The organism is Bacillus sp. mrc49, assembly GCF_002803435.1.
Map to the genome: position 1 here is coordinate 57,672 of NZ_PHNG01000762.1, position 47,925 is coordinate 105,596.

Annotated in this window: 47 protein-coding genes and 1 pseudogene (1 of these 48 cut by a window edge); 12 read left to right on the forward strand and 36 right to left on the reverse strand. The window is 44.6% G+C overall.

Annotation, left to right across the window (positions count from 1 at the left end):
• Window positions 1-1,073 carry the 3' portion of a pilus assembly protein PilM gene (pilM, locus tag CVN76_RS22845; protein ID WP_100533166.1) on the forward strand. 1,069 nt of this gene lie to the left of the window's left edge, so only the last 1,073 of its 2,142 coding nucleotides appear in the window; the start codon falls outside the window, past its left edge; its stop codon occupies window positions 1,071-1,073.
• 321 nt (window positions 1,074-1,394) lie between these two features.
• On the opposite strand, the gene ytxJ is transcribed toward pilM, so the two are convergent.
• From ytxJ to CVN76_RS22860, 3 genes are all read right to left on the reverse strand, one after another.
• Window positions 1,395-1,721, reverse strand: a complete 327-nt coding sequence (gene ytxJ / locus CVN76_RS22850) for a bacillithiol system redox-active protein YtxJ (protein WP_100533167.1) — start codon at window positions 1,719-1,721, stop codon at window positions 1,395-1,397.
• Window positions 1,722-1,848: 127 nt separating this feature from the next.
• Entirely contained in the window at window positions 1,849-2,421 is a 573-nt protein-coding gene (locus CVN76_RS22855; RefSeq protein ID WP_100533168.1) for a YtxH domain-containing protein, read from the reverse strand.
• A 47-nt stretch (window positions 2,422-2,468) separates the two neighbouring features.
• Window positions 2,469-2,978: a DUF948 domain-containing protein gene (locus CVN76_RS22860; RefSeq protein WP_061142280.1), complete on the reverse strand. Its 510-nt coding sequence runs from the start codon at window positions 2,976-2,978 to the stop codon at window positions 2,469-2,471.
• A gap of 224 nt (window positions 2,979-3,202) precedes the next feature.
• On the opposite strand from CVN76_RS22860, the gene CVN76_RS22865 reads away from it, so the two are divergent.
• Window positions 3,203-4,315, forward strand: a complete 1,113-nt coding sequence (locus tag CVN76_RS22865) for an aminopeptidase (protein ID WP_100533169.1) — start codon at window positions 3,203-3,205, stop codon at window positions 4,313-4,315.
• Between the two features lie 57 nt (window positions 4,316-4,372).
• Here the strand turns inward: CVN76_RS22865 and murC are convergent, their stop codons facing one another.
• From murC to CVN76_RS22895, 6 genes are all read right to left on the reverse strand, one after another.
• The gene (gene murC, locus CVN76_RS22870; protein WP_100533170.1) at window positions 4,373-5,677 is read right to left on the reverse strand and encodes a UDP-N-acetylmuramate--L-alanine ligase; all 1,305 of its coding nucleotides are present in this window, start codon (window positions 5,675-5,677) and stop codon (window positions 4,373-4,375) included.
• Between the two features lie 262 nt (window positions 5,678-5,939).
• Window positions 5,940-8,738 (reverse strand): DNA translocase FtsK, encoded by a 2,799-nt coding sequence (locus tag CVN76_RS32185; protein WP_442857598.1) that lies wholly within the window; start codon window positions 8,736-8,738, stop codon window positions 5,940-5,942.
• Between the two features lie 376 nt (window positions 8,739-9,114).
• Window positions 9,115-10,302: an amidohydrolase gene (locus CVN76_RS22880; protein WP_100533171.1), complete on the reverse strand. Its 1,188-nt coding sequence runs from the start codon at window positions 10,300-10,302 to the stop codon at window positions 9,115-9,117.
• A 351-nt stretch (window positions 10,303-10,653) separates the two neighbouring features.
• Window positions 10,654-11,460: a DUF1444 domain-containing protein gene (locus tag CVN76_RS22885; protein ID WP_100533172.1), complete on the reverse strand. Its 807-nt coding sequence runs from the start codon at window positions 11,458-11,460 to the stop codon at window positions 10,654-10,656.
• Between the two features lie 51 nt (window positions 11,461-11,511).
• Window positions 11,512-11,823, reverse strand: a complete 312-nt coding sequence (locus CVN76_RS22890) for a thioredoxin family protein (RefSeq protein ID WP_100533173.1) — start codon at window positions 11,821-11,823, stop codon at window positions 11,512-11,514.
• Between the two features lie 101 nt (window positions 11,824-11,924).
• The gene (locus tag CVN76_RS22895; RefSeq protein ID WP_100533174.1) at window positions 11,925-12,431 is read right to left on the reverse strand and encodes a hypothetical protein; all 507 of its coding nucleotides are present in this window, start codon (window positions 12,429-12,431) and stop codon (window positions 11,925-11,927) included.
• Between the two features lie 122 nt (window positions 12,432-12,553).
• On the opposite strand from CVN76_RS22895, the gene CVN76_RS22900 reads away from it, so the two are divergent.
• Window positions 12,554-13,003 carry a YtoQ family protein gene (locus CVN76_RS22900; RefSeq protein ID WP_100533175.1) on the forward strand — a complete coding sequence of 150 codons (450 nt, stop codon included), beginning with the start codon at window positions 12,554-12,556 and terminating at the stop codon, window positions 13,001-13,003.
• A gap of 103 nt (window positions 13,004-13,106) precedes the next feature.
• Here the strand turns inward: CVN76_RS22900 and CVN76_RS22905 are convergent, their stop codons facing one another.
• The 3 genes from CVN76_RS22905 to CVN76_RS22915 all read right to left on the reverse strand — a co-directional run bounded on the left by CVN76_RS22905 (window position 13,107) and on the right by CVN76_RS22915 (window position 15,768).
• Window positions 13,107-13,976 carry an AraC family transcriptional regulator gene (locus tag CVN76_RS22905; RefSeq protein WP_100533176.1) on the reverse strand — a complete coding sequence of 290 codons (870 nt, stop codon included), beginning with the start codon at window positions 13,974-13,976 and terminating at the stop codon, window positions 13,107-13,109.
• Between the two features lie 128 nt (window positions 13,977-14,104).
• Window positions 14,105-14,611 carry a DUF84 family protein gene (locus tag CVN76_RS22910; RefSeq protein WP_100533202.1) on the reverse strand — a complete coding sequence of 169 codons (507 nt, stop codon included), beginning with the start codon at window positions 14,609-14,611 and terminating at the stop codon, window positions 14,105-14,107.
• Window positions 14,612-14,694: 83 nt separating this feature from the next.
• Entirely contained in the window at window positions 14,695-15,768 is a 1,074-nt protein-coding gene (locus CVN76_RS22915) for a M42 family metallopeptidase (protein WP_061142288.1), read from the reverse strand.
• A 175-nt stretch (window positions 15,769-15,943) separates the two neighbouring features.
• Here CVN76_RS22915 and CVN76_RS22920 point away from each other — a divergent pair, with 175 nt between their 5' ends.
• Entirely contained in the window at window positions 15,944-16,261 is a 318-nt protein-coding gene (locus CVN76_RS22920; RefSeq protein ID WP_100530062.1) for a hypothetical protein, read from the forward strand.
• A 49-nt stretch (window positions 16,262-16,310) separates the two neighbouring features.
• On the opposite strand, the gene CVN76_RS22925 is transcribed toward CVN76_RS22920, so the two are convergent.
• Window positions 16,311-17,156, reverse strand: coding sequence for a YtnP family quorum-quenching lactonase (locus tag CVN76_RS22925; protein WP_100533177.1), 846 nt, complete (start codon window positions 17,154-17,156; stop codon window positions 16,311-16,313).
• Window positions 17,157-17,357: 201 nt separating this feature from the next.
• Window positions 17,358-17,996, reverse strand: a complete 639-nt coding sequence (trmB, locus tag CVN76_RS22930; protein WP_100533203.1) for a tRNA (guanosine(46)-N7)-methyltransferase TrmB — start codon at window positions 17,994-17,996, stop codon at window positions 17,358-17,360.
• 253 nt (window positions 17,997-18,249) lie between these two features.
• On the opposite strand from trmB, the gene CVN76_RS22935 reads away from it, so the two are divergent.
• Window positions 18,250-18,525: a YtzH-like family protein gene (locus CVN76_RS22935; protein ID WP_061142291.1), complete on the forward strand. Its 276-nt coding sequence runs from the start codon at window positions 18,250-18,252 to the stop codon at window positions 18,523-18,525.
• Here the strand turns inward: CVN76_RS22935 and CVN76_RS22940 are convergent, their stop codons facing one another.
• From CVN76_RS22940 to pepV, 7 genes are all read right to left on the reverse strand, one after another.
• On the reverse strand, window positions 18,526-19,308 hold the full coding sequence (locus CVN76_RS22940; protein ID WP_061142330.1) for a phosphotransferase family protein: 783 nt from the start codon (window positions 19,306-19,308) through the stop codon (window positions 18,526-18,528).
• A gap of 314 nt (window positions 19,309-19,622) precedes the next feature.
• Window positions 19,623-20,555: a diacylglycerol/lipid kinase family protein gene (locus tag CVN76_RS22945; RefSeq protein WP_157805766.1), complete on the reverse strand. Its 933-nt coding sequence runs from the start codon at window positions 20,553-20,555 to the stop codon at window positions 19,623-19,625.
• A complete protein-coding gene (locus tag CVN76_RS22950) occupies window positions 20,542-21,549 on the reverse strand; it encodes an NERD domain-containing protein (protein ID WP_100533179.1) in 1,008 nt (335 codons plus the stop codon). Before CVN76_RS22950 ends, CVN76_RS22945 begins: the two co-directional genes overlap by 14 nt.
• 19 nt (window positions 21,550-21,568) lie before the next feature.
• Window positions 21,569-22,174, reverse strand: coding sequence for an RNA 2',3'-cyclic phosphodiesterase (gene thpR / locus CVN76_RS22955; protein ID WP_157805767.1), 606 nt, complete (start codon window positions 22,172-22,174; stop codon window positions 21,569-21,571).
• Between the two features lie 228 nt (window positions 22,175-22,402).
• Window positions 22,403-23,641 (reverse strand): Nramp family divalent metal transporter, encoded by a 1,239-nt coding sequence (locus CVN76_RS22960; RefSeq protein ID WP_100533181.1) that lies wholly within the window; start codon window positions 23,639-23,641, stop codon window positions 22,403-22,405.
• 211 nt (window positions 23,642-23,852) lie between these two features.
• Entirely contained in the window at window positions 23,853-24,707 is an 855-nt protein-coding gene (gene dat, locus CVN76_RS22965) for a D-amino-acid transaminase (protein WP_100533182.1), read from the reverse strand.
• A 21-nt stretch (window positions 24,708-24,728) separates the two neighbouring features.
• Complete coding sequence (gene pepV / locus CVN76_RS22970) at window positions 24,729-26,141, reverse strand: dipeptidase PepV (RefSeq protein ID WP_198512628.1); 1,413 nt, start codon at window positions 26,139-26,141, stop codon at window positions 24,729-24,731.
• Window positions 26,142-26,708: 567 nt separating this feature from the next.
• On the opposite strand from pepV, the gene CVN76_RS22975 reads away from it, so the two are divergent.
• Entirely contained in the window at window positions 26,709-27,443 is a 735-nt protein-coding gene (locus CVN76_RS22975; RefSeq protein ID WP_100533183.1) for an SDR family NAD(P)-dependent oxidoreductase, read from the forward strand.
• Between the two features lie 78 nt (window positions 27,444-27,521).
• Here the strand turns inward: CVN76_RS22975 and CVN76_RS22980 are convergent, their stop codons facing one another.
• The 9 genes from CVN76_RS22980 to CVN76_RS23020 all read right to left on the reverse strand — a co-directional run bounded on the left by CVN76_RS22980 (window position 27,522) and on the right by CVN76_RS23020 (window position 35,378).
• A complete protein-coding gene (locus tag CVN76_RS22980) occupies window positions 27,522-28,007 on the reverse strand; it encodes a DedA family protein (protein ID WP_061142298.1) in 486 nt (161 codons plus the stop codon).
• A gap of 214 nt (window positions 28,008-28,221) precedes the next feature.
• Window positions 28,222-28,773: a signal peptidase I gene (lepB, locus tag CVN76_RS22985; protein WP_232732430.1), complete on the reverse strand. Its 552-nt coding sequence runs from the start codon at window positions 28,771-28,773 to the stop codon at window positions 28,222-28,224.
• A gap of 95 nt (window positions 28,774-28,868) precedes the next feature.
• A complete protein-coding gene (locus CVN76_RS22990) occupies window positions 28,869-29,252 on the reverse strand; it encodes a DUF1992 domain-containing protein (RefSeq protein ID WP_232732432.1) in 384 nt (127 codons plus the stop codon).
• A gap of 131 nt (window positions 29,253-29,383) precedes the next feature.
• Window positions 29,384-31,267 carry an immunoglobulin-like domain-containing protein gene (locus CVN76_RS22995; RefSeq protein ID WP_100533184.1) on the reverse strand — a complete coding sequence of 628 codons (1,884 nt, stop codon included), beginning with the start codon at window positions 31,265-31,267 and terminating at the stop codon, window positions 29,384-29,386.
• Window positions 31,268-31,455: 188 nt separating this feature from the next.
• The gene (locus tag CVN76_RS23000; protein WP_157805768.1) at window positions 31,456-31,866 is read right to left on the reverse strand and encodes a DUF4064 domain-containing protein; all 411 of its coding nucleotides are present in this window, start codon (window positions 31,864-31,866) and stop codon (window positions 31,456-31,458) included.
• A gap of 202 nt (window positions 31,867-32,068) precedes the next feature.
• Window positions 32,069-33,523: a uroporphyrinogen-III C-methyltransferase gene (cobA, locus tag CVN76_RS23005; protein WP_100533186.1), complete on the reverse strand. Its 1,455-nt coding sequence runs from the start codon at window positions 33,521-33,523 to the stop codon at window positions 32,069-32,071.
• Between the two features lie 13 nt (window positions 33,524-33,536).
• Window positions 33,537-34,352 carry a uroporphyrinogen-III synthase gene (locus CVN76_RS23010; protein ID WP_100533187.1) on the reverse strand — a complete coding sequence of 272 codons (816 nt, stop codon included), beginning with the start codon at window positions 34,350-34,352 and terminating at the stop codon, window positions 33,537-33,539.
• Window positions 34,353-34,513: 161 nt separating this feature from the next.
• Window positions 34,514-35,035: a hypothetical protein gene (locus CVN76_RS23015; protein ID WP_100533188.1), complete on the reverse strand. Its 522-nt coding sequence runs from the start codon at window positions 35,033-35,035 to the stop codon at window positions 34,514-34,516.
• Between the two features lie 58 nt (window positions 35,036-35,093).
• A complete protein-coding gene (locus CVN76_RS23020; protein WP_061142305.1) occupies window positions 35,094-35,378 on the reverse strand; it encodes a hypothetical protein in 285 nt (94 codons plus the stop codon).
• A 456-nt stretch (window positions 35,379-35,834) separates the two neighbouring features.
• On the opposite strand from CVN76_RS23020, the gene CVN76_RS23025 reads away from it, so the two are divergent.
• A complete protein-coding gene (locus CVN76_RS23025; protein WP_100533189.1) occupies window positions 35,835-36,767 on the forward strand; it encodes an L-lactate dehydrogenase in 933 nt (310 codons plus the stop codon).
• Between the two features lie 43 nt (window positions 36,768-36,810).
• Entirely contained in the window at window positions 36,811-38,382 is a 1,572-nt protein-coding gene (locus CVN76_RS23030; RefSeq protein WP_100533190.1) for an L-lactate permease, read from the forward strand.
• 103 nt (window positions 38,383-38,485) lie between these two features.
• Here CVN76_RS23030 and CVN76_RS23035 read toward each other — a convergent pair whose 3' ends face one another.
• Together CVN76_RS23035 and CVN76_RS23040 are read right to left on the reverse strand one after the other, a co-directional pair.
• Window positions 38,486-39,196, reverse strand: a complete 711-nt coding sequence (locus CVN76_RS23035) for a DsbA family oxidoreductase (RefSeq protein ID WP_100533191.1) — start codon at window positions 39,194-39,196, stop codon at window positions 38,486-38,488.
• A gap of 73 nt (window positions 39,197-39,269) precedes the next feature.
• On the reverse strand, window positions 39,270-39,725 hold the full coding sequence (locus CVN76_RS23040) for an RrF2 family transcriptional regulator (RefSeq protein WP_100533192.1): 456 nt from the start codon (window positions 39,723-39,725) through the stop codon (window positions 39,270-39,272).
• Between the two features lie 127 nt (window positions 39,726-39,852).
• Between CVN76_RS23040 and CVN76_RS23045 the strand changes: the two genes are divergently transcribed.
• Complete coding sequence (locus CVN76_RS23045; protein ID WP_100533193.1) at window positions 39,853-40,761, forward strand: EamA family transporter; 909 nt, start codon at window positions 39,853-39,855, stop codon at window positions 40,759-40,761.
• Here CVN76_RS23045 and CVN76_RS23050 read toward each other — a convergent pair.
• Window positions 40,748-41,929 (reverse strand): TetR/AcrR family transcriptional regulator, encoded by a 1,182-nt coding sequence (locus tag CVN76_RS23050; protein WP_269800073.1) that lies wholly within the window; start codon window positions 41,927-41,929, stop codon window positions 40,748-40,750. The genes CVN76_RS23045 and CVN76_RS23050 overlap by 14 nt on opposite strands.
• A gap of 162 nt (window positions 41,930-42,091) precedes the next feature.
• Here CVN76_RS23050 and CVN76_RS23055 point away from each other — a divergent pair, with 162 nt between their 5' ends.
• Complete coding sequence (locus CVN76_RS23055; RefSeq protein WP_100533195.1) at window positions 42,092-43,426, forward strand: aldehyde dehydrogenase family protein; 1,335 nt, start codon at window positions 42,092-42,094, stop codon at window positions 43,424-43,426.
• Between the two features lie 53 nt (window positions 43,427-43,479).
• On the opposite strand, the gene CVN76_RS23060 is transcribed toward CVN76_RS23055, so the two are convergent.
• Window positions 43,480-44,244, reverse strand: a complete 765-nt coding sequence (locus CVN76_RS23060) for a TIGR03943 family putative permease subunit (protein WP_100533196.1) — start codon at window positions 44,242-44,244, stop codon at window positions 43,480-43,482.
• The gene (locus CVN76_RS23065) at window positions 44,244-45,254 is read right to left on the reverse strand and encodes a permease (RefSeq protein WP_100533197.1); all 1,011 of its coding nucleotides are present in this window, start codon (window positions 45,252-45,254) and stop codon (window positions 44,244-44,246) included. The genes CVN76_RS23060 and CVN76_RS23065 overlap by 1 nt, the downstream gene beginning before the upstream one ends.
• A gap of 616 nt (window positions 45,255-45,870) precedes the next feature.
• Between CVN76_RS23065 and CVN76_RS23070 the strand changes: the two genes are divergently transcribed.
• Together CVN76_RS23070 and guaC are read left to right on the forward strand one after the other, a co-directional pair.
• Window positions 45,871-46,374 (forward strand): DinB family protein, encoded by a 504-nt coding sequence (locus tag CVN76_RS23070; RefSeq protein WP_100533198.1) that lies wholly within the window; start codon window positions 45,871-45,873, stop codon window positions 46,372-46,374.
• A gap of 216 nt (window positions 46,375-46,590) precedes the next feature.
• Window positions 46,591-47,574, forward strand: coding sequence for a GMP reductase (gene guaC, locus CVN76_RS23075; protein ID WP_061142316.1), 984 nt, complete (start codon window positions 46,591-46,593; stop codon window positions 47,572-47,574).
• 55 nt (window positions 47,575-47,629) lie between these two features.
• On the opposite strand, the pseudogene CVN76_RS23080 reads toward guaC, so the two are convergent.
• A pseudogene (locus CVN76_RS23080) lies at window positions 47,630-47,925 on the reverse strand (zinc ribbon domain-containing protein YjdM); the annotation flags it as partial.

Consider the following 47,925-nt stretch of genomic DNA (forward strand, 5'->3'; position numbering starts at 1 on the left):
TAGACATTTCGGATTTGGTCCAGATGGGACCGGAATTGGTGACTCCCATCGGCATTGCCATAGCGGCAGATCAAAACCCGATTCAATATATAAGCGTTACCGTTGATGGCCGCCCCATCCGTCTATTCGATATGGAACGGACTAACGTAGGGGATTGCCTTCTTACAGCCGGAATCCGGGTGAGTTCCCTATATGGAAAGCCGGGAATGGCCAAAATTGTCCATATCAACGGACACCAGATTACGCTTCCTGGACAGCAAGGGGAGAAATCACGTATTACACTAAATGGCAAGGAAGCCTCCTTGGACACGGAAGTGAGGAATGAGGATATCATCACGACGACCAAAGGAACTGACGGCGCCCCTCCCCATACGGTAATACGTGATTTGCTTGACGGCCAAATGAGCAAAACGGTTACGGTGAATGGAGTCAGGCATACCATTTCAGCTGTCATCCTCAGGAATGGCGCAGCTGTATCTGGAGAAGAACTTGTCGAGGACCATGACCAAATCGTCTGCCGCATGGAGGAAACGATTCAAGGATTGCTTAAAGCGATCCAACTTCCGGAACTGCTTACCTATCTTGAACCATTTTCGATTCAGCTGAATGGACAAGACACTCAAATTCGCACATCGACAGGCAGGATCACAAAAAATGGTCTCGAAACGAAGCCAGCCTACTCTTTCGATGAAGGCGATGAAATCGTCATCGAACCGATCGCCCCCCCTGCATTAGGGGAAATATGTAACGAATTGAAGATCCAGCAGTCCTGCTCCATACCGGTTTTCTTCGAGGATGAAAAAATCGTCCTATCCCGGAAACTGGCCGAGTTCAGGCGAGAAGGCGTGGTAATGGATGACAATGATAAGGTTTTCGCTGGAGACTCACTGACCTTGATTCAACAAAAGCAGGAGCCATTCATTTTTCAGGATATATTCCGCCATATCGATATCGATATCCCGGCCCAGGGCAATAATCGCTTCACTCTTATCAAAAATGAACAAGAAACGACCTTTCATGAAACGATTTACCCTGGAGACCGTTTGAAAATCCATTGGCCGGCCACCGTATGATCGGCTGCATTACAAAATCGAATGTCCCCTTTAGAATAGACCCTTTGAAAAAAGTCTATCCTGTAGGGGACTTTGTTTATAACAAAAGAACACGGCGGAGTGACCTAATCATGATCATTCCTTTCCACTACAGGCACTCGCTTATCCAGCGGGCGGTCCGGGAAGTCCAAAAAGGATGCTAATGGAACCTTTTCCAGGATAGCGGAGCCAAAAAAAAAGATGCCGCCTGTACAAAATACAGACAACATCTCCTTTTAGATGCCTAGCCTTTTTCAATGCCCTTCCAAAGGATCACGAAAAAAAGGCTCCAGTCATTATCCATCATTCGGCTACGGCCTTGCCCAATGAATCATATGTAATCCGCCAATGAGATTCATTCCAGACCGGCTTTCCATTTTTAAAAAGGATGGCCTGCGGGGATTGATGTTTGATATCGAAAGTTTCCGCCACATAATTGGAGAGCGGGCGAGCTTCCTGAACGGCTAAATAGGCCGTTTTAAGCTGTTCATTCCCGGCAATGAACTTCTCGTATTGTTCATGCGCCTCGGCACTCACGGGACATGTTAGGCTATGCTTGAACAACAGGAACGTATCCTCCTTTAATAGATCATTGAATTGTTCTTCCGATTCGATTTTAGATGCTGTCATCATATAGTCTCCTTTCATTTACGATTTAAATGGTACCATCAAAAAGGCGATGAAGCCATTTCAGCGCTTCATCGCCTTATTCTTCGTACCGCATTGCTTCTTCATCCAAGCTTAAGCGACTTGGCGATTATTTCTTTAATTTATTTTCCGTTTCATCAAACGCTTTTTTCGCTTCATCAAGTTTTAATTTGGCCGTATTTTTGTTTCCGCTTGTAGGATCGGCAGGTTGCTTTTCAGCATCCTTTCCGTCCGCAAAATTGGTTTCGACGGATACGATCTTGGAATCTGAAGCTCCCGTTACATCAATATCTTTATTGCTTGAATTTGTCGTAGCATCAGCCGCGTCACCGTTTTCTTTGATAGGTTTCAAGCTTTTCACCTTATTAACGATGTCGGATGATTTATTTGAAACGATTTCCGTTACGGAACTTGTTTTTTCTTTTGCAGTATCTGCAAGAACCGTACCTTTTTCCATTGCCGTTTGTCTTAATTTTTCGGTTTTCTCAGAAATGTTTTTAGCTTGTTCGTTGAAATCATTCCTTAATTCCTTACCTGTTTTCGGAGCCATGAACAATGCTGTAGCCGCACCGATCATCCCGCCGATCAAGGCGCCAATCATAAAGTCCTTTGAATTGATCGAGTCGCGTTCGTCCTCATATGTTTTTTGATAGTCCTTTGTCGGATATTCTTTTTGAGTCATAATACATTCCCCTCTCAATTTTCAGTTTATTTTTCATTAACTAGATTTTATGATCTAGAACGTAAAAACCTTTTTTTAGGCAGGTCATCTGTTTCCAGTGCTATCCGTTCCAACTCCGCTCTCTCGGCTGGAGTCGGGGCGGCCTGCTTGCTTCTAGCCTTCCATTTGTCCCGAATCTCTAAAGCTACGTTACTCCACTGGACAATTTGTGAAATTCTTTCCTGATTATTATCAATCTCAGCCTGAACTTTATTGGAAACCTTTTGGACTGAAGAATTGAAGCTGGAGATGGATGTACCTACATCCTTCACGGCATCAACCACTGAGTTCAGATTTTCTGACTTATGTTGCAGATCTTCAGCCAACGTATTCGTTTTATGTAATAGCTGAGTAGTTTCGAGCGTTATGCCCTGCATTTGGCTCTCGAGCCCTGTCAGCGTCCGGGCCACACTGTCCAGGGTGGTTTGAAGTGATGTCAGTACCTTCGTTAGGAAAATAACTAGGACCAAGAAAGCGATCGCTGCAACAGCAGCACTTACGTATAAAATAATCTCCATTGGAACACCTCCGAAAAAATCGACTTATTTAACTGTTAGTTATTAATTACCCCTTCCCGCTCATTATAAACGTATTTATTTTTTCAATATACCCTATCGTACCCTAATCTGGAAATATTGTTGTCCAGATCCAGTTCCTTCTTCGAAATCAATGTGTCGCACTTCTGGCAGGAAATCGGGTATGATAGTAAGATAAGTCGAATTTAAACAATGGAGGTATTTTTATGAAAGATCCCAGAATTGAAACATTGGCCAAAAACTTGATCAATTATTCCGTGAAGCTTCAAAAAGGTGAAAAGATCTTGATCGAAAACTTTGGATTGCAGCGTGAACTTGTTAATGCCCTTGTGAATGAAGCCTATGAAGCAGGTGGTTACCCATTCGTCCTGTTGAAGGATCATCAAGTGGATCGTGCCTTGCTGATGGGTGCCAAAGAAGAACAGTACAAGATGATGGGTGAGTTTGAAGCGAACGTAATGAGCCAGATGGATGCTTATATCGGGCTTCGCGCCGGGGATAATATCAATGAACAATCCGACGTCCCTCCAGAGAAGATGGCGATCCATGGACAAACCGTCGGCAAAGTACATAGGAATATCCGCGTGCCAAAAACAAAATGGGTCGTGCTTCGCTACCCGACAAACTCCATGGCCCAGTTGGCCAAGATGAGTACAGAAGCTTTCGAAGACTTTTATTTCGAAGTCTGTAACCTCGACTATGGCAAGATGAGCGCAGCCATGGACAGCCTTGTCGCATTGATGGATAAGACGGATAAGGTCCGCATAACCGGGCCCGGAACGGACCTAACCTTCTCCATCAAAGACATCAAGGCCATCAAATGTGCAGGTGAGCTGAACATTCCTGACGGTGAAGTATATACCGCTCCCGTGAAGGATTCCATCAATGGAGTGATTTCGTATAATACTCCATCACCGTATCAGGGTTTTACCTTTGAAAACGTGAAATTGACCTTCAAAGATGGAAAAATCGTTGAAGCGATGGCGAATGATACAAACCGCATCAACAAAATTTTTGACACTGATGAGGGTGCTAGATATGTCGGTGAGTTTGCAATTGGTGTAAATCCTTATATTCTACACCCGATGCAAGATATCCTCTTTGATGAAAAAATTGATGGAAGTTTTCATTTCACTCCTGGACAATGCTATGATGATGCCTTTAATGGCAACCACTCGGACATCCACTGGGACTTGGTCAATATTCAACGCCCGGAATACGGCGGGGGGGAAATCCACTTCGATGATGTCTTGATACGTAAGGACGGCCGCTTCGTCTTGCCTGAACTGGAAGATTTGAATCCAGAAAATTTAAAATAAACGGCATTATTGAAATCAAAAAAACGATCGACCCCAGCTCTGGGATCGATCGTTTTTTTATTTTACCTGCAGTGAGTGCTCGTAGGCTGCCTGGAACTTTTGGATGTCCCCAGCGCCCATGAATAACACGACACTGTTATCATGATTTTGCAAAATGGAAGTGGTATTCTCCGTGATCAGCTCGGCACCGGGAATTTTACCTTGAAGGTCTTCAATCGATAATTTCCCTTGATTTTCGCGAGCAGATCCAAAAATTTCACATAAGTATACTTTGTCGGCCAAATTCAAGCTGTCGGCAAATTCATCCAGGAATGCCTGCGTTCTTGAGAAAGTATGCGGCTGAAAAACCGCTACAACTTCACGCTCTGGATATTTTTGACGTGCTGAGTCAACAGTTGCCGAGATTTCAGTCGGATGATGCGCATAATCATCAATGATGATCTGACTTCCGATTTCCTTTTCGGAGAACCGGCGTTTAACTCCGCCAAAAGTCCGCAATTGGGCTTTCACGGCTTCCGTATCCAAGTTTTCATATTTACAAAGTGCAATGACACCAAGTGCATTCAATACATTATGCTTTCCAAAGGTAGGAATCGTGAATGTATCATAGTAATTGTTTCTTACATGCACATCGAAGGTCGTGCCATCCGGAGTGACGGAAACATTTTTCGCTTGAAAATCGTTTCCTTCTGCAAATCCGTAAAAAATAACCGGTACTTTCGCCTGAATATGTGGTAAATGCTCATCATCGCCGCACGCAATAATGCCTTTGTTGACTTGAAGGGCCATCGTTTGGAAAGCCTCAAACACGTCTTCGACATTGGCGTAATAATCAGGATGATCAAAATCAATATTGGTCATGATTGCATAATCAGGATAATAGGAAAGGAAATGACGGCGATATTCACATGCTTCGAATACGAAGTAGTCAGAATTCACGATCCCTTTCCCCGTCCCATCCCCAATCAGGAAGGAGGTCGGTTTAACCCCGCCCATGACATGGGCCAGCAAGCCGGTCGTCGATGTTTTACCATGCGCTCCCGTAACAGCCACGCTAATATAATTTTTCATGAAATCACCAAGGAAGCGGTGATAACGGATGATCGGCAAATCAAGTTCCTTTGCCTTCACGATTTCCGGATGAGTATCCGGGAATGCATTGCCTGCAATGATGGTCATTCCAGGTTGTATATTTTCCTCATTGAAAGGAAGGATTTTAATCCCAGCTTTTTCTAATGCCAATTGTGTAAAAAATTCTTTTTCATAGTCGGAACCTTGCACTTCAATATTCATATCATGCAGTATTTGTGCAAGAGCACTCATACCCGACCCTTTAATTCCCACAAAATGGTAAGCAGTCATAAAGCGAACCTCCACCAATCGTCTACCTGTACGACAGTATATGACGTCATCTTTTATTTGTTTTTTTCATTACGAGACTTGTTAGAAACGCAATTTCCACATAGGTTTTCATCAATCATTACTCAACAAAAAACTATTATATCACTTATTTGCCCATTCATCCATGTCAGGCAGATGCCAATTTATCAAATCATTGGTTTTTTCGTCATTCAAGGGTTTTCATCCCTTCACATTATATACAATTTCCTTTTAATCGGTTCTCTTAATTAACATGTAAAAATTCCAGTTCTTCCTCCGTGATCAATACATCCCTCGGTCTGGAGCCCCTGGATTCAGAAACGACCCCTTGCTGCTCCATCATTTCTATTAAACGCGCAGCGCGGTTGTACCCTACACGGAAGCGCCTCTGCACACTCGATGCCGATGCAGCCTGTTGATTCACGACAAATTCACATGCCTCGAAAAACAGTTCATCCGCTTCCTCCGTGACCTCTGCCACTTTCAGCAAATCTTCCTGCTCAAACAGGTATTTCGGTTGTTGCTCGAGTTTAACGTGATTCACTACCTCATCGATTTCCTCATCACTGACAAAGGTCCCCTGCAGTCTAACCGTTTTTGAAGAGCCATTTTCAGCAAATAGCATATCTCCTCTTCCAAGCAATTTTTCCGCTCCGCCGCTATCGATGATCGTGCGGGAATCGACTTGTGAAGAAACCGAAAAAGCGATCCTTGTCGGGATATTTGCCTTGATCAATCCGGTAATGACATCGACTGAAGGCCGCTGCGTAGCTACAATCAAGTGTATCCCACAGGCGCGGGCCTTTTGGGCGATCCGGCAAATCGCTTCCTCAACATCGGCCGGGGACATCATCATCAAATCAGCAAGCTCATCGATGATCACCAGGATATAAGGCAGCTTATTTGCATATTGTCCGGCTTTCTCCGCTTGGTCATTGAAGCGGCTGATGTCACGGACGCCTGCATGCACAAACAATTCATAACGTCGTTCCATCTCCTCAACCGCCCATTTAAGTGCGGCCGTGGCTGCCTTCACATCGGTTATGACCGGACTGACCAAATGAGGGATACGATTATAAGGTGCCAGCTCGACCATTTTCGGGTCGATCAACAGCAATTTCAGCTCCTGTGGCGTCGCTTTATACAGCAGGCTGACCAGCATCGTATTGATACAGACACTTTTCCCCGATCCCGTTTGGCCGGCAATCAATCCGTGCGGCATCTTCCTAAGATCTGTGATGATCGGCTGACCCGATATATCGAGGCCCAAGGCCACAGCAAGCGGTGATTCATGCTCCTGGAATTCAGCGCTCTCCAAAACCTCACGTAAAAATACAGGCTTGCTTTTCCTGTTCGGAATCTCGATCCCAATTGTATGTTTGCCTGGAATCGGCGCTTCCATCCTCATATCCTGGGCGGCAAGGCTTAACTTGATGTCATCCATCAGGTTCGTCACCTTATTCACCTTGACCCCCGGTTCAGGATGCACCTCGAAACGCGTTACTGCCGGCCCTTGGGTGACATTGACTACCCTAGCACGGACATTGAAATTTTTCAGCGTCTCATCCAGTAATGAAGTCTGTTCATCGAGCCACTCATCATCATGCTCGGCATAAGTCGGGGGTGTCAGCAGCCCTATGCTTGGAAACACATAGTATGGGTTGTCATCCACTTCCACTGCACCAAAAAAATCCCCGGTATCGCTTTGCCCGGCTTCTGCTCCGGCCTTTGATAACACTGCTTCTTCCTTGTCATTTTCTGAAACGGGAGCCTGTCCGACAGCCCCATTATGGACTGGACTCGAATCGATATCGTCCTCAACGGATTCTTCCGGGGCGGCAAACGTTCCGGAAGAATCGATTTTTGAAGATTCAGTGATGAACGGCTCGGACGCACTAAATACGGCTTGGCCATCCTCCGGCTTCATTTCAGGTATATCTGGTGCTTCTTGATCTTCCTCCTCACCACGAAGAGGTTCCTGCTTGTACGGGAGGACTCCCCTTTCGGAATCAAGGCTTTTTTTTTCCGGTTTCAATTTATGGATGAATTCGTTTTTTTTTCGATCTTGCTTTAGCATCATAACATTAAACGGAATATGCTTTTTCGGTCGTTTAGGCTGCCCTTCCGAAATCATTTCTGCTGGATCGCTTTCACGAGGAATTGCCAAGGCTTCGGGCTTTGCATCCTCAGACTGCTCCATGATGGATGCGGCAACTTCCCGTCCAAAATCCACCTCATCCTCTACAGCCGCGATTTTTTCCAGCACAGGCTCACTTTCCGTTTCTACAGGCTGTGTCTCGACAGCATGCTTCCGAAAGAAAGCCGGTACCTCCGATGCTTCCACTTTTTCATGGGTCTGTTCCGGGATAAGTACAGCAGGTTCTTCCGTCCTTTCCTCAACGGCAACTTCCTTGGAGGTATCAGGCGTGAACACTGGAATTTCTTTAACAAGTTCTTTTTTTTCAAGAACAGGCAGCTTGGTTTCCAATTCATATTCAACGATTTCCTCTGAAGCCACCATCTTTTTTTCCGGGCGACGGAAACCATAAATGGGTGAAGGTATTTCCGTTGGGCGGAATGGTGTATTCGACGGGACGATTTTTGTATGTTGCTCCCGATCGAGGTTTCTCATTTTTGGCTTCGGCTCGCGATCGAAGCTTCTTCTCTTTGGTTCGGGATCCCTGGCTTGCTTTCTCGGTTCCTTCGTCCTTTCTGCCTGCTTCGGTTCGCGTTTATCCTTTATTCTTTCCCGGGAATTCCTTTTGTTTTGCTCCTGGTCGGGAATGAGCGGAAATTTGAATTGCCCTTTTGGATATTGAAACAGGATTTTCGTATCCGGATCTACCGTCTGGGATATTTTTTCCGACATCTTTTCCACTGTTTGGTTGTACACTTTTATTTCTTCCTTCTTTGCCTTAGGAAGCTTCGAAAAATCCATATTCCTTAATGTTTCTTCATCAAGCGGTTCATCTATAATAATTTCTTCGATTTCGATAATTTCCTCTGCTTGGAACCATTTTTTCATCTTATTTAGCCATTTCAAACCTATCACTCTTTCTACGTCTGTAGTTATGTAACTAATTCTACCAGTTATTTTAAAAATATCGAGAAAATTTAAGCTAAATCGGTTTTTGTTTCTGCTTTTTCTATCCGATTCGTAACGGCCGCTGCATATTTCACCTAGCTCCTATCCTATTAAACCCATTACAAGCGGAGTTTAAACCTAACTTCCTTAAGATAACTTAAGCCCCTAGTCTACTATTTAAATAAAACACCGCTGTTAAATCGCGTTTACAAAGAGATTAAGTTTTGATGCAGCCTGGCAAACCGGCCATGCCATCCAAATATGCACTAAAAACCCACACAACACCGTTCGTTTAAACCGAACGGTGTTGTGTGGGTTAGAGCATTTATTTTGGCTATTCCCATTCATAATAACGGCATATAACCTGTGCCATTGATTTGGCAGCAATCAAAAGTGCATCCTCATCGATATCGAATTTAGGATGATGATTGAAGTATGCCTTCTCCACTCCTTTCGGTTTACATCCAATGTAAAAGAAGCATCCCGGGATCTTTTCTGCATAATAGGAAAAATCTTCGGAACCTGAAAACATCGGAAATTCCAGGACGCTCTTGATGTCTGTATCGTCCATGCCTTCGAGGCTATTTTTCACGAACAAAGTCAGTTCAGGATCATTATATAACGGAGGATAATCAGGAATATATGAAAGCTCGCACTGTACATCGAACTCCATTTCTATTCCATTAACGATCCTGTGGACTTCTTTATCGATCAGCTGCCGGACCTCTTCCGTCATATATCGGACATCGCCTTCGATCTCTATCCGATCCTTGATGACATTGAAACTTCCTTTTCCATCGAAAGATCCGATTGTGACCACGCCCATTTCAAAAGGATCTAAGCGACGGCTGATCACGGTTTGAACAGCCGTGACGAAATGGGCACCTGCAACGATGGCATCATTGGCCAGATGCGGGGATGAGCCATGGCCGCCCATACCCTTTACCGCCAGTTTGAAATATGTCCTGCCTGCCATCGCATAGCCCCCGTGATAACCAACGACCCCTGCGGGATGCGAGGGGAATAAATGGATCCCAAACACAGCGTCCAGATTATCGAGGATTCCAGATTCCATGATGCTCTTTGCTCCACCAGGTGGAGTCTCTTCTGCATGCTGATGGATGATTTTGATGGTACCGCTCAACGAATCCTTCAGCTGGATAAGACAGTCTGCCAGAACCAATAAATAGGCCGTATGTCCATCGTGCCCGCAGGCATGCATGACCCCTTCATTTTTTGAACGGAACGGAACTTCCGTTTCTTCTGTAATAGGCAATGCATCGAAATCGGCACGGAGTCCTATCGTTTTTCCCGGTTTAGCTCCTTCGATGGTTACGATGACCCCGAATCCATTTCCTGCATTCGTTTGAACCTCCACATCCTTCCCATTATAATAATCGATGATATATTGCGCCGTTTTCTCTTCTTTAAAGGATAGCTCCGGATTCTCGTGTAAATGGCGGCGAATCTGAACCATTTCCTCTTTGCGTGCTTCCAGCATGTCCATTAATTGGTTTTTCACGATTGTTTCCCCCTTCATTTCATGAAATTTTGGCGAAAAAGGAAAGCATTAAAGACTCTCACTCCTTCGCCCGTTGCCCTTGTGCTAAGTCAAATTTGCGCGCGGTTACTCGTTAATTCATGCAGCAGCTCATCCGAAAGTGCGAGCCCTGCTTTTCGCTGCCTTTAGCGGTCTGATTCCATGCAATTGAATGCACACGGAATATTTTTCTGAATAATCCAATTATATCACTATGCATGAAAAAAATAACGAGTAACGCTACCCGTTTGTCGCTTCCGACTCTATTAAACTAAGCTCCCAAATAAAAAACAGGACCGCTGCCAGCTGGCACGATCCTATTTTTGCAGCGCTTTACTGTTCACGCTTTTTGTTTTTACCCAAGATGAAAATGGGCTCCAATTCATTTTCCTCATAAAGAAATGATAAAGCCGTTATCGGTACATGACCGCTGGCAAAGAAGCTCATCGCCATTTGTGCAAGAATATCATATCCCGTATCATTCTTCACATCAGCGATGATGATGACATCCTGGTGCGGAATGGCCACAGCCATCGTTCCCTCGATCTTTTCCTTCATTTCCCTAAGCCAAGATTCATTCAGGATCCTGCTTGCATCATATCCATCATTCGTGTTCAAAAAGTAAAAGGTATTGCCCGCGACGATATCAGACTTCAAATCAACGGAAAGCGAACGAACATTGAAAGAAGCGATTTCCCGTATTCTATCACCCTGCCAATTTTCCCGTTGAATCATCTTTTCATCGATGAGACGGTACGTTTTCCCTAAATCGAGTGCATAAAAAACCCGGGTTTCGGCTGTATGCTCATCAAATAGAAAAGGATTTCCTTCTTCCGATTCCATTGGAAAGGAGGTCGAACGGATGACCGGAAAAATGGACTTCTCCTTGCCTTGCATGCTATGTACTTCTCCCATTACATTCAAGGCCTCTTCGACGTAATAAGTGACTTCATCTATGGCCTTTTCCTGCACGTTTTCATAATTGGCAACAACCGGGGCCAATTGTATGGCGATACCCTTCCCTGTCTTCACATTTTCAACCCTTAACGTATCTTGCTTGCTATCGAATTTGAATGTTCGGTTATCACCTTTCAAACGTTCCTGCAAAATATTTTTCAGCTTCGTGCTGTCCATTTTCATGTTTGACCCTCCTCTTCATTGAAAAAATCCCCTGCGAGAAGGGAAATTTGCTTATAATGTTTGAATGAACTCCTCGATTTGTTCTTGTGTTTTGCGATCCTTGCTCACGTACCTGCCAAGCTCTTCACCATTATCATAAGCGATGAAACTCGGTATCCCGAATACGTCATTCGCTGCACAGACGTCGATGAATTCATCCCGGTCCACATGAATGAAAGTGAAATCAGGAAATTTCTTTTCAATCTCCGGCATGATCGGTTCGATTACACGGCAATCTACGCACCATGCTGCTGAAAACAGAAATATATGTTTGCCTTCATTCTTCAATGCATCATATTGCTCTATAGTTTGTAAATTTTCCATTTGAATGAGCCTCCTTCATAATGACACTTCACTAAATTCATCATACCAGAATCTACAGTAATCAACCATTAATACGGATCGGTTCAACGACTGCACGTTTTCTATCGCTGCGGCACGGATGATACGATCTCCATCATTTGCTTGGCATCGGTTTTTAGCCGGTCCTTATCCGTTTCGGTCGTCAGCTTGACTCCGCCGATTCCAACCGCAAGCTCATACTTTTCTTTCGCTGACTCTTTAATTGAGACAAAGCCGAATTTATCTTCATTTTGAAAGGAGTGGAGGACCAAATATTGACCCGCTTGTTTTTTTATCGCCAAAAATAATACGGAGCTGTCCTCTTTTTCATTAGGATTGACAAATAATAGATAAGCCTTGCCGGCCTGCTTCACAATCAAATTGTTATCATGCGCCTCTTCCACCTTGAAGCCCTTTGGCAGATGGACCTGGATAAGACCCGCTTCCGCATTGGGCTGTTTGTCATCGTCACGAAAAGCGATTTCCGCTGCTCTCACAGCCTTTTCCGTTTGCCTCTCGATACCGGAGCACGCAACAATGAAGCCGCTCATCAACAGGAACATCACTACATATTTTTTCGATAAAGACATCGCCATTCCCTCCAGCCGTCTCTTTGCTCTTATAGATACTATTATCCTTATTTCCGAAATTCATCCATTTGCAAAAAATCATGATACAATGAAGGCATTCTATGCACCAAGGAGGAAAAAATATGAAATTAACCGTATATCTTGCAGGGGAAATCCATTCAAATTGGAGAAATGAAGTGAAGGATAAAGCTGAGGCCTTGAAGCTTCCGATAGAGTTTGTCGGCCCGATGGAAAATCATGATCGTTCCGATAATATTGGTGAAGATATTCTGGGAGAACAACCAAACCCGATCCTCAAGGATGCAGCCGCTTCGCAGATCAATAATTTACGGACAGGCCTTTTACTGAAGAAAGCCGATCTTGTCGTCGCCTTGTTTGGCGAGAAATATAAACAGTGGAATACTGCCATGGATGCAAGCACTGCCGTTTCCCTCGGTAAGCCGCTTATTTTGATCCGCCCCGAATCCCATCATCATGCCTTAAAGGAATTATCAGAAAAGGCTAGTGTCACAGTCGAATCCGTGAACCAAGCCTTAAAGGTGCTTTCTTATATTTTTGAAGAAGGGAAGTGAATCGAGATACGGACGGTAGCCCTGGTTACCGCCAAAAAAATGCTTGCAGGGGGAAATGGGAAGGCCCCCTGCAAGCGAAAAATGAAAAATACTGTTGTTAAGCTTACCTTTTTATAATCGGTATCCAAATCTCGGAGTAATAATCCGGGCTTGAAGCGTCATCGTTCGAGTATACTTCCAATTCCGGCAATCCCGCATGTTCATAACCACTGGTAGGGAACCATTCGGAAAATATTTGCTTCCACGCCGTTTGGATCGCATCAGGCATCGGTCCGTGAACTTCAAAAGCAACCCACTTGGAAGCAGGTATAGTAAGGGGCAAAAACGGTTCAGGCACTTTGCCGGCATATTCGGCAGCTATCCAATAATCCATCGTTTCGTTTTTTTCCTCTGCCCTTTTATCGACACATACCCCTAGCAATCCAACGATTTCCCCATTGTTCAACTTCGCTAACCTGTCACTTGTTCCGTCAGCATTCACTTGCTCCCACAGCTTCGGAATCCCGATTAAATTTTCTTCATTTACCAAGGAAAATTCTTGCTTGATTCCAATCAATTCAAAGGAATCTCTTTCAAGGATTTTGTACTTCATCGGTTTTGCTCCTTTCAAAGTAACCTGTATCACCAGGCGTTCGAAGAATTTCAGCTTTCCCATAAACTTTCGCGCTTCACTCGGTGATACACCGTGCTGCCTGCGAAAAGCTTTCGAGAATGCCTCGGGAGTGTCATACCCATACTTGTAGGCTAAATCTATGACCTTTTCATTTGTACAGGAAATCTCCTGGGCCGCCAAGGTCAGCCTGCGACGCCTGACATAATCACCGACAGTGCTATCCGTTAAAATGGTGAACGTCCGTTGAAAATGAAAAGCGGAGGCATTCGCTTGCCTGGCTATGCCCTCGATCGTCAGGTCATCCAATAAGTGCTCCTCGATATAATCGATTGCCGTCTGGATCGATTCAACCCACCCCATTACACTCACTCCTTATCATCCATACTATCAGCCCCGCTCAACATAATCCTGTCAAATCCTGCTCTGTTGCGGCAGTATCCTTTTTTTTCCGCTCCATTCCGTCGGGACAAGAAAACATAAGCTTCGCTTTAGTTTTTCAGCTTATATTCATGTTGACCGGCTAACATCCTCATGATATGGAGGAACATATCGCTTCTTGTGATTCGCTCATTGGTAAATACGCCGATTGCGCCTTCCTTCTTGCTAATATTCGTTTGCTTTGTGAAAGTGTCCATGACCGGTCCCAATTCTTCGCCGCGCATGAGCTTCTCGGCGACGATATCCGGCAGCGGAACCCTTGCCCCGCCTGCAACAAAAACGGAGCCGTCTCTTGTGGCCATCGCACCCCAATTGCAAAGAAACAGTCCTTGCTTCATTTTCACGACACCGCCTTCAAGGCCGATTCCGATATCGGCATCACTGTGAATCAAGCAATTCCGGGCCCGCGTCATGGCTCCTTCCATCGTTTCTTCATCTGAAAACGGCTGTTCCGAAACCCCGCTTCCCACTTGAAGCGAGATGATTTCAGCCGATTCATACACGTCAAGCACCGCTTGTATTTTCGCTGGATTTTTACTGCCCACTGCTATTTTCATGATCGCTAATTCCCTTCCATGTAAAAAAAAGCTGCCGGAAAAGGGTCGATGACAGCCATCCTTTTCCATATCAGCTTTCTCTATCAGCCGTTATTTTTCAATGTCTCGAAAGTCGTTTTATCACAAGAACGAACCAGCTTCCCGATCAATTCACGTGCAGCCGCATAATCATCAATATGGATGATCGATGCATGTGTGTGAATATAGCGGGAACAAATGCCAATCACGCCGCTTGGAATCCCCTCATTGGCAATATGGACCTTGCCGGCGTCCGTGCCGCCTGGGGAAACGAAATATTGATAAGGAATATCATTCGACTCTGCCGTATCCAGGATGAATTCCCTCATGCCGCGATGCGTAACCATCGTACGGTCTAAAATGCGGAGCAATGCCCCTTTCCCCAGCTGCCCAAATTCACTTTTACTGCCTGACATATCGTTTGCTGGGCTTGCATCCAAGGCGAAGAACAGATCCGGCTTGATCATGAAGGCGGCTGTTTGTGCCCCCCGTAATCCTACTTCCTCCTGGACCGTCGCACCTGAATATAAAACATTCGGCAATGTTTCACCCTGTAAATCTTTTAATAGCTCAATTGCCAGTCCGCAGCCATAACGATTATCCCATGCTTTTGCTAGGATTTTTTTCTCGTTGGCCATCGGTGTGAATGGACAAATGGGCACAATCTGCTGTCCAGGTTTAATGCCGATTCTCTTCACATCTTCCTTATCGTCCGCACCGATATCGATCAGCATATTTTTAATATCCATCGGTTTTGAGCGTTGCGATTCTTCCAACAAATGAGGCGGGATCGAACCGATGACCCCTATGACCGGACCGTTATCGGTAATGATTTCGACCCTTTGGGCCAATAGTACCTGGCTCCACCAGCCTCCTAGTGGCTGGAACCTGATCATGCCATTTTCCGTTACGGAAGTGACCATGAAGCCCACTTCATCCATATGGCCGGCAACAAGTACAGTCGGTCCTTCTTCATTCCCTTTTTTCACACCAAAGATTCCGCCTAGCCGATCTTGTACGATTTCATCCGAATACTTTTCCAGTTCAGTCTTCATGAAACTCCGAACTGCATGTTCATTTCCCGAGGCACCTGGTAATTCCGTCAATGTTTTAAAAAGTTCTAAAGTCTCATGATTCATTTTCCTACCCCTAACGTATGTATTATTTCTTACTATTTTACAGAACTTAGTTTCATGTTTCACTTCAAAGTTCTAATTTATCAGTTAATGGGTAAAATTTCAAATTATTAGTCAAATAAAGCCTTCTTCTGTATACTAGATAGAGTGATGGAAATAAAGCAATGGAGGAGAAATCATGAACTGGAAAACGTTTTTACTGGGTACTGCAGCCGGATTTGCGGCTGGTTATGCGACAAAGCAAATATTGGAACAATCAAGCAGGACTTCTCCGGATAAAGTGCTGGCCCACGTGAAGGAAACCGTCAAAAAGGATGGAAATATATATGGTTCCTGGATTTTGATGAAACCGGAAACCTACACGAAGAATGAGTTGGACTATTTAGTATATAAAGGCGGGATCACCAGAAATACAGAGGGCTTGCGGGAGCAATTCGAATTTGTCGCAGATGCAGCGACAGGAACGATTCTGGAGCTCAATGCACAACATGATTAACGGCAAAAGGGGGGCTGTCAAAATGACGTCCCCCTTTTGCCGTGCGTGCTTAGCGGTTCCGTTTCAATTGCGCTATTATCTCTTTACCCGATTTATCCCATTTGAGCGCCCGATAATAGGCATCATGGTAAAAGCTGTACCAAGCCCCATTTTCCAGTCCGTCTTTCATCCACTTCTCCTTTGCCTCGATGGATGTCATTGGATAATCGTCATAAGCGAGCACCCAGAGGACATTGGCATGTGCATGCGTCGGCATGATATCGGCCATATGAATCAGACTGTCCGCTCCATCTTTGATGATGATGATTGCATGTCCATCACTATGACCGCCAGTGTGAATCATTTTAATGCCGCCGGTTATATCTTTCTCTCCTTCAAATGGGCGTACAAGAGACGAGATCGCCTCCCAATTTTCAGCCCAATATGTACTTTTTGACCGAATATTCGGGTTTTGCATTTCATTCCATTCCGTTTGGGTCGTAATGATTTCTGCACGCCCGAAAACAGGCACCCAGGCGTCACCTTCACGTTTCGTCAAACCGCAGGCATGATCGAAATGTAAGTGGGTCATCAAAATGTAATCGATATCATTTGTACCAATGCCCAGTCTTTCAAGATCCGCTATGAGAGCGGATTCCTCCGTCACCCCAAAATTCCGCTTTAGCTTGTCATTCATCTTTCCATTGCCAATCCCGGAATCGATAAGCATGTTCAAGCCATTGGCCTGTACTAAGATCGGATCTGTACGTAATTCGATTTGATTATTATCGTTAACCGGGTATTTCTTGGACCAGAGCGGCTTTGGTACGACACCGAACATCGCTCCGCCATCCAAATGAGTCACGCCGCCATTCAACCATGTAAGTTTTATTTCCCCTATTTGCAAAGTTTCCATTTTACCCCTCCTCTTCTGTTAGTTTAACACCAGCTTCAATATCTGGAAATGGATAACGATCATCCCGGATGAGTAAATGAACTGCACCATCCCCTCCTACCAGTCAGCAAGACCCTGACAGCCTGCTTGCACTTGCCAAGGCAATCACATGACCAGAACAAAAAACCAGATGCTGTGCATCTGGTTACCTGTTGATGGCTCTTATTGGAACATAGCTTCCAAGCGGTAGATCCGATTTCCTTTACTTGAGAACTTTTCTTCGTATTCCGTCATGATATTCCCTTCAAAGCTGCTATTATGCAGGTCCAGGCTTACATATTTCAACAGCATGCCGTATTCGGAAATACTCTTCAAGGAGGATTCGAATAACCCTTGGTTATCGGTCTTGAAGTGGATCTCGCCGTTGTCAGGCAGGATGCCTTCATACACCTCAAGGAAAGTTTTATACGTTAACCGTCGTTTCGCATGACGTGATTTCGGCCATGGATCGGAGAAGTTCAGGTAAACGCGATCCACGTCACCTTTTGCAAAATAATCCCCTAAGTTTGCTGCATCAACATTCAACAGCTTTAAATTCGGCACTTCCGCTTCAATCAGCAGGTCCAGTGCAGCGACAATGACGCTTCTATATACTTCTATTCCAATGAAATTCACTTCAGGATGGGCCTTTGCCATTTCGGTGATGAAACGGCCTTTCCCCGTACCCACTTCAATATATAACGGATTATCATTTCCGAAAACTTCATGCCATTTACCTTTATGGCTCACTGGCTGCTGAATTACATATTGTGGAAAATTATTCAAACGGTCTTCAGCCCAAGGTTTATTTCTTAAACGCATGATGACACCCCTATTTATAATATAATCGTTCAAACCATAACACGAGTGGATGGATTCCTGCAAGTTGATTTTTTCAGGAATGCCCTGCATCCACCCATTGAACAAATCAAAAAACTGCCGGCCATCAGCCGGCAGTCTCTGTAGTTTTCATGTATAAAACTTTCCGCAAAACACACCATAAATAAGTGAAGGGCAGGCGCAAATTCCGCCTGGAAACCCCTTAGATCCATATTCAAGAAAGGAGAGGTATTATATGCCGCTTTCCCATGAACACCAAATGTCACTATTAAAGGATATATTGACCAACCATCAATCAGACTGCTGCGGGTCCGTTTCTGAATGCGAGCAGGTGGAAAGGCTCGTCAAATCCTTGATGGTCAACATGGATATCGATAGCAATGTGAAAACGATACTGACGGAGATTTACGACTACAGCCAGGGGGGCATCGGTGCCGCCGATTTAGATGCACATATTACGACCCACCAGAACGACCTGTCCCAGTGGGTGGATGATATCGATCAGTTCTGATTAGCCAACCAATAATAAGGCTTCTAGCTTTTGCAGTAAATCATTTCTTTCCTCGTACCGATTTCTACGATGATGCCATTGGATGGAAAGCACAAGTTGTGAAACCGTGTGCCATTTCATCCTCATCTCCAGTCCAGCATCAAGCTTTTTGCCGTAACGGGCAAGCCATTGATTCCATTCCTCCCTAGGGATATAGGAATACAGGAGGATGCCAAGGTCAATGGCCGGATCGCCAATGACAGCCCCATCCCAATCAATGAGGAACAAACCGTCCGTTTCGGTCATGAGCCAATTATTATGGTTCACATCACAATGACAAACGACTTCTTCGTCACATTCGATCAACAGGAGATTATCCTGTAAAAAATGAATGGCCTGCTTGATGATCGGAATATCCGTAACATCGGAAGATAATCCGATTTCTATGTCTGTAAGTATACTTTCAGGTCGTAAAGGGGATTTCCCAAGCCTTTTGAGCATGCTTAACAAAGGATCGGATTGATGAATTTTTTGAAGCAGCTTTGCGACTCTTATATTGTCCATTTCCTGCTGAGATAGCTCCCTGCCTTCCATCCAATGCTGGGCAGTAATGACATCCCCATTCTCCAGGCGTTTTGTCCACATTAATTTCGGAACAATGCCCTCAGCTGAAAGAACAGCTAAAAATGGCGATGAATTACGTTTGAGGAAGAGCTTCTGCCCATCTTTCTCGGCTATAAAGGCTTCTCCTGTAGCTCCTCCAGCAGGGGATATATCCCACTCCTGACCTAATAAATGTTCCAACTGGTTCACCTTCGATTTCCTCGCTTAATCATACAAATGTGGGTACGTTACCTAGTGTATGTATTACCACTACTTTGAGTCCATGTTTAATAAAAAACCCGCCTGCTGGCGAAGCTGCATATATACGTGCATCGGGATGATACCCGCAATTAAAAACATCCTCATTCTAGAGAAATAAAAAAATAGCTATTGAGCAATTTAACAATAGCCATAAATTAAATTTTAGTTGAAAAAAGGTTTCTTCGTCAAGTACTATAAAACGATTATACTCATAAAACAAAAACAAATAAATCATTTCATATTTTGCATGGGAGTCAATCCTTGATCATGACGCGGATTTTATCTGTCAAAACCGCAGCAGCCACTTGATCCTTTCCAACTATTTCTCCATCCGACTGGATTTTTGCTGACCCATGATTTTTCATTTTTATCATTTTACCAGAAAAAGAATCGACGTTTTTTATCTTTAGATGCCCGCCCCATAAAACGGTGATGAAAACGGCCAATAATTTCAGCAGGGCAATATCATGAACGGCGATAATATTCAACCTGCCATCATGAAGCTTTGATTGCGGTGAAATTTTCATCCCCCCGCCGAAGTATGGCTGGTTCGCAATGACAATGAACCACACCTTTTTCAACATATGGATTTCCCCATCAACGACCAGTTCCATACTGCCAGGCTTATAGGTGAATAATTGTTTCAAAAAAAGGATGAGATAAATCAATTTACCCGCCTTGACGAGATTAAACCATTTTTTCAGGCGAGAACGGTCAGCTTCAGCGGAAATTTTAGCATCAATCCCCATTCCCAGGCTGTTCATAAAATATCCGTCCATGCCATCCGTCTCGTACTGACCGATATCAATGGCTTTGTGTGCGTTATCCTGGAATAACCGAAGGGCTTGAGCGACACCCTTCGTTTTTTGGATGCCCCGTACATAATCATTGCCGGAGCCCGCGGCAAGGGATCCAAGGATGGCATGTGGAAATGGAAGGGCGCCTTTGAGCATTTCATTTATCGTGCCATCCCCCCCTACCGCAATGATCCTGGTATCCCGGTCCGTACCTGATAAAATTTCCGCCGTCAATCGGGATGCATGCCCTTTTTCTTCCGTAAAAAACACTTCATGGTGAACGCCATTGGATTTCAGCACCTTCTCCACTTTCTCCCAAACCTTCATGCTTGTTTCATTTCCAGCCCTCGGGTTGACGATGAAATAAAGGGTTTCATTAAGGTTCGGCATGCTCATTCGCCTCTTGTTGGTGATGGTCGGCTTCCCATTCCGGTCGCATGCTCGATGTCGTTTGACAATATTCCAGCAATGCCTGCGCAGCTTTCAATTGCTGTGCCTTAATGGGCGATGAAGTGGTCCGCATCCGTTCAAACCATTCCTGGAAGGTCCGTTTATCCAATACCGTCATATCATATGGGGCTTCGGGAAAATCAATATAACCATTCCGCGATAGGATCACCTTTTTGATCGGGACGTTCACCTCATAAAGTGAAAATAACTGGGAGACGATGTTTCCCATCCGATTTGCACTCAATAATGGGTTCAGCACTTTTTTGTCAGGGTGCTTATGATGCCTGCGAATCCAGAACCGGTCGCTCGAGCCGATGAATGCTGCATCCTCTTCCGCCTCGACAAAAGTGATGCACCACGCGTCGACTGGGGTCAATAAGATGACATCGACTTCAACAGGCGCGTTTTTTAATAGAAAGATAGGCTTGTATAAAACAAGAAACGTATCGGGAAAACGCTGCAGGAAAAAGCGGAGCCTTTCATCCAAAAAGAATGATCGGTCCACAAATGATTTTTCACGCAGCGTCGAACTTCCCCATTTCATTTGAAAACGAAGCAACTGATTTAAATAATTCTGCTTTAATTCATCCAAACTGGCTGGACGGAAGGGAAACCTTAATGAAAAAATATTGGGGTCGTCGATCTGATTCGGCAGCACCGGCTCTTCTGCCTCTGTATCCTGCTTCTCCGTCCGGTGGAACAAGCCCTTCACTTTTTTCATTAAGCTCTTGGATTCGTCCTGGGCTAGGTCCAGTATCGCCTGTTCCTCCTCTACGTTATGATCGCCATACAATTGATCCAGTTCACCTGCTTGATAAGCAGCCTTCAATTTTTCCCATTGCTGTTTTTTCAATCGTGCATATTGTGTTGGATATCGGTAAATATCCTGCTCATACCGGGAAATATAATCTTGCATCTTTATGAGCTGTGCCATTCGGCCACCTCTCTCTCTATTATTGAAGATGTATCGTCAAAACCTTTTCATATGAAGGCGATTCCCCGATATGTGTTTGATAGAGCGCAACCTGGACTGCCTGGAAATGCTCATCATTTACATTCGCCACCTGCCGGACGCTTTTCAAAGAAAAGGGATCTTCCCCCTCGAATTTTCTTGCTAGCGTTATATGAGGCTTAAATGGCTTTTTATCAAGCTGAAAACCAGCCTCCACACATGAATGATAAATTTTCTCCTGTATCGAAAAAAGCCTTTCCTGCTGTTCCACACCCGTCCAAAGGATCCTGGGACTGTCATCCTTGCCAAAAGCGCCTATTTCAGCCAGCGTAAGCTCGAATGAGGCCTCTTTCGCAAGCACGCCCTCCACTCGCCTTATAGCATCCTTTTTCATTGAATCGTCAGCACTGCCCAAAAACGCCAACGTAATATGATAATCGGCAGGATGCAGCCATTTCTTAAATGGAAACCCTGAATTCAGTCGTTCCGTCACAGCATGTAAATAAGCCTTAATATCGTCAGGTAAAACTAAAGCAAAGAAAAAATGAGTATTCATGGTCACTGACATTCCTTCCTGATCTTCCTCTAATTTTACCATAATTCCCATGCCATATACTCTCCTTGCACATGCTTTCATCATATTCCGGCCAGCAAGAAAAAGAAGGAAAGCTCAGTCCGAAAACGGGAAATTAGAGGAGACGGATTATTCTGGGCGCTTTCGGACGAATCATTTCATTCCAGGTCGGATTCCCCGCGCTGGCGGACGGATTATCGAAGATATAATCGAGAAATCAAAAAAAGGACCGCAAGCGGTCCTTTTCCGTCACATTCTTTTTTAGGTAAACAACGTTTCATAAAGCAGGAACAGGTTCAGCCCAATAATTAGGACTGCAATAAGCCAGGCAATACTGGAGGTGATTTTGTGGTTGACCAGATTACCCATGATTTTTTTATTGCTTGTAAACATGATCAATGGCACCAATGCGAAGGCGATACCAAATGAGAGTACGACCTGACTCATGACCAGTGCTTTGGATGGGTTCACTCCCCATATGATGATGATTAGGGGCGGTAAGGTCGTGATGACCCTCCGCAAATAGATCGGTATATGTCTTTTTATGAATCCCTGCATGACGACATCACCTGTCATGACACCGACGGAAGAGCTGGATAATCCGGCGAACAGTAAGCCGATTCCAAAAAACATCGCGACGGATGGTCCAAGCATCGCCCCGAATTGTTGATAGGCTACATCCAAATCCTCTACTAATATCCCACTCTTATGAAATAGGGCGGCTGAAACGATGACCATGGCGGCATTGATTCCGCCTGCAATCAACATGGCGATGACTATATCAATCTGTTCAAAACGAAATATCCTTTTTCTTTCCAAGTCATTTTTACCGACTATCCTTTTTTGTGTTAAAGAGGAATGAAGGTAAATCGCATGGGGCATTACAGTCGCTCCGAGCATTCCTGCCGATAGTAAAATGCTGTCCACTCCTTCGAATTTTGGAGTGAATAGCCCTAGAGCGATGGCCGATGTATCAGGATGTGCATAAAAAACCTGAGCTCCGAAAGCTAGCACTACAACAAAGATCATGACCGTGATCAACGCTTCGAATGTCCGATAACCTCTGCGCTGGAATTCCAAGATGGCGAAGGAACCAATGGCTGCAAGGAGGGCCGATGTGATGAGCGGGAGGTCGAAGAGCAAATAGATTCCAAGTGCAGCACCTATGAACTCAGCTAAGTCCGTGGCCATGATGACGGCTTCGGCCTGTATCCATAGTAAAATTGATGTTTTTTTCGAAAATCTCTCCCTGCATAACTCAGGAAGGTTTTTACCGGTGGCTATCCCTAGTTTGGCCGACAGTGTTTGAATGAGCACAGCCATCAAATTCGATGCGAAGATAACCCACAATAAGGTATAGCCATATTTTGAACCGGCTGTAATATTGGTTGCATAATTCCCAGGATCGATATAGGCGACAGCTGCAATGAACGCTGGGCCCAAATATGGAAGCAGATTTTTGAATCCTCGGGAAGAAGACTGATGTAATGCACCAGACATGTCTATTCAACTCCTTTTTATATGCAACTCAAAATGTTGCGACAAGTAAACTTTTTAGGTTATTAGCAAGTATATTCCTGGATCTTGAAAATGTCAAAAGGGACAAACTGAAAATTTTTTTAATGGATTCAAGCGGCTTATAGAAGGGGGGCCGAGAGGGGGTGAAAGACTAAAAACCCCTTTGCCAGTGCGGCAAAGGGGGGATCCACAATCAGTTAATTGAACCGCATTGCCTTTCGATTTCCTCGGAGAAAAGCTGTTGCAATCTTTTGGTTACCGGACCGGGCGCACCGGTTGCGATCGTCTGGCCATCGATGTTAATGATCGGCGTCACTTCGACGCTTGTGCTCGTATAGAGGACTTCCTCCGCTGCCATCATATCCTCGATCGTGAAAGTTTCTTCCACGTAGGGAATGCCATGATCGGCGCACAGCTTGAGCATCACCTGGCGGGTAATCCCGTTCAAGATCAAGTTGGAAGCGGGATGGGTTCTCAGCGTGCCGTCGACGACGATTGAAACATTGGACGAGCTTCCCTCCGTGACCAGACCGTCACGATGCTGGATCGCTTCGTCACAGCCAGCTTCCGCCGCTATTTGCTTAGCCATTATGTTACCAAGGAGATTTAAGCTTTTGATATTACAGCGCAGCCAACGAATATCGTCCGTCGTGATGCCCTTTACCCCTGGTTTCATCTTTCCTGTATAAGGCATTTCCTTCGTATAGGCAACAAATACCGGTTCGACGTCCGAACTTGGAAAAGCATGTGTCCGCGGACTTACACCCCTTGTGAGCTGCATATAGATGATTCCGTCCTGCAATTGATCTTCAGAGATAAGCTCTTTCACGCGGGTTTCAATTTCCGCTACCGTGAAGGGAACTTTCATCTGAATCAATCTTGCGCTGTCCAGCAAACGGTTCAGATGCATGTCTCCCGCGAATAACTCACCATTATAAACCCGGATGACCTCGTAGACGCCATCACCGAATTGATATCCCCTGTCCTCGATATCAACCGATACATCGGCCCTGTTTTTTATTTCGCCGTTAAAAATGATTTTTCCCATGTTTTCTCCCTCTTTGACCTCTTATTTTGCCAATTCATGAATGGCACGTGCATAAATGGACGTAGCCTTAAGCATATCTTCAATGTCAATATATTCATCTTTCTGATGCGCAATATCCTCACTGCCGGGGAATAGCGGTCCAAATGCAACGCCTTCCTTAAGCGAGCGGGCGTATGTACCGCCGCCTATTGAAAGCAGTTCAGCTTTATCACCGGTCTCCGCTTCATAAACCTCCTGCAGCGTCTTGATCAAAAAACTGTCGCTATTGACATAATGTGGCGTTGAATGCGAATTGGTCTTCACATTTAAATTATATGCAGCCAGCCTTTCCTCCAATGCCGCCTTTTGCTGTTCCCATTCGAATGTCACCGGGTAGCGCACGCTGAAGCCAATCGAGCTGTCGGCTTGCTTTGAATAATTGAAAACGCCGGCATTGATCGTCAAATCACCCGTTTCCTCATCCGCATAGGCCAACCCAAGATTATTTCCGCGGGAATCTTCAAACAAACGATCCTTGATGAATGTGAAGTAGGATTTCGCATGCGGATCAAGCGGAAGGTCCGCTAAAAAGGCGGCTAAATGCAAACCTGCATTGATTCCATTGTTCGGCTCCATCGCGTGTGCAGACACGCCGTTCAATTCAAGGAGCACTTGATTTTTTTGCGGAACTGCTTGACCCTTCAACGAGTATTTTTGCATATAAGCCTGATAGTTTGCCACCACTTCATCAGGATTGGCAGCCTCGACAATCGCCGTTGCAAAATCAGGTACCATGTTCGTCCTTCGTCCTGAAGAGAATTCGATGACATTCACTTCAGAGCTCGTGCCATTTCCTGCATCAACAGGATGGATGACGGATAAGTCCCAAATTCCTTTTTCGGCACTGATGATCGGGAAGTCCGCATCTGGCGCAAAGCCCATCGATGGCATTTCTTCCACTTCAAAATAACGATCCACGCAGCGCCAGTTCGATTCCTCATCTGTCCCGATGATCATTCTCACACGTTTGTTCAATGGCTGTCCAAGCTCCCTCACCAGCTTCATTGCATGATAGGCGGCCATCGTCGGACCTTTATCATCGATTGCACCGCGAGCATAAATGCGGCCATTGCGGAGCTCCGCGCCAAACGGATCCGAACTCCACCCATCTCCTTCCGGTACAACGTCAACATGACACAAAATCCCGATTAACTCTTCGCCTTCACCCATTTCAATATGTCCGGCGACATTATCGACATTCTTCACGGTAAAACCGTCTTTTTCACCCAATTGAAGCATGAAGTCAAGCGCTTCCTTCACCCCTTGACCAAATGGTGCATCCTCTGTCTTGTTTTCTTCATCCAGAACACTTTTTATTTTCAGCAAATTTTGAGTGTCCAGCAATAGATCCATTTTCCTTTTTTCAACTTCTTCTCGCCAATTCATTTCAGTCACATTCGACAACTCCTCTTTTATATATATTATTCATTTTATCACTTTTCCTACCTGTTCCGCCAAGTGTTGGACCCTTTTCTTCGTATTCCCTGTCCAACACTCCGGTCAAACTACCCGGCATGATGCCCAATCAGCTAATCGGATCATTAAAACAAGAAAAGGAAATCGTTAGAGCGGCAGTGTCATCCGGCAAGGATGCGCCTTCAAAAATGGAACATCGTTATATTTTTTTGTATCCTAAGTACAAAATGATTGCAGAATTGAATTTTAACCACTAGAATTAAACATGAAGCGCGGCTTTGCTGAATGTACCAGGAAGAAGATCTCTGCAAGCTCATGGGCGCTAATGCCTAATAGACCGGTCAAGCTATTCTGTTGGATGGAAACACACAATTGGTACATTAAAGCATCGTTAACGCTCTCAATATGATGTGAGCCATCCTGGGGAGACTCTTTGGATAGGTCCACTTGCCAAGTACATTTATATAGTATTGCTCGCTGATTATCTATCTTTCAAACTAGCCATTAACCTATATTCATCATACAAAACGATTGGGAGTGATCATGATGGGAAGATTAACAAATAAAATAGCCATTATTACTGGCGGAGCATCTGGTATGGGGAGAGAAATGGTCGATTTATTCACAAAAGAGGGAGCACAAGTCATCGCTGCCGATATTAATGAAAAAGCTGTGGCAGTGGTGAATGAATTGGAAAACGTCCATGGAATGGTGCTTGATGTATCTTCAGACGATAGCTGGAAAACCATGATGGAAGATGTCATTGCTGAATTTGGGAAGGTCGACATTTTGATTAATAATGCCGGTATCTCCTCCGAAAAAGGAATTAACGATACGACTTTGGCCGATTGGCAGCTAATGATGGGCATCAATGGGTTTGGTCCATTCCTTGGAATGAAGCATGTCATTCCTTACATGGTTAAAGAAGGTAAAGGGGCGGTTGTGAATATTTCTTCCTTCACGGCACAAATCGGAATGGGCCTAAACTCATACTCAGCTTCCAAAGGCGCGGTCCGTGCCATATCCAAAGCTGCCGCTACCCAATATGGCCGCATGGGTGTCCGTGTTAACGCCGTATTCCCCGGCATCATCGAAACACCTATGACGCACAAGTTGGAAGAGTCCAAAGAGCTTGTGAACCAGATGATCCAAGCGACTCCGCTCCAACGTCTCGGTCAACCTGCCGATATTGCAAATGCCGTGCTTTACCTGGCATCCGATGAAGCTTCATACGTAACAGGTGCGGAGCTTGTTATCGATGGCGGATATTCGGCTCAATAAAGAAAAAAAATCCCGTTTCCGAAATCCGGAAGCGGGTTTTTCAATATATTCGATTGGACAATCTAACGGATGGGAGAGTCAGGTTAACACACCAATGAAATAGCCAAAAGCCGTAAATACCAAACACCAGCTAAATGCCCCTGCACCGGCAAATAAGAAGTATTTTCGTTTCCCCATTCCATTCATTCCGGAAAGGTAACTTGCGAAGTGGCGGACACCCGGGATGAAATAAGCAATGATAATGGTCCATGGACCATATCTATTGAACCATGCCTCCAGCTTTTCCAACCTTGGCGGAGTCATTTTGATCCATTTACCATGCTTTCTCAGAAAAGGTTTGCCCACCTTTTTCCCAATGAAATAACTCACAAGCATCCCGGAGATCGAGCCAAGGAAACTTACGAGGAATGCCCCTTGAACATTCAAAACGGAAATGGATGATAAATAGCCGACAAAAGTCATCATGAACTCATCAGGTACCGGCAAACCAATGATGCCAAGTGCCAGCAGTCCATATATCGCAAAATATCCATAGTTTGATATCAGTTCTTTTACCATTTCCATCTATAGTACCCCTTTAAAATATAATCCATTGTCCGATCCGTTCTTGTTACGTAATTGCTTCTATATAATAGGATAACCTAAATTCCCCCATATGAGTTGTTTTTCCTAAAAAAAGAAAAAAAAAGAAGATTAAGCACGATTTTTGTTGAAAGACCTGGCTAAAGGAATGATTGCGCCAAAGCTAAAGCGGACTCGATGACCGAGCCCGCCCGTTTTAGTTCACGATTTTTATTTCCTTGATCGGCCAGTACACCAGATTGGCTTTACCGACAATTTCATCGACGGATATCGTACCGATTTCCCGGCTATCCAAACTGTTTTGGCGATTGTCCCCCATCAGGAACAACTGATTATCAGGTACCGTCATCCCGCCTGTAATATCCTCAAGCTTAAAGGATTCAGTCAGCGGCATTCCTCCTGCCATTTGTTCCTTATATTCGTCCAAATAGGGTTCTTCATAAGCTTTTCCATTAATATAAAGCGTATCATCTTTATATTCAATGTGGTCACCTGGAAGACCAATAACCCTTTTAATATAATCTTTATCTACCGTAGCATGAAAAACGACAATATCAAATCGATCGATGCTATCGATGTTCGTTCCAAACTTGGTAAGAACGATTCGCTCATGATCTTGAAGGGTCGGCATCATCGACTCGCCGTCTACGACAATCGGTGCAAATATATACGTCCGAATTAAAAAAGCTAGAATGACTGCAATCCCGATCGCTTTTATCCATGAAAAAACTTCTTTTCTATTTTCCAATCGAAGTCCCTCTCTCTGTTTTTTATTCATGCCATTATATCATAATCCTTTCATGATCACGTCATACAAATACCCGCTTTTTTTTCCATAATCCATCATTTCCATTTTTCAAACTGGCTTTCGATGGTTTCCCATTCTATTTCCCGCCGTTGCATTTTGGGCGGGCATATCGCATTGTAGGTACGGACTTTCTCATTGATTCGTTCAATTTGACTGGTTAATTGCCTGTTCTCGACATTCGTTTTTCGCAACCGGACGATTTCGGATAGCTCTTCGCGAATTTCCTTTTGCCATTTTATCCACAGCGGAAGGAAACCGGCATCTTTCGCCTTTGACAGGAAGTTGTCATACATATTTCCCGAAAGCGCCGACTCCGGAAGCGGCTTCCCAAAACCAGGGTTATTCTTCAGACCGTTGTCTTTTTCATAATCCCGAAAAATTTGATCCATCCAATTCACATGACCCTGCTCATCACCCATAAACGTTCCTCCAGTCATTTATACATCTTTTTACAATTATAGCATTTTTCTCTACGTTCACTCCATCCCGAACAAATCGGCAAATAACATTATAAAAAAGGATTCCCGTTTCACGGAATCCTTTTTTAGCCTCATTTAACTGTGATTTTCCTTTTTGTCACTGCCTTGTTCTGCGATTTATCCGTCACTGTATACGTCAAGGTATAGCTACCCTTTTTGTTCGTATTCACGGACCCCGTTATTTTGATCTTATTCGTCACGTTTCCATCCAAGTTATCTTTAGCCGATACGCCTGATTTAGAATTGAATGTGGACTTATAGGCAATCGTTTTATTGGCAGCTCCCGAGATGACAGGCTTCGTGCTGTCTATTGTGATCTTTCTGGTTACTGTCGCCGTATTAGCCGATTTGTCTGTAATGGTATACGTTAATGTATACGTTCCTTTTTTCTTCGTATTCACCGTACCTGTTACCTTGATTTTCCCAGTCAGGTCGCCATCGAGATTATCTTTTGCGGTTACGCCTGACTTAGGATTGAATGCCGAGTTATAGGCAATCGTTTGATTGGCCGCTCCCGAGATGACAGGCTTCGTGCTATCTATCGTGATCTTTCTGGTGATCGTCGCCGTGTTTTTCGAAGAATCGGTGACCGTATACTTCAATGTATAGCTTCCCTTTTTCTTCGTGTTCACCGTACCGGTCACTTTTATTTTACTTGTCAAGCTGCCATCCGCATTATCCTTGGCACTCACGTTTGATTTCGGATCAAATGAAGCATTCAAACCGATCGTTTTACTTCCTGCACCTGAGATGACTGGCTTAACTTGATCATAAACGGTTATCTTCCTTATGACCTTGGCAACATTCCCCGCCTTGTCAGTAACCGTATAGGTCAAATTATAAGTACCCACCTTCTTTGTATCCACCTTGCCCTCAACCCGGATGGCGCTCGTCAGATCTCCATCTTTATCATCCTTGGCTTTTACATTGGACTTGGCATCGAACTTTGAGTTGTATGGAACCGCTAAGTTCTTTGCCCCTGAAATTACGGGTGCGTTTGCATCCATGACAGGACTCGATGGCTTATTGGAAATATAAGCCGAGGAAAGGTATCCCTTGATTTTTTTATCTTCCGTTTGTACGGGGAACCAGACAAACTTATTCGCCGCCGACTCCTCATAGACAAGATCGCCGGTCATGATCAGCCATGTATCCTTTGGCACCGTCGTATACCCAGAAGAGGTGCTGGCCTTTCCCCTTATTTTCACACTCGAAGTGGTGACCGCTTTGTCCCCTGCCTTGAACCAATAGACGGAGTCATGCGTTTGCCCGGTCAGCGTGTATTCCAGCTTCTTAAAGATGATATTGGCCGTACTCCCTCGATCATACTCAAAGTCTGTTGTGCTGAATGGATAGCTTGCCAATTTTGTACCGGACAAGTAGCTTTGTTTTTCCAGCTCGGCAAATACTTCCTCTTGATAGGCACCCGTATTCCTTTTCCCGTTTTCCTGGTAAAGTGGGCTATTCACTGGCTTTGTCCCATTGTAGGCCATGACTGGGAAATACCAGTTTTCAATGACACGGCGTCCTGCCCCTTTGATTTTCGGCAAATCTTTTCTTGCATACATGCCGCTCAATACCTCGACACCGGCCTCGATGTTGTAGACGATATCATTTTCCAGCTTTTTCTGGTCATACCCGCTTTTATTGGTAAGCTGCATCAAGCCAATGCCCCCATCACTGGATTTGATCGGCTTGCCAGCGTCATTGAATTGCCTCCAATCGCCATTTTCCTGCGTGGCCACCGCTTTCACCACTTCTGGGGGGATCTCAGCCTTAATTGCTGCATTCGTCAGCAAGCAGTTGATTTGTCCGTAAGAAGGATTTTTATTCGGTTGGATTTGACCTAGCGGTGAACAAACATCGGTCCATTCAGACTCTGCGAAAGCTTGTCCATTGAACAAGCTGAATGTTAAACAGGACAAAATTCCAACCTTCATTAATGGGATCTTCATTGATCGAACTCCAATCTATTAGAATTACTATAATAGTAACATGACAGATTAGTAATTTGAGGGAAAAACGGATATTCAAGGAAAATTAATCTGTAATTCCCAATCCCAATGCCTTGAATAAAAAAAGAAGCTGACCCATCTCCGGGTCAGCTCCTTCTCCACATCACAAAGCTATGTATCATGTTCGATCAGACGATCACTTCCACCGTATCAATTGGCTTCCTGACGAGACACATGATTCCCGGCACGATGAAGAAAATAACCGGCCATATTTGAAAAACGGTCACTATCCCCGTAATGATCCATATAATTCCGGCTGGCTTCGCTTTGCCGCCTTTTAATAGAAAGATAGAACTCAAGCCGCCTGCCAATGCAATGATCAATGAGATGATCCCCGCCCACAGCAGACCCATGAATAACTTGATGGACATATCGATCTCGGATGCCGAAAACTCCGAATCGGTCATTAATGAATAGTCCACCAGTCCTTTCAAATCCACACTTTTGATATAAACGGCTGCAATAATCGTTACAATCAAAAAGATCGCAGCGATGCTGACGCCAATGATACTTAATGCGTATTCCCATGTACGTTTCAATTCGTTCGCCTCCCCAAGAATGTTACTCATATATAATACCCATATTGTAGCGGATTAAAAGACTTTTATTCAAACAACCACATAAACTGCCAGCGGTTTGCTTGATATCCCCAGCAATCAGGGGCGATGGGGAAAGGGGAATGTGACATCGAATGAGAAGTACCCTGAAAATATTGATGTTCGATATAAGCAGGGAAAGGTTTTAATCAGAGCCTAAACCGTGCGAAACGATCAACGCCACCAATCCTTCCACAGAAGGTTCTAGTGGCATCATATGTACGGAAAATCCATAGTCTTGGATTCTTTTGCCGGTGCTTTTGCCGATGACGCCAATCGAAGCACGCCTTAACAGCGCTTCAATATCCACATTTGCCTTGCTAGTGTATTCCATCAGCATATCAACTGAATGCCGGTTCGAAAAAAGCACCGTATCGACAGCTTTTTCGGCTAGCATTCTCGGCAGTATTTCAAGGAATCTCTCATTGACAAATTTCTCGATCGATTGGACATAATCCGCTTCCCCATAATCCGAATCGATTCGGTTCTTATCGCTATCTCCAATAACCAACAGCCTTCCCGTATCCTCCATCTCGGTTTGGAGCTTTGCCACCAATCCGCGCTGTTGCAAAACCTGCTTCGATTTCCTCGATACAACATAAAGTTCAGATGATATCCGCCGAAAATCAATGGCATGTTCTGTGAGAGAATCCAAGAATCCGTGGATGCTTTCTGGTGAAGTGAAGAGAATTCGTTCATACGAAAGAAAAGAGAGCAACTGGCTTTCTTCCATTTTCACACCATTCGCCATCCATTTCGGGAACTCGATGACATCGCCGCCAAGTTCCTGCAACTCTTCCGCCAAATGACTCTTTGCCGTGCCAGTCCTGGCCACTAAAAATTGTTGTCCGTAAAGTGGTTTCTTCTCGAACCATTGCAGGTTTCCCCTAAGTGTAATGACATCACCGACCAAGGTGATCGCTGGATTGAGAAGCGACTTTTCCCTTACCCTTTCCACTATATCGTCCAATGTCCCCTCGGCGGTTTCCTGTCTTCCATATGTACCCCATTGAATCACAAGTGCCGGCGTGTTTCCCGGCTTTCCATGGCCGATCAAGTTTTTGCAAATATCCGTAAGGTTGGCCACCCCCATATAAAAGGCAATCGTATCTATCCCATCGACAAGCCCCTTCCAACCTATATCTTGCAATCCTTCTCCATGGCCCGTCACCATGGCAAAAGAGCGCCCATGATTTCGGTGTGTCACGGGGACGCCCGCATAGATGGAGGCGGCAATCCCAGACGTAACGCCCGGAATGATTTCAAAGGAGATCCCGTTAGCTTGCAACGACTCCGCTTCCTCACCCACTCTTCCAAAAACGGCAGGGTCCCCGCCTTTCAGACGAATGACCACCAATCCATCAAGGGCCTTCGACACAAGCAGGGCATTGATGTCCGATTGATCGATGCCATTCGAATAAGGTGTCTTCCCGCAATAAATCAATTCGCAATCGAGCGAGGCGGCTTCCAATATTTTGGGATTCAGCAGTCTATCATATATAATGACATCCGCTTTTTCAATGGCCCCTTGGCCTTTTACGGTAATCAGTCCCGCATCCCCCGGGCCTGCGCCCACAAAATAAACCTTGCCAATGGTCATTGCGCCCTCACCCCTATCTGCTTGCAATCCCGTGATAAAATTTCACCAGTTCCACCATTGCACTGCCCATCCGTTGATCCTCAGGATAAATGACCCGTTCGATTCCTTCATCGATTACCACTTGCGCCGTTACCTTTCCGACTGCTAGTGCAACGACCTTCGATTTGAATTGTTCAATTATTTGATCCTCCAGACCTTGTTCACGGACAAATTTCATTAAATTGCGAGGCTGCGGTGCACTCGTGAACACGACGGAATCGATGGTGCCATCAAGGATTTCTCCTGCTAACTGCTGCATTGTTTCTATTTCAGGCGCTATATGTTCATAAGGAAGGATTTCTTTATGTTCCACGCTTTGTTCATCCAGCCAATTCATCAAGAGCGGAGCCGGATCGCCATGAAGCTGCAGGGCAACCTTTACAGCGCCTGACAGATGTCCTTCCAGGTTGCGGACGAGTCCTGCCGTACTTCCATCATCATCACGGATCAACGGCTTGAGGCCAAGCTTCTTCAGCATATTCACCGTTTTATAGCCCCTGGCTGCGATTTTCATTGACCGTAAAGCTGCTATGAAACGCTCCCCCGCTTCCAGCTTCAATGCCGTTTTATATAAAAGCTCCGTACCCACTCCCGTCGTAAGGATGATCCAATCGAACTCCCCTGCCATCAAACGGGTGACATCCTCTTCCAAATGGGAATCATCAAGGAATACCGTCCCTTGTGCCGGACGAACAAGCGGGACTCCGCCAAGATTATGAACGATCTTGCTGAGCTCTTCCGTTTTCCTTGCCCCCAATAAAGCAATGGTCCTGCCATCAAGCTTACTCATGTTTGTTCCTCCTATATGTCAATTTAATTTTTGATCGTGCTGGTCCACCTCACATATTATACAAATTTTCAGTCTTTTACACCATGGAAAACGAATGACACCTGAAAATCCTTGACCTCTTCCAGGGCGGCGCCAGATTTCGTTCATTTTCCAATTCCCGATTATATCCGCTTTAAGTCTGATACATCTTGACCATCACATGACATGCCGTGTATGGCACCAAACCTAATGAATGCTTCCCCATCCAGTTCCCCCATATCGTCCACCATTGAAATGACAAATATATCAGCTTCCAGGTGTTTTATGAAGCCTTGCACCTCCCCGGGAACATTAAGGAGGTCAACCGAAACCAAGAAGTTATGTTTATGGGCAAAGTCGAGAAAACTCAAAAGCAAATCATCATTTTCATCAACGAAATCGAGATGACTTTGTTTTTTTGCCTGATATAGCTTCTTGATTTTCTTAATATATTTCGTCTGGACATTCATTTGGTGGATGTTATCGACATAAAGCAGGCGATAGCCATCATACATTCCGTTGGATGCCATATTGGCTGCCACTAAAAATGCATCCGACACTTTTAAGATTCTGACCACATCGAATTTCCTTAAGTCATTAGGATCCGAGTATAGTTCCACCAGTTCTTTTCTTTCCATCATATTAAGCAATTGTTTTTTCATCATTGATTTCCTTCCAACTGGAATTCACCGTTTTGCCAAAGCAAATAGCCTGTCACGCAGATCACGCGCTGTGAATGGCCCTCTGGGCAGCCTGCTCATCTCCTTTTTTCACAAAAACATCGTATTGAGTCATTTTGTTGCGATTTTGAAAGTCCGTGGAACCTAGCTGGAGAGGCGTTTTCGTTTTGAAGCCCACCCCTTCCCTTTCCAATTTTGCGATCACCTTAAAATAATTATCATGGCCGAATGCGGTATAAATACAAGTCCAATATTTATAGGTAATCAGTTTGGCCATTACCACACATGCTACGACCAAAATCAGCGTTCCAATGATGATATACTTCATACTTTCCAGCTCCTTTTCCAGTTTCAAACGTTTGGAATATCCCTTCTTTACACTATATTCTTTGTGCCATCGATCATCTCCTTTTTAAACGGCCTTCTCTTTGGTCAGGGCCGATTCGGCAACCATTGTAAATGCTGCTACATTCATATAAAAAACAAATTAAATATTTCTTTTCTTTGTTGCAATGTTGTCGTGCTATGTAGTACAATAACATTGTGAAATACTTCACAAAGTAATTACTTACAACAAGAACCCAAACGTGAAAACAGGCAAGCTTGCCATTTTTTTGCACCAATATGTGAATTTATTCACAAACTTAACAGGGGGATGATCAGGCAACCTTTCTAAAGAATGCCCCTGGGATACGGGGGACAGAATAGTACTGCAATGAAATTCGAGTAGGGAATTATTTATATCAAAAGTGATTTACATTCGGAGAAATTGGAGGTATTCATTATGAATTCTACAAAAGGAACGAAAGTCGTTTTGGTTGGTACTGGCGCAGTTGGGTCAAGTTATGCCTACGCATTGATGAATCAAGGAATATGCGATGAGTTGGTGCTTGTCGATTTGAATCAAGAAAAAGCGAAAGGCGATGTTATGGACTTAGATCATGGTCTTGTGTATGCGCCTAGTGCCATGAATATAAAATCCGGATCATACGAGGACTGTAAGGATGCAGCAATCGTCGTAATATGTGCTGGGGCAGCACAAAAGCCCGGAGAAACCAGGTTAGATCTTGTAAAGAAAAATATGAACATTTTTGAAGCGATCGTCGGCAGCATCATGAAAGCTGGATTTAATGGCATTTTCTTGGTCGCAACGAATCCAGTGGACATTTTGGCGTATGCGACTTGGAAATTTTCCGGTTTACCGAAAGAAAAAGTGATTGGGTCAGGGACTATATTGGATTCTGCAAGATTCCGCTCTTTATTAGGGCAAGAATTCAATACCGCACCTACAAGTATCCATGCCTATATCATTGGTGAACATGGTGATTCACAACTCCCGGTTTGGAGCTCTGCCAATTTCTCCGGTTTGCCGATCGCACCAAAATTAACGGAGGCAAGAAAAAAAGAGATTGCCGTCAGTGTCCGTGATGCTGCCTACCAGATCATTGAGTCTAAAGGTGCTACGTATTACGGAATCGCAATGGGATTGGCCAGAATCACAAAAGCGATCTTAAAGAATGAAAATGTCGTCTTGCCAGTGGGGTCATTGTTGGAAGGCGAATATGGCCATAGCAATGTTTATATCGGCACCCCTACTGTCATTAATCGCACAGGTGCAAAAAGCATTGTCGAGCTTACCCTTAACGAGAGCGAAACGGAACAGTTTGCCCGTTCTGTTCATACGCTTCAAGATATTCAAGCCCAATTTTGGGAGTAGTTACTTTCTCTAACCAGAATTTCTTACACAGGGAGCTGTCGATATGTTAGCAGAAACATATAACCCATTTAATAATCTTGCCCTTTCAGCATTAGTTGCAGCTATACCGATCCTTTTATTTCTATTATGCTTGACCATCTTTAAAATGAAGGGAATACATGCAGCCCTTTTAAACCTATTCGTTACCTTTCTTATTGTCCTCTTCCTCTTTAAGCTACCTTTGGGAGAAGCGATCGGAAGTGTGGTTCAAGGTACGTTCCAGGGAATATGGCCGATTGGCTATATCATCGTGATGGCGGTCTGGTTATATAAAATCTCCGTTAAATCCGGCAAGTTCGAGGTGTTACGCGGCAGCATTGCAGGGATTTCACAAGACCAGCGCCTTCAGCTTTTACTGATTGGTTTTTGCTTCAACGCCTTTCTTGAAGGAGCAGCAGGTTTTGGTGTACCCATCGCCATCTGTGCCGTCCTATTAGTGTCATTGGGATTCCAGCCTTTACAGGCAGCGATGCTCTGTCTGATAGCAAATGGTGCGTCAGGAGCATTCGGGGCAATCGGGATACCGGTTGGCATCATTGATACATTCGGCCTGGAAAATGTGACCTCGATGAATGTGTCCGTGATGACCGCGTTAACACTGCCACTCATTAACTTTACCATTCCGTTTTTACTAATATGGTTGATGGATGGACTGAAAGGGATCAAACAAGTATTGCCGGCCATATTAGTGACATCGATTACTTATACTGTATCCCAGGCAATCATGACCGTTTTTATTGGCCCAGAGTTAGCTGACATTATTCCATCACTATTAACAATGGGGGTGTTGGCGCTATTCCTAAATAAGTGGCAGCCTACACACATATTTTTACTCAACGGCAAAGAGTATCAGGTTGAAAAGCATACTAAGGGTGATGTTATCAAGGCATGGTCTCCATTCTATTTATTAACGGCATTTGTCTTGATTTGGAGCTTACCTGCATTTAAAGGATTGTTTTCTCAAGGAGGCGTCTTTGAATCGGCTGTTCTGAAATTTACGATTCCTGGGTCATCGATTGCGATCGGCATTGATTTAATCGGTGCTACGGGAACGGCGATCTTATTGGCTGCGCTGACGACCATCGCAACGACAAAAGCCATTAATGTCAGGGAAGGTCTTTCCCTCCTGAAAAAAACGGTTTCAGAGTTTCGGATTCCAATCATCATGATCTGTGCAATCATCGGGATAGCCAAATTGATGTCATATGGTGGATTAACCATCGTTTTAGGCGAAGCGGTTGCGACAACAGGCCATATCTTCCCGCTCTTATCTCCGCTATTAGGCTGGATTGGCGTGTTCATGACTGGGTCTGTAGTGAATAACAATACGTTATTTGCTCCGATACAGTCCACTGCAGGTCATATCATCGGGACAAACCCATCATTATTGGTTTCCGCAAACACGGCCGGGGGCGTCATGGCAAAGCTCGTTTCCCCACAATCAATCGCAATCGCTACGGCAGCAGTCGGCCAAACCGGACAAGAATCCGCCTTAACGAAAATGACATTGAAATACAGCTTTGGGTTATTAGCCTTCGTATGCATTTGGACATTCATATTGTCGCTAATCTTTTAAAACAAACGAGTAAAAACTCACGGCTTTGAAAAAAGGCTGCATCCAAGATGATTCATTCATCTTGGATGCAGCCTTTTATACATGTAAGTCCTTCCTGGCCGGATTATTTTTCCGGCACGCTACAGGAACCGTCCGCACATGCTTCAGCAGTTGCGGGATCATTGACCATTTGAAGCGGGTTTTCCTCTGCCCACACTTTTTTCAGTGTATCAAGAAATGCTTCGATTGGCTGAGCCCCTGATATGCCATACTTGCGGTTGATCACGAAGAAGGGAACACCGGTTATTCCAAGCTGGCTTCCTTCCTGCTCATCGCCCCTTACTTCAGCCGTGAATGCCGTCCCGGCGAGAACGGCTTCAGCTTCAGACTTATCAAGGCCAGCCTCTTGTGCCAGCTTGACCAATTCAGCATGATCGCCAATATGCTTACCTTCCGTAAAGTATGCTTTAAACAGGCGCTCGTTCATTTCATTCTCTTTACCTTTTGATTGGGCAAGGTACATTAGGCGGTGAGCATCGAACGAATTCGTCAAGACGATGTTGTCCAAATGATAATCGAGCCCCAATTCTTTTGCTTGTTGCGTCAGGTTTTGGCTGCTTGCTGCCACGTCCGCTTGCGACATGCCATATTTCTTCATAAGCATTTCCTGTTGGGTCATATTGATGTCCCGGTCTGCGTCAGGATTCAGCTCAAAGCTGCGAAACTCCACCTCCACCTGCTCTTTATTTTCAAATTGCTTTAAAGCCTCTTCGAATCGACGTTTCCCTATATAACAGAACGGACATTGATAATCCGACCAAATTTCCACCTTCATGTAAATACCTCCTCTATTAAATGCAATCATATTAAGCACATTATATAATCAAGGGTATCCTCTTGCAAGGATATTACCCTAGACACTCTTTTTCAAAATGTTCGAAGTCGACTTTTTTCATGAAATCTTCTAAAGTATAACCCTTCAATAGACGCAGGGTTTCCTTTTCCGCTTCATTCATGATTTCCTCCAAGGCATCATCCAGCTGCTTCCCGACTTCACCGCATTCGCTCGTTTCCATACAAACCAAGCATTCCGGCCGGACCGCTTGATACACATCCGCCAAAGTTAACTGTGATGCTGGCACCTTCAAGCTATATCCCCCATCACGGCCTTCCTTCGTTTCGACGATGCCCTCAGCTGCAAGCTGTGCCATCACCCTTCTTAAAAACGTGGCATGTGATTTAACCTTTGAGGCAATTGCCGAACTTGTCAGGAGCTTTTCGCTTTGTGCGAGCCAAACCAGGGAGTGGACGGCGATGGCGAAGCGCGGCGGTCCAATTTGATTATTCCGATTACCTGAAGACATTCTCAATCCCCCTTACAATCTTAAGTCCATTATACTATGTACCGTTCCCTTAGAACAAATGAACCCTTTGACTTGGCCGGTGCATTCCTATAGTCTGAATAGTGAATCTTTAATAAGGAGCGCTTCCATGAAGGATAAATACCCCGTGTTACTCGTCATACTCGGTGCCATGCTGTGGGGGACGACCGGCACTGCCCAATCATTCGCCCCAGCCGCTGCCAACCCCATTGCAATCGGGGCCGTCCGTTTGGCAGTCGGAGGTGCAGCATTATGCCTGATTGCAAGTTGGCAAAAAAAATGGACACGCAGAAATTGGCCTATCAAAGAAACCATCCTGGCGACTTTAGGTATGGCCTGCTACCAGCCGCTTTTCTTCATGGCCGTCAGCCTGACCGGAATCGCCATCGGCACCATCATGACACTAAGCAGCGCGCCCATCATCGCCGGACTCCTTGAGTGGCTGTTTAGTAAAAAACGGCCAGCAGCAAGCTGGTGGGCCGCCACCGGTTTAGCGATCGCAGGATGCTTCCTGCTCTTTTCCAATCAAGGGTCGGTTACAATCGATCCAGTGGGCGCATTGCTTGCAATGGGGGCTGGAGCTTCCTTTACGGTATACACACTGGTCAGTAAAAGGATCTTGAAGCAACAACCTCCGGAAGCGACTGCCGCAGTGATCTTCGGCTTTAGCGCCCTTTTATTGGCACCCGCTTTATTCATATTGGATATTAGCTGGATCGCCACGCCTAACGGGCTTGCCGTCAGCCTTCACCTTGGCCTTCTTGCTACAGCGGTGGCTTATTTATTTTTCAACAAAGGACTCATATCCGTCCCTTCTTCGACAGCCGTTTCCCTGTCACTTGCTGAACCGCTGACAGCCGCCCTTCTAGGCGTATTCCTTGTCGGTGAAAGCATGGCTTCCCTATCATGGATCGGGATCGCATTGCTTCTATGCGGAATCATCATATTGACGATTTTTCCCGAGGAACGAAAACGTCCATCATCGGTGAAGCACGGACTTTCAGTCAAAGCAGATTGATTTTATATTTCTTCAGATCAAGGAACTGGATGAACTCCTGGGCCAGGAACTGCGGGGTGTATTCTTTTCCTTCTTGAAGCCTGTATAAGATAAGGCCCACCAATAGCCCGGATACATAGTACGCATACATTTGCTTGCCTGCATGGATGTCTATACTCTGCTTCAAATAAAACTGGCTTAAGGTATTGAGAATTTCAGGGATGGGATCGGGAATCCCGTAATTTCCACTCATGAAATGGACGATGGAGGTATGTTCCGACAGGTAAGCGAACAATCGAACGAGAATGGCTTCCGATTGCTTTATCGTCACTTTCTCCCTACTCCCTTCAAGCGTCAAAATCGCGATGATATCCGTACAGAAATGATGGATGATCGCTTTTAGCAGGTCCTCTTTGCCGGAATAATGGTCATAGAAGGTCGCACGGCGCATATCGCTTCTGCGTGTGATATCGGATATCGTCACGGCTGAATAGTCTTTTTTTTCGATGATCAATTGGATCATCGCTTCCTGCAGCGCTTGTCTCGTCCTGATTACACGCCGATCGATGCGGTCTTCCTCCTCATCCGGCAAAACGGGAACACCGAAAATCCAGTAATATCTTTTTTGGCTGACCAGATCCCAATATTGCCGGCTGATCTTCTCTGGGGATGGTTTCATCCCTTCTTTAAACCAGAAAAGGATGATGGCATAGGTATAGAGGGTCCGATAATGCACATACAGGTCCTTTAAGGTCTCCGAAACGTTTTCCTTCATCGGGGTCAGCAAGATTTCCCTATTGAATACTTCAAAGAAAAAAGCATGGAAATTGACATAAGGCATTTTATTCCGGTCCATCATGGTTAAAAAGAATGGAGTATGCATCGCAACATATGATAAGGCAGGAAGGACCTTCAAATTCATTTCTCGCAGGTTGATATGGTCCAAGTCCTTCAGGGAATCGAAAATGGCCATCTGCAACCCGTCCTTTTGCTCTTCAACTATTTCCTCGAAAATATCGTACTTATCTTCATAGTAGAAGTACAAGGCACCCCTGCTGACGTTTGCCAGCGCGGCTATTTCCTTGCTGGTGATATGGCGGATGTCCTTTTCCATAAGAAGGCTCAGCAATGCCTCCTTTATTTTTGAAGGAGTTGGTTCATTTGCAAAAATTTCATGATCATCTGACACACAAGGACCTCCTGGCATGTTAAAAAATTGTACAGTTTCTAGGCATTTATACGGTAACGTACACTTCCCTTGTCTCTGTCTTTCTTTAGGCAATCTTAAAACCTATAATAATTTCGAGAGATGAATAAAGCAAATTCCACTTTAAGGGGGACACAAAACGACATGGATATTAAAACGAAAAATGAGATAAATCGAGTATTCCAATTGCAAAAGAAACACCAAAAAGTGATGCGTTCAACGACCGCTGAACAAAGAAAAGCGAAATTGAACCGGTTTTTGGAGGTGGTTGTCGCCCATGAGGAAGAGATCATCGAGGCCGTGCGTCAAGATGTGCGCAAGCCCCACCATGAGGTTAAGAGAGCCGAAATTCTCGGAACGATCAAATCGATCCAAGATAATATAAATAATCTTGATGAATGGATGGCACCTAAAGAGGTGGGCTCTTCCTTGAATCCTGATGCGAAAGGGTATTTAATGTATGAATCAAAAGGGACATGTTTAGTGCTTGGACCTTGGAATTACCCCTTCATGCTTACGATGGCCCCGCTTGCTGCAGCGATCGCAGCCGGTAACTGTGCCATCATCAAGCTTTCCGATTTCACGATGAAAACGAGCAATATCGCCGCGAAAATCATCCGCGAGGCCTTTGATGAATCGGAAGTGGCAATCTTCGAGGGCGATGTGGATGTAGCGACGGAGCTTCTTGAGCAGCCATTTGACCATATCTTCTTTACAGGCAGCACGAATGTCGGCAAAATCGTCATGACTGCAGCCGCGAAGCATTTATCATCGGTAACACTTGAGCTTGGCGGAAAAAGCCCGACCATTATTGATGAGGGGTATGATTTGCTGGATGCCGCGAAAAAAATTGCCGTCGGTAAATTCATCAATGCAGGCCAAACTTGTGTGGCGCCTGATTATCTATTCATCAAGGAAGACAGCCAAGCGGAATTCACTAACCATTTGCAAGCTATCGTACAAGCTGGATTCCTTATGGAGGATGGAACGGCCGACAGGAATAAATTCACGCAAATCGTCAATGAGCGGAATTTCAACCGTGTCAAAGCCCTATTTGATGATGCGATCGAACAAGGAGCTGAAGTCGTCTTTGGCGGCCAGTTCGACCTAAGCGACCGCACGATATCTCCGACTGTGTTGAAGAATGTCACTCATGATATGAAGATCATGCAAGAGGAAATCTTCGCCCCGATCCTCCCGTTGCTGACCTATGAAGAGCTGGATGAAGTCATCGATTCCATTAATGAACGCGATAAGCCTTTGGCTTTATATGTTTTCAGCACCAATCAGGAGGTCATCGATGAAGTCCTGACTCACACGACTTCCGGTAATGCTTCCGTCAATGACGTAGTCGTTCATTTCACCGATTACAATCTCCCATTCGGCGGTGTGAATACGAGCGGGATCGGATCATATCATGGCATATACGGCTTCAAGGCCTTCTCTCATGAAAAAGGAGTCTTCGTTCAGGCAAGATAACCATTGGCTCAAGGAAAAACCCGGCACAAGTAACTTTTTGCCGGGTTTTTTAGCTATTGAATGATTTGCACATTCTCATATAAATAGACTTCTTTCGGGGCCTTTATTTTCTCCGCATCCTTTAAATCGATCACTGGCACGGATTCCCCTTTGTAGCTTCCTTTTTTTAATGTACCTGTAATGGTGTACCAATCATTCGTCTTCATCCCGGTCACATGTCCGTTGACCATATATCCATAAAGCGTCGCATCGACCACACAGCAGGACATGGCGAGGCGGGATATCGCCACTTGTTTTTTAGTAAAACTATTTTCGCGATATACAAACCCCGAAAGCTCAATTTCTTTCCCTTCAATCGTATCGAGGTTGTTGAGAAGATCATCAAGCACTTCAAAATAATTTTCATCCGTGACCGTAATTTTCTCCTGATTCACATGCTTTCCTGCATCATTCGAGCTTTGCTTCTGCGTTTGCTGCTGGGCCATCCCCCTTTTTGCCAGCACTTCCCCGCTTAATGTGAAATCCGTCAAGATGAAGCCGAGAAGGATCGGGATGAAAAACAAGCTATATTTCAAGACCAAAACGGGCGAAGAGGATTCTCCGTGCGAATGGCAATCACAATGATTTCGGACCTGTCTTTGTTTTTTCAGCCGAAGAAGGCTGACCACAAAAAAAGCAAGAAGCGCCGCCAATGCATATGGAACCATCTTCGGTGCAATCAATTTCGTCAAATGACCTGACACATACAATTTAAAAATCATCAGGCCCAATCCCAGCAGCAGCAACCCTTCAAGTTTTTGGATGAAAAAAGCTTTCATCAAAGCCCTCCCTTACTGATCCAAGCACCTGCGATGAGGCAAAGGCTGAAGACGACGGCGAAAACAAGCAAAACATATGTGAAGACGAAGCTCCGTTTAAAACACGACATCATGATCAGGACATTTTTCAAATCAAGCATCGGACCGAAGACAAGGAAGCCAAGGATGGAGCCAGGCAGGAAACTATGGGAAAAGGATGCAGCAACGAAGGCATCCGCGGATGAGCAGAGTGAGAGAACGAAGGCAATCCCCATCATCAGCGCCGTGCCTTTTATCGGGGCCTGTCCGATACCTGCCAAGATGGTCCGATCCATGAGCACTTGGAATACACTGGCAAACAAGGCTCCGATGATGAAGTATCTTCCGACCATGAAAAATTCCTGTGAAGTATGTTCGATGAAGCTTGTCCATTTACTCGGCGGAAAATCGTGTACATGCTCGTGGGCCGCTTGCGGCTTCTCCTCCTTCACCACATCTTTCCTGCTGAAGATATAAATGAATAATCCGACGATAACGGCCGTCAGGACACATAGTATGATTCTCCCGTATAAAATGGAAGGATCATTTTGGAACGCATAATAGGTCGAGCCGAAAACGATGACATTCAATATCGGGGCGGTTACAAGCAGGACAACGCCAGCATGGACCGGAACGCCCTTTTGAATTAATCTCCTTACGACCGGGATGATCGCACATTCGCACACCGGAATGACCAGAGCCGCCGCTATCGCAGCGAAAATGGCTAAAAATGCGCTTTTTGGGATCATTCGCTGGATGATTTCTTCACTGATGAACAACTGGATGAAAGAAGACGCAATGGCACCGAGGAAAAGGAATGGAATCGATTCTAAAAACAACCCCAAAAATACGACAAGCACGGAATGCAGCAGCGGATATCCGGAAAAATCGATTGCTTTTGGAATAAACACATCGCCTAGAAAAAAGAATGCTAGCATCAAAAACAAGAGAATCAATAACAGGAAGTTGCCTGTGTATCGTTTCAAAAGCATATTCACACCTCGCAAATCAAAATTATTACGATTTAACCTCTAGTTCGGTCTATTATATGCCCTTGCTTTGTTTGACATGACAAGAAATGAAACAACCTGCAAAAGAAGCGGAGACAATACGAGCAATCGTTCCAATCCATTTTAGGAATCACGCGTTCAAGCGGATTAGGGAACCGGCCTCACGCAATCTGTTGAATGAAGTGAAACAAAACACTATTTTTATGATAAACTACATATAATATACCGTTCCTTATTTTTTCCCTCAAATGCTCTCATTGCAATCATAAGGCTAAGATTTCTGCATAGGAATGAAAGGGTATTCAACGTAACCCGAAGTAGATCTGGCTTCACAACTGTATGCTTTCCTCAAGCATGATAGGCGTTTTTCAAATCCTGAAACAGCATCCTTACTCAAATGGAAGCACCCATAGAAATTCCTCGATGATCATGAATCCATTACAAGATTGGTTTACCGAATTTCATTATAGGTTCGCGGACATATAAGTATCCATTTTTTCATCGTGAATGATCCACCCAACCTTTTTTCTATAGCCTCGAATCATCTATAACAAAAGCCGGTGACGCTTATCCAGGGGTGTCACAAGAGGGGGTTCTCATGAATTTTATCGAGTATGATCTATTATTCGAATCAAGAAACCAGTTAATCGGGGAAATTTCGGACTTGGATGAAAAAGCGCTGGACCATCGTCCGGCACCCGGCGTATGGAGCATCGCCCAGATATGCCATCATCTGTATCTGACGGAGCAAGTATTTACAGATGTGATCGCCAATGGCATCCGGGAGAGGGATTTCACCAATATCATTCAAAAAAACATATACTTGGTATCCGATCGAACAAAAAAATTCGCTTCCCCTGCCAGCCTTTCACCTTCTTCCAATCCGTTTCAGTTAACGAACATCATGGATTTACTGGCTGAATCCAGGGATCGGTTATTTCAAGTTCTTTATGAAATGGATGAAGATACGAGTTTAAGTAAAAAGAAAGCCAAGCATCCCCTATTTGGCGACCTCTCTCTCGATCAATGGATCGAGTTATTGTCCCTACATGAACAAAGGCATACGAAGCAGATACAAGAGATTAAGCATTCCCTTCTTTAAAAAAGGATTCAGTCACGATGAAGCCAGGCCCCCAGCTCTAATGGTGGCCTGGTTTTTTCATGTTCGGCAACACGGATCATCCCCTCCATTGGAAAATTAAATCAAAGGGAAACCATTAAAATTTTTGACTTACTGCCAAAAATGATGTACATTACCTATTGGGCGAACAATTTTAAGATTAAACAATAAAAATATTCGTATATAGAGGTGCATACCATGGAAAACGTATTTGATTATGAAGATATTCAATTAATTCCTGCAAAATGTGTAGTAAATAGCCGTTCTGAGTGTGATACATCCGTTACCTTGGGCAAGCATACATTCAAGTTACCTGTCGTACCAGCCAATATGCAAACGATCATTGATGAAAAGATTGCCACGTACCTGGCTGAAAACGGTTACTTTTATGTCATGCATCGCTTCGAACCTGAAAAACGTGTAACATTCATTCAAGATATGCATGCACGCGAATTGATCGCATCCATCAGTGTCGGCGTTAAAGATGAAGAATATGGATTCATCGAGCAATTGGCGGCAGACAACATCGTACCCGAATTCATTACGATCGATATTGCACATGGACACTCGAATGCCGTGATCAAAATGATTCAGCACATTAAAAAACATTTACCTGAAAGCTTTGTCATTGCAGGGAATGTTGGAACGCCGGAAGCAGTAAGGGAGTTGGAACATGCCGGTGCCGATGCGACAAAGGTGGGCATTGGTCCAGGGAAGGTATGCATCACGAAAATCAAAACTGGATTCGGAACCGGAGGCTGGCAATTGGCTGCGCTTCGCTGGTGTGCAAAAGCGGCAAGCAAACCGATCATCGCCGACGGCGGCATCCGCACGAACGGGGATATAGCCAAATCAGTTAGATTCGGAGCTTCCATGGTGATGATCGGCTCATTATTCGCTGGACATGAAGAATCTCCAGGAGAAACGATCGAGAAAGATGGCAAGGCTTTTAAAGAATATTTTGGTTCGGCTTCCGAATTCCAAAAAGGTGAAAAGAAAAACGTTGAAGGCAAAAAAATGTTTGTCGAGCACAAAGGATCTTTGGAAGATACACTGAAAGAAATGGAACAAGATCTTCAGTCTTCGATTTCTTATGCTGGCGGAAACAAGCTGGAAGCCATACGCAATGTTGATTATGTAGTCGTTAAGAATTCGATCTTTAACGGTGACAAAGTTTATTAAGAAGAAACGTAAAAAAAAAACGGCCCAATCTATGGATTAGGCCGTTTTTTCATCATTATACCTTTTTAACAAATTGGGATTTCAATTTCATTGCCCGAAACCATCGATTTTACAATCAATATCATGATCTCCAACAACTAAACGGATGCTCTTGACTTTTGTACCCATTTTTAAGACGGATGAGCTTCCCTTCCCTTTAAGGTCTTTAATGACGGTAATGGTATCCCCGCCATTCAAGGCATTTCCATTCGCGTCCTTGATCATCCTTTGGTCACCATTATCGGTTTCCGCTTCTGCCGTCCCTCATGGGCGCACTCCGGACAAACAAAAAGACTTCCATCTTCATATGTA

Excerpts from the sequence above, each read along its gene's own strand:
- CVN76_RS23045 (WP_100533193.1), top strand. The coding sequence starts at position 39,853 with ATGAAGGATAAATACCCCGTGTTACTCGTCATACTCGGTGCCATGCTG.
- CVN76_RS23040 (WP_100533192.1), bottom strand. The coding sequence starts at position 39,725 with ATGTCTTCAGGTAATCGGAATAATCAAATTGGACCGCCGCGCTTCGCC.
- thpR (WP_157805767.1), bottom strand. The coding sequence starts at position 22,174 with ATGGGAATTATGGTAAAATTAGAGGAAGATCAGGAAGGAATGTCAGTG.
- CVN76_RS23055 (WP_100533195.1), top strand. The coding sequence starts at position 42,092 with ATGGATATTAAAACGAAAAATGAGATAAATCGAGTATTCCAATTGCAA.
- CVN76_RS22980 (WP_061142298.1), bottom strand. The coding sequence starts at position 28,007 with ATGGAAATGGTAAAAGAACTGATATCAAACTATGGATATTTTGCGATA.
- CVN76_RS22995 (WP_100533184.1), bottom strand. The coding sequence starts at position 31,267 with ATGAAGATCCCATTAATGAAGGTTGGAATTTTGTCCTGTTTAACATTC.
- CVN76_RS23065 (WP_100533197.1), bottom strand. The coding sequence starts at position 45,254 with ATGCTTTTGAAACGATACACAGGCAACTTCCTGTTATTGATTCTCTTG.
- CVN76_RS22890 (WP_100533173.1), bottom strand. The coding sequence starts at position 11,823 with ATGGAAAATTTACAAACTATAGAGCAATATGATGCATTGAAGAATGAA.
- CVN76_RS22885 (WP_100533172.1), bottom strand. The coding sequence starts at position 11,460 with ATGAAAATGGACAGCACGAAGCTGAAAAATATTTTGCAGGAACGTTTG.
- murC (WP_100533170.1), bottom strand. The coding sequence starts at position 5,677 with ATGACTGCTTACCATTTTGTGGGAATTAAAGGGTCGGGTATGAGTGCT.
- CVN76_RS23030 (WP_100533190.1), top strand. The coding sequence starts at position 36,811 with ATGTTAGCAGAAACATATAACCCATTTAATAATCTTGCCCTTTCAGCA.
- trmB (WP_100533203.1), bottom strand. The coding sequence starts at position 17,996 with ATGCGTTTAAGAAATAAACCTTGGGCTGAAGACCGTTTGAATAATTTT.
- CVN76_RS22950 (WP_100533179.1), bottom strand. The coding sequence starts at position 21,549 with ATGGCACAGCTCATAAAGATGCAAGATTATATTTCCCGGTATGAGCAG.
- CVN76_RS22860 (WP_061142280.1), bottom strand. The coding sequence starts at position 2,978 with ATGGAGATTATTTTATACGTAAGTGCTGCTGTTGCAGCGATCGCTTTC.
- CVN76_RS23060 (WP_100533196.1), bottom strand. The coding sequence starts at position 44,244 with ATGAAAGCTTTTTTCATCCAAAAACTTGAAGGGTTGCTGCTGCTGGGA.
- CVN76_RS22945 (WP_157805766.1), bottom strand. The coding sequence starts at position 20,555 with ATGCCGAACCTTAATGAAACCCTTTATTTCATCGTCAACCCGAGGGCT.
- CVN76_RS23015 (WP_100533188.1), bottom strand. The coding sequence starts at position 35,035 with ATGATGAAAAAACAATTGCTTAATATGATGGAAAGAAAAGAACTGGTG.
- CVN76_RS22920 (WP_100530062.1), top strand. The coding sequence starts at position 15,944 with ATGAACTGGAAAACGTTTTTACTGGGTACTGCAGCCGGATTTGCGGCT.
- CVN76_RS22900 (WP_100533175.1), top strand. The coding sequence starts at position 12,554 with ATGAAATTAACCGTATATCTTGCAGGGGAAATCCATTCAAATTGGAGA.
- CVN76_RS22905 (WP_100533176.1), bottom strand. The coding sequence starts at position 13,976 with ATGGGGTGGGTTGAATCGATCCAGACGGCAATCGATTATATCGAGGAG.
- dat (WP_100533182.1), bottom strand. The coding sequence starts at position 24,707 with ATGGGAAAAATCATTTTTAACGGCGAAATAAAAAACAGGGCCGATGTA.
- CVN76_RS22990 (WP_232732432.1), bottom strand. The coding sequence starts at position 29,252 with ATGGGTGATGAGCAGGGTCATGTGAATTGGATGGATCAAATTTTTCGG.
- CVN76_RS22925 (WP_100533177.1), bottom strand. The coding sequence starts at position 17,156 with ATGGAAACTTTGCAAATAGGGGAAATAAAACTTACATGGTTGAATGGC.
- CVN76_RS22895 (WP_100533174.1), bottom strand. The coding sequence starts at position 12,431 with ATGTCTTTATCGAAAAAATATGTAGTGATGTTCCTGTTGATGAGCGGC.
- CVN76_RS23035 (WP_100533191.1), bottom strand. The coding sequence starts at position 39,196 with ATGAAGGTGGAAATTTGGTCGGATTATCAATGTCCGTTCTGTTATATA.
- CVN76_RS22855 (WP_100533168.1), bottom strand. The coding sequence starts at position 2,421 with ATGACTCAAAAAGAATATCCGACAAAGGACTATCAAAAAACATATGAG.
- CVN76_RS22975 (WP_100533183.1), top strand. The coding sequence starts at position 26,709 with ATGGGAAGATTAACAAATAAAATAGCCATTATTACTGGCGGAGCATCT.
- cobA (WP_100533186.1), bottom strand. The coding sequence starts at position 33,523 with ATGACCATTGGCAAGGTTTATTTTGTGGGCGCAGGCCCGGGGGATGCG.
- CVN76_RS23010 (WP_100533187.1), bottom strand. The coding sequence starts at position 34,352 with ATGAGTAAGCTTGATGGCAGGACCATTGCTTTATTGGGGGCAAGGAAA.
- CVN76_RS23025 (WP_100533189.1), top strand. The coding sequence starts at position 35,835 with ATGAATTCTACAAAAGGAACGAAAGTCGTTTTGGTTGGTACTGGCGCA.
- CVN76_RS22915 (WP_061142288.1), bottom strand. The coding sequence starts at position 15,768 with ATGAATCATGAGACTTTAGAACTTTTTAAAACATTGACGGAATTACCA.
- CVN76_RS22960 (WP_100533181.1), bottom strand. The coding sequence starts at position 23,641 with ATGTCTGGTGCATTACATCAGTCTTCTTCCCGAGGATTCAAAAATCTG.
- guaC (WP_061142316.1), top strand. The coding sequence starts at position 46,591 with ATGGAAAACGTATTTGATTATGAAGATATTCAATTAATTCCTGCAAAA.
- CVN76_RS23070 (WP_100533198.1), top strand. The coding sequence starts at position 45,871 with ATGAATTTTATCGAGTATGATCTATTATTCGAATCAAGAAACCAGTTA.
- CVN76_RS23020 (WP_061142305.1), bottom strand. The coding sequence starts at position 35,378 with ATGAAGTATATCATCATTGGAACGCTGATTTTGGTCGTAGCATGTGTG.
- CVN76_RS22865 (WP_100533169.1), top strand. The coding sequence starts at position 3,203 with ATGAAAGATCCCAGAATTGAAACATTGGCCAAAAACTTGATCAATTAT.
- CVN76_RS22935 (WP_061142291.1), top strand. The coding sequence starts at position 18,250 with ATGCCGCTTTCCCATGAACACCAAATGTCACTATTAAAGGATATATTG.
- ytxJ (WP_100533167.1), bottom strand. The coding sequence starts at position 1,721 with ATGACAGCATCTAAAATCGAATCGGAAGAACAATTCAATGATCTATTA.
- CVN76_RS22910 (WP_100533202.1), bottom strand. The coding sequence starts at position 14,611 with ATGAAAATAGCAGTGGGCAGTAAAAATCCAGCGAAAATACAAGCGGTG.